This is a genomic window from Dickeya undicola (genome assembly GCF_000784735.1).
Taxonomy (GTDB): domain Bacteria; phylum Pseudomonadota; class Gammaproteobacteria; order Enterobacterales; family Enterobacteriaceae; genus Dickeya; species Dickeya undicola.
On the sequence record NZ_JSYG01000011.1, the window covers coordinates 1 to 57671 of the forward strand.

Below are 57671 nucleotides of genomic sequence, written 5' to 3' on the forward strand. Positions count from 1 at the left end.
CACCGCTTTCATCCCTGAACCTCTGCTGTATAGAAAACTCAATGCCATGAAAGCATTGAGAAAATATTGAAAAGATGTGGATTTATTAAATACGTTAAAACGACAAACCGACCCGGTAGCCCACCACCATCGTGTCGGGCTGCAACCATGCCGGGTAAGAAATCGGCCATCCTACCGTTACCTGCTGGCTCAGCCAGCGATTGGCGACGGTGACGCCAACGGCCCCGCCCCATAGCGACGCCGCTGTCGAGTCATCCTGTTTATGGTTGTAGAGATGACCGCCATCGACGGCCCCCATGAAGGTGACACTACCCAGCAGCGGCAGTTGCCATACCTGCCAGTTCAGTTCGTTACGCCAGTAAGCGCCCCGGTTGCCGGAAGTGTACTGCTCGCGGAACCCGCGCACGGAGGACTCCCCGCCCAGCGTCAGTTGCTCGCTACCATAAAGCGCACGCGCCGCGTACTGGCCGTACAGGCTGCCAAGGTAGGTGATGCTGTCGGTAAGCGGGTAGTAATAGCTGGCCGATAATGTCCATTTGTTGAACTCGGCTCGTGGTTCGTCGGCGCTTTTATCGGTGTCGGTTTCTGCACCAAGCCAGCGCACACCGCGGTTATACATCGGGTTGAAAGTTGCCAGCCCGCCCCACAGTTTCTGACTGTGATTGACGCCAAGCGATACACTACTCAGCTTACGGCTGCTGGACGATAACAGCGCACCATTAAGATAGTTATTACCGGTACGCTGGCTAAATGTGCTGACAATAGCGGTTTTCATGGTGCCGTTGCGGAACACGACGCGAGAGAGTGACAACCGATGGGTATCGCTGTCACCGGTGGAATGCCAGGGGAAATCACGGCTGATAAACGTATTGCGATAACGGCTTTGGGAATAACTGTAGCCCAGGTTCCAGTAGCCATAGGGCATAGAGAAACCGGCCTGTAGGCTTTCTGCATCATGGCTGGTGGCAAAGCGGCTACTGTGTCCTGCACTGATAAACCACTGGTCGGCCACGCCGAACAGATTATCCAGTGCCAGGCTGCCGTTGAGCTGCTGCTCACCGGTACTTTTTTGTCCACTGTTATCGAAGGTAAGGCCGCCGGTGAACGGCAGATGAGCCTCGCGGGTCAGATTCACCACCGAATACCCCGGCTGGCTGCCCGGCAGAATCTCGATAGTGACCTGCTGGGACGGCATACGGTTCATCTGTTCCATACCCTGTTCGATATCGCGCAGGTTTAGGATCTCCCCTTCCCGCGCTGGAAACGCCGTGCGGGTCATCCGTTCCGTCTGGTTGTTGATGGTGATCTTTTCCAGCCGTCCTTCCAGGATCTCCAGTTGCAGTACACCGCCCGACAGATCCTGCTCACTCAGAAACGCCCGGCTGGTGATGTAGCCGCGCTGGATATACCAGTTGCTGACGTCATGCACCAGTTGGTTGATCTGCTCAAGATTATTACAGCGATGAATATAGTCAGCCGTCAGCGCCATTTGGTCACGCTGGCTTAATAACGTGCTGTGATTAAAGCGAATTTCACGCAAGGTAAAACAGGGGCCTTGCGGCGCGCCGTCCGCTTTCAGCGGTGCCTGCACGATATTATTCAATTGCTGCAACGCTTCCCGCTGTTGGCGAGAGTGTTCAATCACTTCCGACTGACGTTGCTGGGTTTCGTTTCGCTCAGCCGGATCCAGCAAAGCGGAAAATACAGAAGCGGTGTAACCAATGAGGGAAAAACAGACGATCAGGCCAGTTTTCCTGCGACTGACAAACATCATGCACATCCATGTAATAGAAACAGAGGGTAAAAATTGGCGAAATAATAATGTGAATTCCTTTCGAAAACAATACAAATACTTACAAATGGCTTAGCCAAACACACAGCAAAATATACGTAATGTATTGATTTTAAATAAACAATAAAATTTCCACAAAAGAACAAAAAGGGTAACTAACTTCATGAAATGTAAACACGAGAAGGAAGCCGCTATCGCGTTTGTGCCGCACAAAGAAAAAGAGACAGGCTTCCCTGTCTCTGTTTTCTTTTCCGCTTTATCGGGCAACTATGCCTATCAGGCGTGGGCCAGCTTACCCAGCGCCATGTTGGCAATCTTGTCGCCGACGACTGCGGCATCGATACCCAGTGACGCACCACCCGCACCACGCAGGTTCAGGTTGGTATTGCCAGTATCACCCGCCACGGCGCTTTTGATCATGCCCAACGCCTGACGGAACTTGTCCATGCTGGCACCGGTCATACCGTCATCATCCGGTTTACTCAGCGCTTTAGCCCAGGATTTGTCGTCAGTTTTCGCTGAACTCCAGCCATCTTTCTGATACTGCGGCTTACCAAAAATTTCCGGATACTGATCCATAAACTGGCCGATTTCTTTAGCCAGACCACGGTCTTCTTTATCTACGAAATGACGGTTGTTGCCGTCAACATGGGTGCTGACATTGCTCAGTGCGTTCAGCGCCGCATTCTGACCCACGCCCATACCAATGGCGTTGCCCAGTTGATTAAATGATCCGGCACCGCTTAGGCCCTGCAAACCGCCAGCGCCCAGCGTCATCGGCGAAGAACCGCCCATGGCCTGACCCAGGCCGTTGCCCAGAATCGACGACAGCGCATTGCCGACACCTTTACCGAAAGCATCCATGTTGCCCGGCGTCATCTGGCTGGCATTCAGCATCGCGTTAGCCATCTGATTACCCTGATTGGTCAGGCGGTCAACCGTGTCTTTTCCCAGCAGATTATTCAGCGCATTTTCAAACATTTGGGACAGGGGGTCACTACCGGTTTTCGGCGGTGACAGCAGGTTGCCCGCACCCTGTGCGCCATTACCGAACGACTTACCCAGTTGGTTGCCCGCACCAAGACTCTGTTGCAGGCCGGAACCCAGCCCCTGCGCCATCGCACCGCCAAACATCATCGCAGTCAGCGCTGACGTCAGCTTATCAATGGTGCTGCTGAGTTTGTCTACGCTGGAACCCAGGGATGATGTCGCGGCGTTAAGCCCCTTCAGTCCCTGAGAGCCCAGACCCAGGCCGGAGACGCCCAAATCACCGCCGATGTGCGCTTTGATCGTAATTTGCATAATTTCGTTTCCTCATTCATGTCAGGTGTTCGCTAAAGTATCTGCAACGGATGCCCGCTCCGATCCCGATGCGGGCATCATGATGGATACTTGTTACTGAGTGACGCCCGCGGCGAAACGGTTCCCCGCGGATGCCGGTTTAGCGTAAAAAACCGCGCGTCATCTCAATGACCGGGCAATCCCCACGCCAGCTTGCGGACGTACCACGCGTGCCGCCGAGGCGGACGGCAGCGTTAGCCCTGCCAGTTCAAACAGGCGCTCAACAAATTGCGGATAGGTATCGGGTGCCGCAGGCAGCGGCCACCAGAGAATCAGCACATCGCTGCCATTCAGGCACAGATGGCAACCATCGCACGCTATGGCCTGTTGATGACGACGCCCGAGCAGGCTGCGCAACATGCCGGGATACTGCTGCCCAGGTTGAATCTGCAACATCAGCTCGCGGCCGGTATCGCCGAACTGAAACACCAGATCAACGCCGGATTGTGGCGACCAGCGCGCCGCTTCATGCCGGTTCATCGCCGCCATAAACGCCGTAAGATTGTCAAAAATCGCGATACCGTCGTTCATAGCACGCTCACACGGGTAAAATCGGCAGCACCGGGGCGCATGTCCGTCTGCCACCAGATCACCATCTGCCGGTTATCCGGTTCAGGACGACAACTGACTGAATCACAGGCACTCAGCGGCGCTCGGGCGGCACAGGCGCTGAGCAGCAGCGACCCGCACAGCACCAGCAAGAGTTGATAACGCATGGCTTTTCTCCCTAAAGGCTATGTGGTAAATCGTCAGGGTTTAATCAGTGAGGCGCGTGATGGCTGCGCATTTTTAGCTGGCAGCAATGCCAGATACACTTCGGTGGATTCGCCAGGGGCCAGCGTGGTTTTCGGCCAGGCTGCGACGGCCAGCGTGCGGCTACTGGCACAGTTGGCTTCATCAAAACGCTGGGGACGCGTGCCGGTGTTTTTCACCACCCCCACCGCCAAACTGAGCGTCAAGTTGCTGTACCATTGATGACGATTGCTCTGATAACTCAGCGACGGCGACGTGCGGCAGAACTCCGACAAACGCGCCCCGTTGCTGTCGATGGTGAACCCAGCGGGCGTCTGGCCACTGGCCAGATCACGCATGGCATTCTCCACCATGCCGAACAGATCGGTTTTGCTGTTGCGCTGTGCTACGCGCCCCATCGCATCATTGAGCTGGCGACGGTTATCCGCCGACACAAATCGGGTGGGATCGTTCTGATCACCAATCAGGTGTGGAGTAAGAATGAATAGCCGTTCGCGGCGGGATACTTCGTGCTGGCGAGAGGTGAACAGTTTGCCGATCCAGGGAATATCGCCCAGCAGCGGTACGCGCTTATCACGATCACCGCTCTCTTCCACGTGGAACCCGCCCAGCACCAGCGCCCGGTTCTCGCCAATCAGCGCTTGTGTGCTGACGGTGCCGCGCTTCACACCAGAGGCGGTGCCTTCGGTATTGGTTTCCACCTGGCCGTCTTCAATGTCGATCACCAGTTGAATGCTACTCAGGCTGCCACGACCGACGACGCGTGGCGTGACTTGCAAGCTGGTGCCTGCTGTTACTGGCTGTACGTTGGCTACCCGTTCACCGGTGGCGGTGATGAAAGCGGTGCGGCTAAAATCGATCACCGCCGGTTGATTTTCCAGCGTCAGCACCGACGGGTTGGCGACAATCGACGCGGTGCCTTCACCTTCCAGCGCCTGTATGTCGGCGAAGAAGCGCTTGAAATCACTGACAAACAGGGTGCTGGAGCCGGACATCATGCTGGCACCACCGGTAACCGCCCCCAGTTTGCCCTGCCAGTTGGCCTCTAACCGTGACAGCGCGGTGCGATCAACATCCAGGATGATCGCGTCAATATTGACCAGGTTTTGCGGCACATCGATCTTGTCGATCAGTTGCTGATATTCATCCCGACGCTTTTCGTCGTCGCGAATCAACAATGCGTTGTTACGCACATCGGCTGAGACTTTGCCGTTAAGCTGATCTTTTCGCCGTGCCGTCGCCCCCGCGACGCCGCTGCTGCTGCGGCTTGCCAACCGCGCCAACATAGCGCGCGCATTGACTTCAATCGCCTGGCTGGCATCCTGCCCGCCGCCGCTGGCGGCTGCCATCGCACCGTCGCTGCCCATGCCACTGGCGGCGGCTGATGCACCAGCAGGCGTGTTGCGGCTGCCATCCATCAGTTCATTGAGGATGGTCGCCACACCGGGGATCACCAGACGCTGATCGCGATACTGGATAGTGCGATCCGATACTGAGGCATAACGCAGCGGAAAAATCATCACCTTGCGGCGATCTTCCTTGGTTTCGCGCTGCTGGCTGAAGTTACGGATCAGGTTGACGTATTCCGCCGGGCCGGTGACCAGCACCACTCCCTCTTCCGGCAGTTCCCCCCAACCGAAACGCGCATCCAGCAAACCAATGCCAGTCAGCGCCTGCTTCATGTCCGGTGCGGCATCCTGCGATACCTCAATACGCACCGATGCCTGCTCATCCTGCGGGCTGACGTACAACACGTTGTTGTAGACGAACCACTGAAAACGGTGCTCCAGCGCCAACCGATCCAAAAACGCCACCGCATTGTCGGCCCGAATTTTGGCCTCTACGTTGACGTCTTCAATGTTACCCAGCACCAGGTCGACGCCGTGGCTGTTGGCGAAATCCTGCAACACCGCCGACAGCGGTGTCTGTTCGGCGGAATAGGCATATGCGCCTTTGCTCCAGTCCGGCGGCGTCGCCGCGTGGGCGATGGGCAACATCCCCATCAGCACCAGCGACCAGCAAAACAGGCGGTAAAGGTTGAACAATAATGCATACAGCGTGTTACGCATGCTGATCTCCTTGCAAAAAAGCCAGTGTTTTTAGATTCAGCGGCGGCGGCGATGCCGGTCTGGCAAGCGGAGCCAACAGGCTCTGCCAGACATCCCGCTGATTAACCAGCGCTTCCAGTGCGCGACACAGCCGAATCGGGTCATCCGGCTCGCGTCGCATCAGTAACCATAATTGCTCGTCGGTGGCGGACCAGCAGAGTGCGGCGGCTTCCATGCCCAGTCGCAACACAGCGGCTGACGAGTAGCGCAGCGCCTTGTGCAACAGCCGGTCATCCACCTTGACCGACAGCGTGACGACGGCGGAACAGCCCACCCCGTCGTGATAACGGGTCAACGCCACCGGGCTGCCGTCAATGTGCAGCGTCAACTGGCCCGCCGCACTGTTGAGCCAGCGCTCGATGACCCCAATCAACTCAGTTGAAGTCATTGATGATGGCCTTCGCCAGACCGTGCTTGACGCTCAGCATCTGCCCGGCAGCCCAGTTGGCGTTCGAATAGTCCATGCTGGCTTCATAAAAGGCATAGGTATCCGCCGCGCTGACATCCCCCTCCGAGACGGTCAACGCCATCTCATCGAGCCGGGACTGCGCATCGACAAACGCGCCGTCTAACCGGCGCTGAATAGGTGAAGATGAAGACATGGTTGCTACTCCCGTTGATTGAGCTGGTATGGTTGGCCTGCAGTTGTGTGGCCGGGGAGTCACGGCGGTTCCATCGGGTAAAAGAAAGATGAAAAGAGGATGGGAAAATCGGTTTGTGGGAGACGATTGCGGTTAGATCAAGGTAACGGGAGAGGGTGAAAAAGCCACACCTGCCCCCGTCAATTAACGCTTAATTCGGCAACACGGGCGATTGATCAAGATGGTTGCGTCTGAATATCTCAACTCCTTTCTCACGCAGAGTATTGATCCATAAATCAGCCATCCAGGTGCCAATGCCAAAAAACTGCACCGCAGTTTCCCGCATCAGGCGATGCTCGTTGGCAATGGTAGTCGGCATCAGCGCGCTATCATCGGTATTGATGCATACGGCCAGCGGACCGGAACGTAATCCATAGCGGTTAAACTTCTCTCCCGGCTTTAGCCAATCCGGTTGCGGCGGATTCCAGCGAAACAGAGGGTGTTCATGATAGTACTCAAAGCGCCCGATATAGATATTTGAGGTCGGGCAGGCTTCAATCACAAGGCCAAGCCGACTGTATTTCTCCATCAGAAAATCCTGTATCGCTTCATACAGTCGCAGTTCGCCCGCAGAAACCCAGTCTTCAGAGTGACTCAGGGTGATCGCAAAATGTTCGCTCTCTTGAGGTAAGCAGTTCACCGAGATAGTGTGGTTTATCCTGTCCGCCTCACGTTTGGGCAAACCGCTGTCCAGATAACGGCGCTGCCAGAGGTTAACCACTTTCTCGTTGTCTTCATCAACCGATTGGCGGCTCATCAATAATTGTGCATCCGGCACCCACTCGGCAAACCTACCGACTTCACTTTGCATGGCGTCAAAATCAGGCCAGTTACGGCGCAGTCGCCAGGCATCATACAGTTGATTCGGGGTATAAATGTCGCCCAATATCCATTGCGACCAGTGATGGATTTTGTCACGCAATTCATGCATCACCGGAATGTGCTCTACCGTATGCCGGGACAGTTGCACTGCCTGATGATAGGCCCACACCAGGTTATCCAGATGCTGACCAGCGGTGAGCCAGGCACGCCGTTGGCGCTGCGCCCAGTGCTGCACATCCACCCCCAACGCCAGCCCGTGACCGATACGATCGCCTTCCCGCAACTGGCAGAATTCCACCGCTTCATCCATCGCCCGTAATCCGCTGAGCAGGTGGCTGTAATCTTCACCGGCGTGTACGGTAATAAACGGGCGTTTCAGACGCTGAGAAAACGGCATACCGGCGGGTTGTCTGGCGGCGCGCAACACCCGCAACACTGGTGCAAACACCTCGATGGGGAGCTCATTTTCATTGCCCGCCACATCGTAGCCACGCACCAGTTTGCGCACGTCAATTTTTCCTAGCGATGTACGGGTATCGCTTTCCTGCAAGGTGACCGACGTAGAAAAGTCTTCAAGCGCCCGGACTTGTTGCAGCAACTTAGCGCGGAAAGTGGTCAACCGTTTGTCATAGCGGCTGACAGCGGTTTTTTTCGGAAATCCGCGAGTAAAATGCACCACCAGATGCGCTTGTTCCGGCACATGCCAGCGCGCATGCTGGTCAAAAAAGTCGGTCAAATTGTGGTGATAAATATTGGGTTTGCGTTTATAACCGATGACCTCCCCCGGAGACACACGGTATTCCCGCGATACTGACGGGCTTAAATCATAACGAGGGACTTGCTCCCTGGAAAAGCGTTTATCCGCCCGCCGCACATCGGTGCCAAAATACTCGACAAATTGTCCCAAGCCCATCGCCGACACCACCATGTAGTTACGCAATATCATGCTGGCCCGAATCAGGTTTGACAGCACACTGTCGTAATCCGGCTGGGATGTGCGCAGCAACAGCCCGCTACAAAACAGCAGCCAGCGCTGAGCACCGGCGTGCCCCTGTTGCATCGCGGCATAGAGTAGTTGCTGTTGCGCACTGTCAGGTGGGGTAATCAGCGTGCTATCCCGCAGTGACCAACGCTCGCTTTCCGTCAGCGGCAATGCCAGTGATCGTGTCAGTATACCGAGATCAACCGCGTTATCTGCTGCTGTGCCAGAGGGATAAATCGCCGCCAGTAAACAAGCCACATAAGCCGACAGCCAGCGTGGCAGTTGCTGTTTCGATAACTGCTCACTTTCCAAAAGAGGGTATTCCTCGCGCTGCGGCCACCTAATATCTGGCTTCAGACGCACATCCCCCTCGACAAAACTCAGCATCGACAGCGAAGCATAACCGTGTCCGTTAAAATGCACATGGTTGTCGGCATAGTGGGTGTCACGCGAGTCATCAGGGAAGGCAAACGGACTCTGCTGAATCAGCAGCCCCACCAGTTCCCCTTCGTCCAGCACCCGCTGGCGCACCAGTTGCACATAAGCCTGCGCGATAATCCAGGCCGGGTCCAGCACCGAGCATAGCATCAGCCAGGCTTCCAGCCGTTCACGCCGCACCTCGAAACCGTTGCCTTGCCAGAGCAAAAACGCCTCCGCCAGTTGCCCCAGCAAAGTCATATTATCGGTTATTGCCATATCATCTGTTGACGATGACCTAGCCCAGCTATGCAGATTGTGTTCAATATCCTCATTACGCAGCCGCCCACCAAAATAGAACTGGTAATCCTTTGCCGCGCGCGTCAATAAACGCTGCTCTTCCTGTTGTTCAACATCCGGTGTATTACGCTGCCCGGTATGCTGTTGCAGATGAAAATAAAATAACCTGTCGGAAGCCAGACAGGCACAGGGAATTAACCAGCGAGGATCCTGGGTGTACATGGGTTAATCCTCTATCTCTTCATTTAACATCCAGTTAATGCCGTTATAGAGTCTTCCTATATATCCTCTCCCTTCAATTTCAGCAGCCGAAGACCTATCATTACTCTTCAACCAATCCAATCTATTGTAAATAACCCTAGCTTTTTCTTTATTTAAACGAGCCCAATCATATACTTCATTGGTAATGATCTTCTCCATCCCCGAATCTGTTAAATAATAGCTCCTCAAATCATAAATGCTACCTGATACTGACAAATCATCTAGCGATAACTCACTCGCGTCAATATTACCTTTAATGGGGAAACACAATTCATCAGACAGACTGAATACTGGATGATCCCACATAGCAGAGATTAACTTAACAAAAGGCTCATCTTTAGCCTCCGATACCAGCGCCCTCCCTTCTTTTGATATATTAAATATTCCTGAAATATTTCGAGAAAGTGTCTTATCTTTCTGTATGAAGTCATAAAGGCTTCTTACAGAGGAAGAGCGAGCACTGATTGCCACATTAGTATTAACTACATTTTTCCTGTCACGTAGAAAAGACACCAGTGCATTGATAAAGATATATTCAAATCGTTTAGCAAGATCCGATAAATGTTCATTACTGAATGCATCACTCTTATTTTCAGAAAAATTTCTGACAAGGATATTAATCTGAGAGAACACCTTGTTGAATACAGAGCTTAACAAAGGGACTAAATTTTTATCTTTTAAGGATTCAAATTTATTTTTATTAACCCACTCCTGAACATCTTCGAGTAATTTTCTTGACTCAGAAGCATAATCAATGAACTGTGATTCCGCATCATCTGAGTCATTGTTATCATCCTCATCAATGGCTTTTGTCTCATTCATCGCAAAGATGGAATAAAATGGTGCCCGTTGAAATATTTCCTGATTAATCTCATTAAGCCTGGCCTCCTCGGACAAATTTCCTGTCACCGCTAACATTGACCACATCAGCAGCTCAAATGCCCGACTAAAGAAAATGTGATATCCTCGATTCAATTGTTGGCTGTAATAATCATGATGGGTATAAACCACAATCAACGTACGATTATTATCTTTGTTTTCTGCACTTTTTTTAGTTAACCGAAGTCCATGCTTGATATATTCCAACGCAGGCATACTGCGAAGTACCGGCATGTTATCAGAAAACACGGTGTCCAGAATTTTCTTGTTAAAATCATCACCACGGTCACTCGCTTTTTTTAGTTCATTTATCCGTTCAGCCTGCTGCGAGTAAAAATTCTTTTTCGCCCAATAATAGCGCTCTTTTTGTAGTAAAGGATTAAAGGCAATCAGTCTGGCTAACGAAAACTCCTCTGGCTGTTGTGCGATACGGATATACAGATAAGACTCAGCGTTAGTCAACGCCGCCCCATCCTGTTTGGCTTCCGCCCAGCCACTAAAAGTACGCCATAGCGTTTCTTGGTTATCCTTCGATGATTTGAGCTCATGCGGCGGCAATAAGCGCACCAGTTGCGTCACTTCTCGGGCGTTGGCGGGCCGCGGCCAGTCCGCACTGCGTTCCAGCCCGTTACACAACGGATAAAAAATATCTTTAATAGCAGCGTCGTACTTGCTATAGGCTATTGACTCAGCAGATTCTTTATCCTGAATGACCAACTGCGGCAATAACTGATCGATGGGTTGTAATGGCAAGCGGGCGTGATGAGGAAACACCTTGGTGAGATACGCATCCGATAATCGTCCCGCGTCTTGTCGCCCTTCGCCCGCATTGCTGGCTTCTTTATTTTTGACTAACTCACCTTCAAATTGCATGGTCACCAGATGGCGATAGAGTTTGTCATCACCGCTGACCAACGGCAGCACCAACGGGCAGGACAGCAGGCAACGGATATCATCCAGCACCTCAAAGGCGTTGCTGATCTTCATATCCACATCGTCAATCGGCAGCACCAACGCGTCGCAGCCCAGCAATCTGACGCTGGCGATCAGGAACTGATGAAAATACTGTTCCAGATGGATACCGGAACGGTACTTCTGAATGCGATCAATGCCACGTAACTCTGCCAGCTCCGAGGGCTTGACCAGCGCGCCGGACAGGTCTTTTAGACTCTGATAGAAGTCATCTTTCGGTGCTTGCGAAATAGCCTGATTGGTTAATTTATCTTCCACCGCCGCGTATACCGAGGCGATGATCACTTCAGAAAACCGCTCATTAATATTGAGTAATGTCGGATCAATCACCGGCATAAAATGCAAGTTAGGCTTCTTTTCCTGCTTGTCCTTCTTTTCCTGCTTGTCCTTCTTATCGGTTTCATGCTGCCAAATTGCTTTGGCATTATTCAGAAATACCGTTTTCCCGGCACCACGAGCCCCGCTGATAAAAACAGCGTGATGATAACTGCTCAGCTTCTGATGCGTTTCTTTGCTGTCGGGTTGACATTGTTCTTTATAGCGATGGGCATCATTCCCCATTTTTTGGAGAAGAGCGACCAGCTTTCTGTTCGCCTGCTGTTGCCAAAGCTGGTTGCTGTCTGTTGTTTCCGCAAGAAAGTCGTCCTGATATTCCGGTAAATCCAGATTAAGAATAATTTCGCCCACAGTTAGTCCCATTTAAAATAATTAGTCAAAAAAGTATGACGCTCTATTTGTCGCTGTTACAGGAAGGAGACAAATAGATAAGCAGGATTAATGAAAATATCAAGCAGGAAAGTAAAATAGGCCGCTATCCCCGATAGCAGCCTGTGGTTTGTAGATTAAACCGAAGGAAGATTAAAACGCGGTCTTACCATATTGGTAGCGGTAAAAACGGCGGTACTCCGGTTTCTGCGGGTTATCCGTCGACAGTGTTTTCTGCAACGATTTGCCGCCGATAAGACCGGTAATGCCGTAGGACAGCAGGCTGGTCTGTTTGTCCAGCAGGCTGATCAGGTCGGTTTTCGCGCCAGCAGCAAGCTGGTCGAGATAGCCGTTTTCAATCTGGCTCAGCAGGCGGGCCGATTGCTCCCAGTTGGGGTCAAACGACACCAGCTGTTGCAAAAATGCAATCGGTGCCACGCCTTTGCCCTGATACAACGCGGAGATTTCATCCTCTTTGCTGACCGGCGCAGAATGGCGGAAACCGGCCATCACCAGTTTGGCACGTTTGGCCGGACCGGCCTGTTTGCCCATCTGCTCGGTGATGAAGCGATACCAGCGCGAATCGAAGGCAAAGCTGGAACGGGCATCGTAACGCGCGCTGTACACCAGCGTGTCGAACACTTCCCGCCCACCAAACCATTTGGTTTCCAGTTCGGCCAGGATCTGCGCGAGGGTTTTATCTTTGAGAATCGCATTAAACGCGTTGGTGTCCTTGTCGGAGTCTTGCTGCCCTTGCACCGGGTCCACCACCACCAGCCGGATGGTTTTCGCGTTGGCCCACACACCCGCCGCCTGGTTCTGCACCGCCAGATGGTACAGCTCGGCCAAAAACTCGGTTAAACCGACCGCCGCGCCGCGGCTATGCCCACCGACCACCAGTTGGTACTCTTTCAGCGTTTTCAGGTAATCCACCAGCGGGAACAGGCTGTCCAGCGTCACCACACCGGCACGGTCGTCATAACCGTTGACCTGATCGTAGAGCACGCCCAGCGTTTCGCTCATATCCACAAAGCTGCCGCCCCAGCTGGCGCGCTTAGCCAGCGCCTGGGTTTTGGTGAGCATGGCAGCGGTGCCGATGCCGTCAATGGCGACCACGGCGCTGAAGCCGCTGATTTCGACGTTAGCGAGAAAATCCTGTTTGGTGGTGCCGGTGCCGCAAAACCAGATTAGTACTTTTTCCATGTGTAACCTCTTGGTTTTAAATCGATTAATAACAGTGATATATCCGTTATGAACTGTAACGAATGCGAAGGTCGATATGCTGTGTCAGAACAATGTGAATTCAGGTCATAACGACGGCGAACGAGGACAAACTACCGGATAACAGCCGCTAATTAACGCGATGGAGGTTGTGTGGTCGTCGAGTGAGAAAAGGGCACCGAAACGCGAGGAATCAGTAGCGCCAGAGATGAGTCATGCCAGAAAGGCGTCACACCAGAGAAAGCGGTGAGAAGCAAAACCGTATTGTTCCTGCGATAGAAAAGCCAGGTAGACCTGCGCCAGCGCAAGACAAGCGCTTATCCACGGTTTTACACTGCCGGGCGGCTACCAGGTAATCAGGAGAACCCTGTGAAGACTTACTCTGGCAATGATGAATTGAATGAAAAATACCCGGCACATCCATTTGCGTTGCGCACACTCGATGGAAACACCACCCTGACCGGTCAGATCAACTATCCAGAGACGCCGACGGGCGCGTATCCGTTGGTGGTATTGGCACCTGGCAGCGGTATGCACGACCGTCACTATCTGATTGGTGATAGCGGCACTCAGGCGGACTTTGTCTTTAGCTGTCTGGCGCAGGATTTGTTGTCTGCCGGGTTGGCAGTGCTGAGGTTTGACTGCCGCGGCGTCAAAAGCCACCTGCGCGACAAAACGCTGGATAACCCGGAGTACTTATTCAACCGCGAACTGGCTTACCGGCAGATGTTTATCGATGCCGCCGTCCGCCAGACGGTGACCCCGCAAAGCCAGTATGAAGACCTGTATACGTTGTACCAGTATGCGATTGAACTGCCGCATATTGACCGCCACAATCTGATTCTGCTCGGTCACTCCGAAGGGGCGATCAACATCGGCCGTCTGGTGGCGCATTATCCGGTCGTCGCCAAAGCGCTAATGCTGGTGTCGCCGGTTTTTTCGTCCATGAAACACGTGCTGGAATGGCAGCTCATCCACCGCACTATCACCTGGCTTAAGGCGATCCCACATACCGGCGACCGGCTCACGCTGGCGGATCTGAAAAACGGATTCGGCCACAGCCCGCTGGCTTTTTTACAGCCGATCAGCAGCCTGTTGCCCTACAAGGGATACTGGGATGAAGCAGACTTCGACAGCATGACCGCCAGGCTGCAAGCCAGTTTCGATACGCAGCGCGACATGGTTTTAAGCCACGACGATCAGGAGTCCTGGCCTGCTGAGGCACCGTTCACCCAGTCATCCTACGCCTGGTGGAAACAGTGGTATCAGAATGTTCAACCGGAAATTGAACATCTGGCACAGTGTCAAAGCCGGGTAGTCTGCTATTTCGGCATGATGGATACCCAAGTCAACGCCGCCGCCGAAGCGGCGTGGTTTGAGGGTGTAAAACACCGCTTTGCGCATATCGATGTTACCCTGCTGCCGGATGTCGGGCATACCCTCGGCCTGCATGGCCTACTGGGGCCGATGACGGAATCATGCGCCGACCTGCTGGTACGGACGGCGAACGATATCGTGACGGGGCGTTCAGTTTAGCGACAGCACTTCCGCCTTCGGCAACAACTGCTCGACAGCCTGTTGCCAGCTCAAGGTCATGACACCCTGCGCGGTGATCAGTTTTAACTTATCCTGTGCCAATGCATCGTCATGACACAGTTTCCAGCCCAGATGGCTGTGTTGGTTCAGCCAGTCGGCAACATCGTCCCGACAGTCGGGATGGCAATACAAGGTGCCGCGCCCTTCTCCGCCCTGTGTACGTAACAATTGACGCAACAGTGCCGGGTAACGGTCGGCGTCGGGTACAGCTTTGAGAATGTGGGTCATCGCATCACTCAGCAACTGGCCGCATCGCGACACCAGCCAGTTTTCCATCTGTTCGCGCTCCTGCTGCCAGCCGCGCAGTATCTCATCCGCCTGCTGCCAAAATTGCTGTTCCGCCCGACCGGTAGCAATAGCGATTTCCTCGTGCGCCTGCTGGCGTGCCTCATCCAGCAGTGCATCCGCTTGTTGCCGGGCTTCTGCCATCACGGCCAACCCGCGCTGATGCTGCTGCAATTGTTCAACACGAATGAGTTCCGCTTCCTGCACATCCGTGCCCGCCACCAGTTTTAAACACCGTCTGGTCAACATATTCTCCCTCCCTGATACCGATGATACCAACAAGTAATAATCTACTTTAAATATAGTTTACAGAGTAAATCATTTTACAATAAGACAACTTCCTGCGCCGCCGAGCGGGTATCCGCCGCTTTCCAGATAATGGCGTCACACAGACTGGCGATACGGCTGGCGGGTAGCGCTTCACTCAGCGGCTGACCGGCACTATCACGCCAGTCGCGTGGGTACAGTAATTGCAAGCGTGACCAACAGGCAGGTGGGAAACGACAACGCAGCACAACCAGTGCATCACGCTCCCGCTGCCGGTCAAACGCCAGCGAGGGCGGCAGCCACAAGCCAGGGCGCAGCGCTTTTGCCAGTCGCCGACACCAGACGGCGAGCGCTTCCGGCTGCTCGCCCGCGGTTTCACGGCATACCGCCGCCATCAGCAGCAGCACCTGACGCCGTTGCGCCACATCCAGTTGCCCGAGTTGCAGCAATGTCACCTCGGGCGCGGGGGGGAATGCCTCGCCCACCCCGAGATAACGTCGCATCGCGGTATGGTGTACCGGTGCCAGCGCCATTTGCTCTTCGCTGAAAACCGACTCGTCCCACCAACTGGGGTCCGCCTGCCGCAGGCAGTCATAGCACCACCATCGGCTCCAGCGCAGGGCGTCGTTGTCATCGGCCACGCTTATCATGCTCAAGCCCCTGCGCCCGGTTGCGTCTGTTTCCGGCGCGCCTGCTGTTGATCCCACCAGGGCTTACCAAAACGCCACCCCAGCACACCAGCCAGCGCCAACGCCAGCAACCCGGCCAACCACTGCAACTGTGTCATGGCTTGCGGTGTCAACTGGAACGGCCCCAGCGATACGGTTGGAATATGATCTTTGTACGGTTCTGCCGGTACAAACACGATAGCCAGATCTTTCTCGCTCTTGCCAGCCAGCCCCGGAATGCTGCTGGCGACCATACGACGGATACGTGGCTCGATGCTGTCCGGCTCCAGCTCCGGCCGGTATTTGATGAATACCGCAGCAGACGCTGGCTGAATGGGTTCCCCCGGTGCAATACGCTCAGGCAACACAACATGAACCCGTGCCACCAGCACACCATCAATTTGTGTGAGTGTGGATTCCACTTCCTGAGACAAGGCATAAATATAACGAGCGCGCTCTTCCAACGGCGTTGAGATCACACCGGTTTTCTGAAACACCTGACCCAGATTGGTACGGGCCTGACGGGGCAATCCCGCGGCGTTGAGAATATTGACCGCTCGTTCCATATCTTTGACATCAATCAGAATACTGACGCCGGCTTTCTCCGTGCGCTTTTCCGCCCCGATGTGATATCCCCCCAGTGCGGCGATCACTTCGTTGGCATCGTTTTCGGAAAGACCGCGATGGAGTTCCACGCGATCACCACAGCCAGCGATCAGCAACACCAGCAGCAGGGTCAGGAATCGGTGCAGGACGGATTTACTCATCATGGTGCCATTATTGTGAGTTGTTCATGATTTAACCGGTCATGATGTGAGCCATCACGATGGCGTTAACTCATCACGATCGTGTTGATGACAGGTTTGATCCTGACTATTGCAGGTTGGTCAGTTTCTCCAGGCTCTGGACACTCTTCGCCACCACTTTGGCATTGAGCAAACTTTCCAGATAAAACGAGGACAACGTTCGGGTGGCATCCATCACATCCTTCGGGTTATTGCTGTTGATGCTTTTGCCTACCTGACGTTCTGCCTTCTGCAACAGGTTTTCCAGGTTATCGGATTTCTCCGCCAGTGCGCCCAACCAGGCTTTGTTGTCGGCGGTCGGCGTTGCCGGTGCAACAGGCTCCATAGCCGCACTAAACCAGGCCACATCCGATTGCGCAGGGATATCAACACTACGCGGTTCACCGTCGCTGATCAGTCCCTGAAGCTCATTGACGCGGGTGACTTTCATCATGAATCCGTTCCTCTTTGATGGATGTTAATGTGACAAAAAACCGGGGGAACTTCCCCCCGGTAGTCGACTACCTACACAACATCAGAACTGGATGGCTTTTGCCGCTTTCTGCCCGGAGTTCATGGCTTTGGTGGCGGAGTCCATCTGCATGTCAGTGATGGATGACATGGCGTTGGTTTTCATGGTCTGCGCCTGAGCAGCAGAGGTCATGGCAGTGGTTTCAGCAGCTGTTTTGTCCAGCATTTGCATACTACTTAAAGCGGCAGCGTTAGACAGTCCCATCATGATAGATATCTCCAGTTAACAGTTGATTGATAAAGTGATTTCGCTAATGAACTTTGCGACTTACACAGTCATCGTGTTCATGAATTAAGTAGGAGATAGCAAGAGGTGGTTCCGAGAGATATTCACTTTTTTTCCCCTGGTGGTGATAACAGGATACAACTCAATAAATTACAGTCCGCGCGCCGCCACATTCAGCAGCTTGATGCGGTGATAAAGCGTGCGTTTGGGAATGCCTAATTCATTCACCACCGTATCGATACAGTGGTCGTTGCGCTGCAACGCCTCCTGAATCAGGAACCGTTCAATACGGCGCAGGCGCACTTTTAGCGACGTCAACGGCGCGGCATCATCAGCAGGGTCATCTGCGCTGGCCATCGGCACAGGCGACAGCCCCAAAACCCAGCGCTCGGCGGCCGCCTTTAACTCACGAATATTTCCGGGCCAGCCATGCATCAGCAATTGTTCCTGCATGACTGCCGATACCCCAGGCACGGGCAGTTTCAGGCGAACAGACGCTTCGTGTAAAAAACGCTGAAACAACGGCAGGATAATTTCCGTGCGCGACCGCAGCGTCGGCAGCTGAATTTTTACCGTATCCAACCGGAAGTAGAGGTCGCGCCGAAAACGCCCTTCGTCCACCAGCTTCTGTAACGGCGTCTGTGTGGCGACAATCACCCGCATATCCACCGGCTTGAACTGCGTACTCCCCAACCGTTCGATGCCGCGACTTTCCAGCACCCGTAACATTTTGGCCTGCAACGTCAGCGGCATACTGTCGATTTCATCCAGAAACAGAATGCCTTTGTCCGCGGTTTCAAGGTATCCAGCGCGGGACCGGCTGGCCCCGGTGTACGCCCCGGATACCACGCCAAACAACTCGCTTTCCGCCAGCGTTTCCGGTACGGCGGCGCAATTCACCGCCACCAGTGGACCGGCACAACCAGAAAGCTGATGAATACGGCGCGCCAGCGTGTCTTTACCCGTGCCGGTTTCCCCCTCCAGTACGATATCAACGTTAAGGGGGGCTATCGTGTGGATGAGAGAAGACAGCGTTCCATGTATATCTTCCGACGAATGCGTTAACGAGGACTCATGAGAGACACAATGAAGTGACTGCACGGATTCATTGCTATTCCTTATCGTCATGACAACTCCTGTACCTTTTTCTGTATTCCATTATCAAACTGCTAAATCTATCCCGTCCCAGACTGTTTCCCGCAGCGACTGTAGTGATCAACTCATACTGATCATCACGGGCTGTCGTTGCATCATGACGAGATACAACCTAATCCTGAATGACACGCTAATCCTGAACGGCAACCTACTCCTGAACGCTGGCACGGCGTGAAATGCCAATAACCATCCTCGCCTTCCTGACAAATTCTTAACACTTAACCGTCGATAACCTGCAAGTATTTACGAATTATTCATAGTGTGTGTAAGCATTACCGCCAATGACAAAACAAACCATCAGCCAACCGCTGAAGTTAGGGTAGGAATTACAGAGCGAAAAGTAGGAATAATCTTACCCCGATAGCCGTCGTGTGGGTGGCGTATCGGGCAACGAATGTCAGATAACGATGACAACGAAGAGGCCCCTTCGTCATGGCCTGGCAGCACAACCATGAGCGAAGGGAGTCAAACAAACTAGCATCAGGCGATTAAACGCTGACTCAATGCATATTTCACAATGTCTGCATTGGTGGTGAACTGCATTTTTTCCATTAACCGCGATTTATGGGTACTCACGGTTTTGTTGCTGATAGCCAGCGTTTCGGCAATAGCGTTAACCCCCAGTCCCTGAGCCAGCATCACCATGATTTGATGCTCCCGCGAGGTCAGCAGTTCATGGCGACCGTCGCCGTGAATCTGACAATCTGCAAATACAATCTGCTCGGCAATACTGTGATCGATGTAACGCGCGCCCTGTGCCACCCGGCGAATCGCCGATAGCAGCGCCTCCGGGTCTTTGTCTTTGGTGATATAGCCAAGTGCCCCGCTTTTCAGCACTCGCCGGGCTATCTGCGGTTCGCTGTACATGCTTAACACCAGAATCGGCAAACGCGGATATTGCGCCACAATTCGGATGATCAGCTCTTCGCCGCAAATGCCCGGCATACTCATGTCCAGCAGCAGTAAGTCTATCTGGCGTTCCCGCAGCTGGGCCAGCACCTGCGACCCGGTTCCCGCTTCCGCCACCACTTCCAGATTCTCGTCTAATGCAAAGATCTGCTTTAGTCCTTCACGCATGATGACGTGATCGTCCGCGATCATCAGCTTTATGAGTCTATCCATTCGCGTTTTGTCCTCTCCAGAGAAAATCTATTTTACGCGGTATCCTGTGGAAACGTCAGCCGAACCAGCGTACCGGTGCCAGGCTGACTTTCTATCACCACTTCGCCCCCCAACATTCGGCCACGCTCTTTCATACTCATCAGGCCAAAGGCATGGGGTTTACGGGTCTGGGCGTCAAACCCTTTACCGTTATCGCGCACACTCAGCACAATCAGCCCTTCGCGATTTTCCAGCGAAATCACCACCTGCGTCGCCTCGGCGTAACGGGCGATGTTGGTCAGCGACTCTTGCACCACCCGGAACGCCGCGGTGGCGCATTCGTCATTGAGCACCACTTCCGGCTCCGGTGCCCGCAACAGACAAGGGCAGCGATACTGGCGGATAAAATCGTCACGCAGCCACTCCAGCGCAGGGGTCAGCCCCATATCCAGCACGTTGGGGCGCAGACGGGTCGCAACATGTCGCACCACCTGAATGGTTTTATCGGACAGCGCCATCAAATTCTGTAGCTGCGTCAGCATATGTGGGTTATCGCGGGCGAACTGCATACGCATCAGTGACAGGCTCATACGCATTGATGTCAGGTGCTGACCCAGCTCGTCGTGGATCTCCCTGGCGATGTGCTTGCGTTCTTCTTCGCGGGAGATTTCCCGCTGGCGCGCCAGCAGCCGCAGCTGCATGTGGGAGTCTTCCAGCTTTTTTTCCGCGTAGCGGATAGCCGTGATATCACGCCCCACGGTCAGGATCGACGTTAACTTGCCGCTTTGATCGAACTCCGGCACACAGCGAATGTGGTGAATCACCCGGTGGCGCGTTTCCGTCGCACCGATATCCTCCTCCAGCTCACCTTCCACACTGCTTTCCGTCTCTACCACCATCTGTACCAGTTGCAGAATACGCTGGGCGCAGCGCGCGTTCGGCAACAGATCGGTCAGCCGCCGCCCGCGCAGCTGTTCAGCGGTAAAACGCAGGTGGGCCAGCGTGGCAGGGTTGGCGTACTGGCAGTTGAGCTGTGGATCAAAGCGCGTGATCAAGTCCGGTGTATTTTCCACCAGCGCCCGGAACTCCTGCTCGCGGGCGTAGGCCAGTTGTTCGATATGTTTGCGTTCACGAATATCCCTTACTACGCACATACTGTACTTTCGTCCTTTGTGTAGAAAATGATTCACGCTGACTTCGACCGGCATCACCATGCCAAAGCGGGTTTTATGCCGGGTTTCAAACGTCAGCCCGCGCTTCCAACAGCGAGGATCGTTCCAGTGGAGGTTTGTCTCTTCTTTCGCCCAGCCGAGGTCGATGTCCTGTATCCGCATACGACGAAACTCACGGCGACTGTAGCCCAGCATTCGATAGGCTTCATCATTGGCGTAACAAAATTGCTCCATATCGTTGACAATATAAATAGCATCTTTGATACGACTAAAGGCGAAGTCCACCAGTTCAAGCGGTGGGACATCATCTGGATGGTGGGGCTGTGGGGAAGTCGGGGTATATAACATTGCCATCTCCTTGCTATCACTACGCCTGTCGGCCCCCACAAAGCGGGCACCGACAGCAGAAAGGAAAGCCGCAGAAATCGCCTCCGGGAAAGGTGGCCTGCGACCCTGTTAGGCTGCTCACCGCTCGACGTGCGGGTACACAGCCTGATATTGACAGGTTCCTTCACCTCCCCTGATTCAGGGAAGATGCCCTCCCGGGGCATGGCAATATAAGCGAGCCCCCGTGTCAGACGGCCACACGGGGGATTCAACTTATGCATCAACGGCCTGGCGGAGATATCCCCTGGCGCGGGAAAGACGCGAACGTACAGTGCCAATAGGAATGTTGAGCTGTTCGGCGATATCCTGATAACTGACATCAGCATCCAGCAGCATCATCAACATCTTACGCGTTTCCTCCGGCAGGTGCGCACTGGCCGTCAGCGCACGGTTCAGCGAGTGATCGCACTCCGTAATACGGCTGGGGTCGATATCCGTCGACAGAATTTCCACCACTTCCAGCGCATCGTCGCTAATCTCGACGGTACGATAACGCGCCTGTTTGAAGTGGTTTCGTACCAGATTCAGGGCAATGCCGAATACCCAGGTTTCCGGGCGCGAGGCACCGGCAAACTTTTCGCGGTTTTTCAGCACTTCCAGATAGGTCATCTGCTGTAAATCTTCCACATCCTCACGGTTCGAGACACGCTTGCGAATAAAGTTTTGCAGTCGCTTGCCATGCAGGCGAAAAACCTGCTCCCAGTCCACGGTATTGACAGGGGTATGAATCTGACACGCATCCATTTGTTTCAGTGTAATCGTTTCCATTTCATTAACTCTCCATCGTTATGCCCCAATTGGCGCATCGAAGAGAGCAAGGCGCGTGCCAGCCAATAAAAACGATTTAATTCATTGTTATTTAATGTTTTATCTTTTACACCCTCGGCTTTTTATGCCATTTTTTGCCAGTAAAATCCGGCCTGAATTGCAAGCTTTTGCAGAACAAACCAAGCAAATAGTAATCAAGATTATAATAACATATAGTTACTTATTTTCGTTGACTTATATCATCCAATGGGAACCCACCACCCGGTCCGGCCACATAACAGCACACCGTTAAAGCAGAGGCTGCTTCAGGCAGGACAGGGCCATGATTTCACTCAACAACGTTTCTCCCGTGCTCAATACCAGCAGCACAGCTATCACCAATGATATTGACGACCAGGAGCCGGTCAGCACCCCGGCCAAAACCAGCGAGGCCCGGCCGTCGCATGACAAATCGCTTCATGATGCGATGGAGGAAATCGCAGCCAGCTTCGGTGAACAAGTCGAGCGCAAAAGCAAGGCGCTGAACCGGCGGCAAATCAGCCAGCCGCAAAGCCGCATGTTGGCCAATATCGAGCGCATCGAAAAACTGACCGAGCTGTTCCATCTGCTGGAAAACCCGAAACACCCGACGCTGGACCAGCAAATCCGGCAGATGCAGGCGTTGCTGCGCCAGTCATCACCGCCGTCGGTCGAGGCCATCATGCAGACGGCCGGTGGCGATGCCGCACGCAGCGACATCGTACTGCGCCATGTGTTGAGCCAGGCGCAGCAACAGCAGGACGCCACACTCACACAGTCAACCAGTCAGAGCCTGGCCTTACTGCATCAGGAAAAAGGGCCGGAAGTTCGGGCTGGGTTGAACACCGCTGCCGATATTTCCCTGTTCAGTACCGATCCAAACCAGAAACAGGCGCTGCGCGACCTCTACTACCAGCGCATCGTCCATCAACAGTCACCCAGTGCCCTGCTCGACGCACTGCTGGAGCGTTTTGACCCCCAGTACTTCGCGGCCGGGTTGCGGACGCTGCAACGGGCACTGGCGGCGGATATCGCCTCGCTGTCACCGTCCATCTCGAAGGGTGCGCTCAGCAAAATGCTCAGCAGCCTGAATGACTCGACGCAGCTGAGTCATACGCTGTCGGCCAGCCAGTCGTTGCTCGCCCGACTGGCGTCGCGGATGCCGGAATGCACACTGGGTGCGGTGGAATTGACCCGACGATTGATAGGCCTGAGCGCCAACGGTGCTTACGCCCGCGACCTGCACAATCTGGGTCGTGAGGTCGCCGGGCAGGACACCCAACGCCAACTGCTGTTTTTCAACGGCCTGCTGCCGCTGGTTAACGACCTGCCGCATCCGCTGTGGCGTGACGCCAAAAACCGGCTCACCGCCCTGCAACTGATTCGTAGCCTGATCGGCGATTTCGCCCAGTACGAAAAGCAGCAGCAGGATGACACCAAACCGATGAACGACCGATCTCGGAACAAGGGGTAACCGATGGCTGTGCTGATCGCCTGGCTTAACCGTTTTGCCATGAGCGCCATGCAGCGCTCCGAAGTGGTGGGTGCCGTCATCGTCATGGCGATTGTGTTCATGATGATCATCCCGCTGCCAACCGGCCTGATCGACGTGCTGATTGCGCTCAACATTTGTATTTCATCACTGCTGATTGTGTTGGCGATGTACCTGCCCAAACCGCTGGCGTTCTCTACCTTCCCGGCGGTACTGCTGTTGACCACCATGTTCCGGCTGGCGCTGTCTATCTCCACCACCCGACAGATTCTGCTGCAACAGGATGCGGGTCACGTGGTGGAGGCGTTCGGTAACTTCGTGGTAGGCGGTAATCTGGCGGTTGGCCTGGTGATCTTCATGATTCTGACGGTGGTGAACTTTCTGGTGATCACCAAAGGGTCGGAGCGTGTGGCGGAAGTGGCGGCGCGTTTCACCCTCGACGCCATGCCCGGCAAACAGATGTCCATCGACAGCGACCTGCGCGCCGGGTTGATTGATTCCCAGCAGGCTCGCCAGCGACGGGAAAACCTGGCCAAAGAGAGTCAGTTGTTCGGTGCCATGGACGGGGCGATGAAGTTTGTCAAAGGGGACGCCATCGCCAGCCTGGTGATCGTGTTCATCAACATGATTGGCGGTTTCGCCATCGGTGTGCTGCAAAACGGCATGGCTGCGGGTGACGCCATGCACATTTACTCGGTGTTGACCATCGGCGACGGCTTGATCGCCCAGATTCCGGCGCTGCTGATTTCGTTGACCGCCGGGATGATCATCACCCGCGTCTCCGCCGACGGCCAGAAAATGGACAACAACATTGGCCGCGAAATCGCCGAACAGCTGACCAGCCAGCCCAAGGCGTGGATCATCTCGTCAGTGGGTATGCTGGGGTTTGCCCTGCTGCCCGGTATGCCGACGCTGGTGTTTCTGATCATCAGTCTGGTGTCGCTCGGCAGCGGGTTATTTCAACTGTGGCGCGTCAAGCAAAACGGCTTGCAGGAATCGTTGCTGGCGGACGACGGGATGCCCGCCGAGCAAAATGGCTACCAGGATCTGCGGCGTTTCAACCCCACCCGCGCCTACCTGTTGCAGTTCCATACCGTGTGGCAAGGTGCCGCCGCCGCTGCGGTGCTGGTACAGGATATCCGCCGCCTGCGTAACCGGCTGGTGTACCACTTCGGGTTTACGCTGCCGTCGTTTGATATCGAGTTTAACCCCAACGTACCGGAAGATGAGTTCCGCTTCTGTGTGTATGAAATCCCGCAGTTGCGGGCCAGCTTCGGCATACCGTTACTGGCGGTGCCGCGAGGGCAACTGCCGGAGGACGCGCTGGACGACGGCGTGATGCTCGGCCTGTCCGCCCGCGACGAGCACCACCTGCTGTGGCTGACGCCGGAACATCCGTTATTACAGCAGCCGGAACTGAGCCCCTGGAGCCCGGACGCGCTGATCCTCAGCCGCATGGAAAATGCGATTCACCGCAGCGGTGCGCAGTTTATCGGCCTGCAGGAAACCAAATCGATCCTCGCCTGGCTGGAAGCCGAACAGCCGGAGCTGGCGCAGGAACTGCAACGCATCATGCCGTTATCCCGCTTCGCCAGCGTGCTGCAACGACTGGCGTCGGAACGGGTGCCGCTGCGCTCGGTACGGCCGATTGCCGAAGCGCTGATCGAAATCGGTCAGCACGAGCGTGACATCAACGCCCTCACCGACTATGTGCGGCTGGAGCTGAAAGCCCAGATTTGTCACCAGTACAGTCAGGACGACAGCCTCACCGTCTGGCTGCTGACGCCGGAAACTGAAGAGCTGCTGCGCGACGCCTTGCGCCAGACACAAAACGAAACCTTCTTCGCACTGACCCAGGAATACGCCGCCACCCTGCTCGGTCAGTTGCGGCAGGCGTTCCCGCCGATGACACCGCCGTCGGCGCTGATTCTGGTGGCGCAAGACCTGCGCAGTCCACTGCGCATTTTGTTGCAGGATGAATTCCATCACATCCCGGTGCTGTCGTTCACCGAGCTGGAATCCCACCTGTCGATCAACGTGGCGGGCCGTATCGACCTGCAGGACAGGGTTGACCCCTTTAACGCATAGGATAACGCAAAATGTTTGAACTCCGTGTTCTGACCGGATTGCACCGTGGGGCCGCGCTGCCGCTGAGCGGAACCTCATGGCGTATCGGTTCCGCCGATGAGGCGGATATGGTGCTCTACGATCCCGGCATCCGCGAGCAGCACTGCCTGCTGGAAAAGCAACCCGACGGCTGGCTGGTATCCGTACTGGATGGCCCAGTCAGCGACAGCGAAGGCCACGCGACGGCGCAATCGCTCTGGCTCCCCCCCGGTACGCCGTTTGCCGCTGGCGGGATCTGGCTGTGTGTGGTCAGTGCTGACACCCCCTGGCAGGACGAGGCACAAGACACACCACCCGACGACGACCAGGCCAGCGATGACGCCGTGACTGACGTGCAAGACGCCCCGCCGGACGTCACCGCCTCGGACATACCTCCGGCACCGATACCCGAACCGATGGTGATACGCCGGGAAAAACCGCGCCTGCCGCTGTGGGCCAAATTCAGCTACCTGCTGCTGGCGGTGTTGCTGTTCATGATTGTCGGTAGTTGGATGTTGCAGGAAACGGCGGCGATGCCCTCCGCGCCACCACCGCAGGATAACCGGTTACCGATCGGCACCTTGCCGCAATTGAGCAGCACCTTGCAAACCATGCTGACCGACCGCGAACTGGAGCGGCTGGTGTCGACCAGTCAGGATAACAACCGCATCGTGCTGAGCGGTGCGTTGCCCCCCGCGCAGCACACTCGGTTGGCGCGCATGTTGGCACAGTTCCACCAGCGTTACGTCACCGCATTGCAGATTGAAAACCACACCACCGTGAAGAACGACCAGTTGCCGTTCCAGATCGTGCAGGTCACCAGCGGCCCGAAAGCCAACGTGGTGACCTCAGACGGGCGACGCATCTTCGTCGGTGACGAGGTGGACAACCTGCGGCTGGTCAGCATCAACGACAGCCAGATTGAATTTCGCGGCAAGCAACAGATCAAGGTGAACTGGTAATGAGCGCGCAGGACGTAATCGACAGCCGCTATCCGCAACTGAGCCGGTGGTTGCAACAGCAACACCGTCAGTTGGCGGCGTATTCGCCGGTGACCCGGCAGGGGCAGATCATCGGTATCAGCGGCATTCTGCTGGAGTCCAGCCTGCCGAACGCCCGCATCGGCGATCTGTGTCTGGTGGCCCGTGACGACAACTCGCAGGTGCTGGCGGAAATTGTCGGCTTCAGCCCGGAAAACACCTTTTTGTCGGCGCTGGGCGCGCTGGACGGCATCGCGCAGGGCGCGGTGGTCACGCCGTTGTACCAGCCGCATTGCGTGCAGGTGTCCGACGCGTTGTTTGGCAGTGTGCTGGATGGCTTCGGCCGCCCGCTGGAAGACGGCGGCCACAGCGCGTTTGTCGAACCGGGTTCACTCAACGCCAACCCCATCCCGGTGATTGGCGACGCGCCGCCCCCCACCGAGCGCCCCCGTATTGCCGACCCGCTGCCCACCGGGATGCGTGCCATCGACGGCCTGCTGACTATCGGCTGTGGTCAGCGTGTCGGGGTCTTCGCCGGTGCCGGGTGCGGCAAAACCACCCTGCTGGCGGAGCTGGCGCGTAATACGCCGTGCGACGCCATCGTGTTTGGGTTAATTGGCGAGCGTGGCCGCGAACTGCGCGAATTTCTTGATCACGAGCTGGACGAACAATTGCGCAGCCGCACGGTGCTGGTCTGCTCGACCTCTGATCGCAGCAGTATGGAACGAGCCCGCGCCGCGTTCACCGCCACCGCCATCGCCGAAGCCTTTCGCGCAGAGGGCAAACAAGTGCTGTTAATTATCGACTCGCTGACCCGCTTTGCCCGCGCCCAGCGTGAAATCGGCCTGGCGCTGGGCGAGCCGCAAGGGCGCGGCGGGTTGCCGCCGTCGGTCTATACCCTGTTGCCCCGGCTGGTAGAGCGCGCCGGACAAACCCGTCAGGGGGCCATTACCGCGCTCTATTCGGTGCTGATCGAGCAGGACTCGATGAACGACCCGGTGGCCGATGAAGTCCGGTCGCTGATCGACGGCCACATTGTGCTGTCGCGTCGGCTCGCCGAACGCAACCACTACCCGGCGATCGACATATTGATGAGCTTGAGCCGCACCATGAGCAACGTGGTGGAACGGGAACACACCCGCCACGCCAACGCCGTGCGGCGGTTGATGGCCGCCTACAAGCAAGTGGAAATGCTGATCCGTCTTGGTGAATACCAACCGGGACACGACGCCTTTACCGATGCTGCCGTCAGCGCCAACGACGACATCAACCGTTTTCTGCAACAGGCGATGCGCGAGCCGCAAGGCTTCGAGCACATTCAGTCGCAACTCGAAGAGGTGAGCCAGTATGCCAATCTCTAACGCCATGAAATCCGTTAGTGCGATGGAAGAAGAGCAGCCAGACAGCAGCGCACAGGAGCTGGGTGCCGTACTTAATCAGCTGCTGCCGATCCATCGGCAGCGCCTCAGCCGCGCCGAGCGCCAGTTACGCCAAACCGAACAGGTGCTCAGGCAAACCGAAGCGGCGCTACGCACGCAACAGGCACAACTGGAACAGCTACAGGCCGACTGGCAACAACAGCGCGATAGTTTCCTGCGTGAGGCGCTGGGTAAAACCCAGACACTGGAGTCGCTGAAAAACCAACTGGAGCAGGAACAAAAGCATATTCGTCAGATTCAGGCGCAGGTGCTGCTGTGTACCGACTGGCAGCAACAGTATCTGAACCGGCAGCAGCAGGTCAGCCAGGCGCGGGAAGCCGCCCGGCTCTGCCAGAAAGCCGTTGAAAAACTGGAGTTTCTGTTAACCACCTATCAGGAGGCGATATGACCCCTCATCTGCCCACAACACCAGATGTTTCTCTGCCTGCCCGGCACGCGTTGCCGCACGGCCAGGAACAGGATTTCCCCAGCTACGGTTATGACGACGACGGCCTATGGGAACCGTTCGGCGATTTGTCCGAGCCGGAAATGCGTTTTCCCGACGCCAGTTGGCTCACGTTTGGCCCGCCACTGGCGCTAAATCTGTCGTTGGGTCTGGATGGCTTCACCGAAGCATCCTCGCAAGCGGAACCGGTCACACCGGCCTATTGGCCCACGCTGGAGTCATCGCTGACCGACATGCCGCTATTGCGCCGGGGAGAACCGCTGTCGTTCAGCCTGCAACTGCCGCAGTTAGGCAGTGTCGATGTGCGAATGGTGACGCTGCCCGCCAGCGGCTGGGACGTTTCACTGCGCTTCGGCAAATCCGCCTACGAGCAGTTGAAAGGCCAGCGCGACGCCTGCCGTCGTTCGCTGTCGGACACGCTACGCGCACCGGTGCGGCTGCAATTTGAAAGCCGGGAGGACGAGGAATGACCCCGTTTGCCAGAACGCTGCGCCCGGTCAGCCGGGCGCGAGCCGCGCTCTCTCGCCAGTTGGCGTCGGCGCACCGTTTTGCCTTCATGCTGGACGGGCAGCCCGGTGAATTGCGCCTGCAACTGGCGGACGACGCGCCACCCGGTGAGCAGGAAAGCCGCTGGCGCTGCCATGCCGGTACGCTGTGGCTGGATGGTAACGCCGCCCCCTTGCTGTCGTTGCTTTCCACCTGCCCGGCGCTTACCCCCGGCCCTGACGACACCGCAGATACCGCCGACTGGTACTGGACGCAGTATAACCATCACCTCAGCCCGGCATTGCGTGAGCTATTCGGTGAGATTCAGCCGGTGTTATCCGCACAGCCAGAGCACGCTGCGCAGAATAACCTGACACTGTGGCTGGAGGTGATCCGTGGGGATTTCCGGGTTCGCAGCCGGTTGCGCACATCACTCCAAACCTTGCAGCAGTGGCAAAGCCAGCCGGGATGGTACGCGCCCCGCTACCCGCTGCCCGGTCATCTGGCGATGCGCGTGCCGCTGACGCTGGCAGAAGTGACGTTGTCACACGAACAACTGGCGACGCTGGAACCAGGCGACCTGATCTGTCCACTCAAACAGTACTTTTCACCGCAGGGTAACGGCTGCATCACGCTGGCCAACCGGCGGCTGACCGGGCAGCTCAGGATGGATGCGCTCGCCCCTTACTGGTTTACCGTGACAGAACAGGAGGAATGTCCCGTGACAACACCCTTTGACGACACCATGCCTTTTGAAACCTACGCCGCCCCCGAGACGTCACCGCACACAGAGCACGACAGTCACGCCGAGGTGCCGCCGGGCTATATGCTGCCGCCGCTGACGCTGGCGCTGACCGTGCGTTGTGGCTACCTGACGCTGACGTTGCAGGATTTGCAGCAGCTCGCACCCGGCACGGTGTTGACCTTACAACAGGCGACACCCGGTGAAGCAACCTTGTACCACGGCGAGCAACCGCTGGCATTGGGTGAACTGGTAGACGTAGAAGGCCGACTGGGGCTACAAATCACCCGCCGCCTTGGCACAGAGGGAGAGATCGCCCCGGAGCCATCGTTATGACCTCGGGCAGCTTTGACCCGGTAATGTTTGCCCTGTTTCTGGGCACATTGTCGCTGATTCCACTGATGATGATCGTCTGCACCTGCTTTCTGAAAATTTCCATGGTGCTGGTGATTACCCGCAACGCCATCGGGGTACAGCAGGTGCCGCCCAACATGGCGTTGTACGGCATCGCGCTGGCCGCCACGCTGTTCGTGATGGCCCCCGTATTCAGCGATATCAAGCAACGATTTCAGGACACACCGGTAGATTTCAGCAGCCTTGATGCGCTGGAAAGCAGTGTGACCCGTGGTATCGAACCGTTGCAAAAATTCATGTCGCGCAACACCGACCCGGATATTCTGACCCATCTGCATGAAAACAGCCTGCGCATGTGGCCAGCCGCGATGTCCGAAAAAATCACCACCCAAAGCATTCTGCTGGTGCTGCCAGCCTACGTGCTGTCGGAGCTACAGGCCGGGTTCAAGATAGGCTTCCTGATTTATATCCCGTTTATCGTCATCGACCTGATTGTCTCCAACGTGTTGCTGGCGCTGGGGATGCAAATGGTGGCACCCACCACCCTTTCGCTGCCGCTCAAGCTGCTGTTGTTCGTGCTGGTCAACGGCTGGACGCGCCTGCTCGATGGCCTGTTCTACAGTTACATGTGAGGCGACCATGGAAACGCTCAATCTGTTTAGACAGGCAATGGTGCTGGTGGTGATGCTATCAGCGCCGCCACTGCTGGTCGCGGTGGTGGTCGGTGTGCTGATTTCGCTATTGCAGGCGGTGATGCAGTTGCAGGATCAAACCCTACCCTTTGCCGTCAAGCTGGTGGCGGTAGGGTTGGTGCTGGCGATGACCGGCCGTTGGATCGGCGTAGAACTGATCCAGCTGGCGATGATGGCGTTCAACATGATCGAACAAACCAGGGCGTGAGGCAGCCATGTTTTCCATCGCCACCATCCAGAATATCTACGATTTTATTTACGCGCTAACGCTCGGCGTGGCCCGGCTGTACCCCTGCTTGTTCCTGGTGCCACTGTTCTCGTTCACCATTATCAAAGGCATGTTGCGCAATGCGGTGGTGATCGCACTGGCGCTGGTGCCAGCCGGTGCCATCCAGCAACAGATGCTGACCACCACACTCACCTGGCCGATGTTACCCGGCCTGCTGCTCAAAGAGCTGATGATCGGGCTGCTGTTGGGCGTGGTACTGGCGATGCCGTTCTGGCTGTTTGAGTCGGTTGGGGCGTTATTTGACAACCAACGCGGTGCACTCACCGGTGGCCAGCTCAACCCGGCACTGGGCAGCGATGCCACCCCGCTCGGCCACATGATGAAAGAGCTGTTCATCATGTTATTGGTCATCACCATCGGTTTTTCCGGCTTTACCCAATTACTGTGGGACAGCTACCAACTGTGGCCAGCGCTAGACTTCCTGCCGCCGTTATCAGAACAGGGCTTCCATACCTATCTCGACCTGCTCAAAGACACCTTTCAGCACATGGTGGTCTACGCCGGACCACTGGTAGCGCTGTTGCTATTGCTGGAATTCAGCATCGCTATTCTCAGCCTTTACAGCCCACAGTTGCAGGTTTACGTCTTGTCCACACCCGCTAAATGTCTGGCCGGTATGGCATTTTTCGTGCTTTACATGCCGGTACTACAGTTTCTCGGTGAAGGTCGGCTCAAGGCACTGACTGACCTGAAACATCTGTTCCCACTGTTTTTTCAGGCGTCGTCCTGACAGGCAACACGCAAGATACAGCGAGGTAGCGCAATGAGTGAAAAAACAGAAAAGCCCACCCCCAAAAAATTGCAGGATGCCCGTAAAAAAGGGGAAGTGGGACAGAGCCAGGACGTACCTAAACTGTTGATCAGTTTTGCGTTGCTGGAAATGATTCTGGCGATGAGTGACAGCGGCATGAGCAAGTTGCAGGCGCTGATGCAGTTGCCGGTGAGCCGCATCACCGACCCGTTCGGCCATGCGGCGGATGAAATTTTCAGCGAAGCGCTGTCGCTGCTGGCGACCTTCTGCCTGCTGACCATCAGCGTCGCGCTGCTGATGCGCCTCGTGGGCGGCTGGATCCAGTACGGCCCGCTGTTTGCCGTTGAAGCGCTGAAAATTGACTTCAACCGCCTCAATCCGATCAATCAAATCAAACAAATGTTCACCATGCGCAAGCTCACCGACATGCTGACCAACATCCTGAAAGCGGTCACCATCGGGCTGGTATTCTGGCTGGTGGTGATACCGCAGTTGGAATGGCTGGTGGAGCTGGCTTACGGCGACCTGACCGCATTCTGGAAAGGGGTGGAGAGCGTGCTGAAAAGCGTGGCGCGCACCACCCTTTCCGCACTGCTGGCGCTGGGGGTGCTCGACTTCGGCCTGCAAAAGTATTACTTCCTCAAGCAGCAGCGCATGAGCCATGAAGATATCCGTAACGAGTTCAAAAACTCGGAAGGCGACCCGCACATGAAAGGCCATCGTAAATCGGTGGCGCAGGAAATCCTCAACGAGCCAGCCAGCCCGCGCACCAAACCTAAAGTGGAAGACGCCGACCTGCTATTGGTCAACCCCACCCACTACGCCGTGGCGCTGTTCTACCGCCCCGGCAAAACACCGCTACCACGTATTCTGCTCAAAGGAGAAGACGATCAGGCCAAGGCGCTGATCGCCCGCGCCCATCAGGTCGGCGTGCCGGTGATCCGTTTTATCTGGCTGGCCCGCACCCTGTACCGAATACCAGAAGGTCACTACATTCCGCGTGATACCCTGCAACCGGTGGCGCAGGTCTACCGGGTGTTACGACAGTTGGAGAAAGACCTTCCGCCCCAGGATGTGATCGAGATGGGCTAAAGGGCGCGACGCGGTGTCGTCATGGCATCGACGCCATTGCCTGTTAAACTACAGCCGGATATTTTTTTAATCGGAACACGAGGGCAGCATGGCAGACAAAATTCATCGCTATCAGGTTCAGGTTAGCTGGACCGGCAACCAGGGCACCGGCACCAAGCATTATCGCGGCTACAGCCGCGACCATGATATCTGCGCGCCGGGCAAACCGACGCTGCCCGGCTCATCCGACCCGAGTTTCCGTGGCGACCCGGCGCGCTGGAATCCGGAAGAGCTGCTGGTCGCGTCGCTGTCCGCCTGCCACAAGCTGTGGTATCTCGGGTTGTGCGCGGGAGCCGGCGTCACGGTGCTGGCCTACGACGATCGGGCGGAGGGGGAAATGGTGGAAGAGGCTGGCGGTGCCGGGCAGTTTCTGTCGGTCACGCTGCGTCCACGCGTGGTGATCAGCGCCGACAGCAACGCACAGACCGCTCTCGCGTTACATCATCAGGCTCACGAGATGTGCTTTATCGCCCGCTCGGTCAATTTTACCGTCACCCACCAGCCGGACATCGTGGTCGACGCGCCCTCGCTTTGACAGTAACACCACGGCGGCGATATCTGTACCTGTCGCCGCCGCGCCATCTCCTGCTCATTGCTGCGTCGCCTGGCTGATTGCTGCGTAAAGAAAACCGTTCCCCAGTCAAAAATCGTTTCAATATAATCCTGCACTTACGTTAAATATTTGCTATTACAGCAATTATTTTCCTGTTACGGATAAAAGTGCGCTTATGTTCAAGTCGTTTTTTCCCAATCCTAAACTGTTTTTCTCTTCCGCACTGATCTGGTCGCTGATAGCGGTCATCATCTGGTATAGCTGGGGACGTCCGTTGGGCGATAGTCTGCTGCACATCACCCAACCGCTACCACAAGGTGCGATGCGGTTCCTTTCGCCCACCTTTCTGTGGTTCTACGGCTACTATCTGTTGTGCGTCGGTCTATTCGCGGGTGCCTGGGCGCTGTTAAACCCGCATCCCTGGCAACGCTGGTCGATTCTCGGCTCCTCGCTGATCATTTTTGTGACCTACTTTTCCGTCGAAATCGGCGTGGCGATCAACGACTGGTACGGCCCGTTTTACGATCTGATCCAGAAAGCGCTGAGCGCGCCGAACTCGGTGACCATTCAGGCGTTTTACCAGCAATTACTGATTTTCCTCGGTATCGCCCTGACCGCGGTGACCGTTGGCGTGCTGAATCTGTTTTTTGTCAGTCATTACGTCTTCCGCTGGCGTACCGCTATGAACGACTACTACACCTCGCACTGGCAGGCATTGCGCCACATCGAAGGGGCGGCACAGCGTATTCAGGAAGACACCATGCGTTTCGCGTCCACGGTGGAAAGCCTGGGGGTGGACCTGGTGAAATCGCTGATGACGTTGATCGCGTTCTTGCCGGTGCTGGTCAGCCTCTCGTCTCACGTCAAATCGCTGCCGTTGATTGGCGAAGTTCCCTACGGCCTGGTAATCGTCGCCATCATCTGGTCACTGGCGGGCACCAGCGTGCTGGCATTCATCGGTATCAAACTACCGGGGCTGGAGTTCAATAATCAGCGGGTGGAAGCCGCCTACCGTAAAGAGCTGGTGTATGGTGAAGATGACCCCAGTCGCGCTACGCCACCCACGGTAAAACAGCTATTTAGCAACGTGCGAAAAAACTATTTCCGTCTCTACTTCCATTACACCTATTTCAATATCGCGCGGGTGCTTTACCTGCAAAGCGACAACGTATTCGGCATTATCATGCTGTTGCCGTCGATCGTGGCGGGCACGGTAACACTGGGCCTGATGAACCAGATAACCAACGTGTTCGATCAGGTACGTGGTTCATTTCAGTACCTGATCAATTCCTGGACCACCATCGTAGAGCTGATGTCGATTTATAAACGTCTGCGCAGTTTTGAGTCCGTCATTAAGGACGTGCCGCTCACCCACAACGTGGCGGATATGACGTCCGACGCCTGATTGATGGCCTCCTCCCTTGCCGTGCTACCGTTCCGGTGGCACGGATCCCTGCCCAACACCCTCATAGACAAGCATCGCCCTCTCCAGCATCAAAGGCGGGTCAGGATGACCGATAAAAAGCGAAGACCTGAACACCGTTGCAGCAAAAAATGCGGTTTTTTCGTGCGGCTATTTCGTGCAGGCGATTAAACACAGGAAAATACGTTTTATCGCCCGCAGCGAATAACATTAAAAAATAGCATTTCATGCTTTATTCCCGGCTGAATTTTGGAATAGACAGCAAAATAGATAATGCTAAGCACACCTTCAAACTAGTACGTGAAATCACTTAACAAATAAAAAACAAAAAAAGAATAGAACATATAGCCCAACCTGTAACAAAAACAGATAAATAGCGAATGACTTACGTCGTAAGCAGACTATTTCTATCTCTGAAAAATGTGATACTATTCACAGGTTTTTTCTCACCTCTGGAAAACAGCAATTTTTTATTCTGAAAAAACAAGGACGTAAACAGATATTACTTCTGTTGAACTTGCATTATCAAAGCGTTAGCCCCAATAGGAATCCCTCGATGAGCACAATTCTACATACCTATAACAATCTAAAGGTTGGTATTAAGCTGGCGATTGGGTTTGGCCTGATTTTGATCATGTCTGCCTTCATCATGCTGTCAGGCATAAATGGCTTTCGTCACATTGACGGCTATGTCAATAAATCCATTATCAGTAACAACATTAATAACTACTTGAATGATGCCAGACGCGCCCGACTCACTTTTCAGTATACCCATGATTACACCGCCATTAATAAAGTCGGCGACCTGATGGTGAAAGTGGGCCAGTCACTCAATCAGGCCAACCAGTTAACCTGGTTGCCTGCGTCTCAGCAATGGCTGGAGCAGCTAAACGGTGCCTACAAAAAATACCTGCCAGCTCGTGAAGCGCTAGTCAGTGCCAGCCAGCAGCGTGATGCCATCGCGCAGAAACTGAATCAGGACAGCAGTATCAAAACGCTTGATACCCTGCGCGCCCAGTTCGACGGCAGCACCCTGACACCGGAATTACGACTGGAATTCATCACGTTGTACGAACAACTGATGGACATTCGCGACCAGGCCCACGAGCTGTTGCTGCAACCCACCCCGCAGTCTGAATCCAATCTGCGCAAGGCGCTTACTGCTACCGCAACCGCCATTGAGCAGGCGTTACCTCACTTTACCGCCGAACAACAGGGTTGGCTGAAGCAATCATGGGGGTTGTTCGCCGCCTACAGCGGTCACATCACCGATTACATGCGCGCATTTCAGGACGAAAATGCCGCGACCAAAATCATGCTGGATGCCGCAGTCGTTCTGGATAACGCGTCCAGCTCATTGTATGAGAGTCAACTGTCGCTGGTTAGCACCACCACCACCAGTTCGCAATGGCAGTTATTGTTTACCGGTTTGGTGATTATCGCCATCGGGCTGCTGATGGCCTGGCGCATCACCCTGCAAATTACCCGCCCATTGCATCAGAGCCTGTCGCTGGCTGAACGGATCGCCCAGGGCGACCTGACCGCAACCATCAATGTCGATCGTCGTGATGAACTGGGGATGCTGATGTCCGCCATGGCAGCCATGAACCACAAACTGCGCGAGATGATCGGCGAAATTCGTGAAGGGGTGAGCAATGTGGCGTCGGCGGCATCAGAAATCGCCGCTGGCAATACCGATCTCTCCTCCCGTACCGAGCAACAATCGGCCGCCGTCGTGGAAACCGCCGCCAGCATGGAGCAGTTGACCTCAACGGTGAAACAGAACGCCGATAACGCGCACCACGCCTCGCAGCTGGCGGCCGATGCATCAGGCAACGCCACCAAAGGGGGTGAGATCGTCAACAATGTGGTGAGCACCATGAACGAGATCGCCGTTAGCTCCCGGCGTATTTCCGAAATCACCTCGGTCATCAACGGTATCGCCTTCCAGACCAACATTCTGGCGCTCAACGCTGCGGTGGAAGCCGCGCGCGCTGGCGAACAGGGCCGCGGTTTCGCGGTGGTAGCAGGAGAGGTGCGCAATCTGGCCCAGCGCAGCGCTCAGGCCGCCAAAGAGATTGAAACCTTGATCGGCGAATCGGTCAACCGGGTGAATACCGGCTCCTCACTGGTGGAAAGCGCCGGGAAAACCATGGACGAGATTATTCGCTCTATCTCCCATGTGCATGACATCATGGATGAAATCGCCTCAGCCTCTGACGAGCAGAGCCGCGGTATCAACCAGATCTCCACTGCGGTAGCCGAAATGGACGCCACCACCCAGCAGAACGCCGCGCTGGTGGAAGAGTCTTCCGCTGCGGCTAATTCGCTGGAAGAGCAAGCACAAACACTGGAGCACGCGGTATCGGTGTTCCGCCTCGGCAACGACAACACAGCGTCACGACCAGTGCAGCGTGCCAGCCTCAGCGCCAGCAAGCCACTGAAACTGACGGCATCCACTGCTAAAACGGCTACCGCTGCCAAACCCGCCGTCACCAACCGCGTTTCAGCCAACGCGAAAGATGACTGGGAATCGTTCTAACCGGTTTTAATCTGCACAGCATGGCGATCATGCCATGCTGTGCTTATCGATGACACCGCAGTACAGCCTCTGTTTGCTCCCTTCCCGCAATAATATTACCTACTCTGTCAAACAACAGCGTGGTCATCGACTATCCTGTAAACGATACCTATAAAACACAGCATCAGCACTCATGCCCTGACGTATTCAGGCATGGATATACCCGTCTACTTCAAGTTGCAGGGGCATTGGCTGCCCTCTTCCTGCAACTCGCATTATTTTGGGTATACATACATTGATATCGTCAATTCGGTTTTATTTTTCTCGTCACTACTCTGGTAAATCAGCAAAAAGGAAGGCCCCATGAATACTGTTTTTGGTGCTTATAACAATTTCAAAGTCGGTGTGAAGCTGGCGATGGGATTCGGACTGATATTATTAATGGCGGCGATAATCATGCTGTCGGGGGTCAATGGCTTTCGTAATATTGATGCCTACTCCCAGAAATCTATCATCAGCAATAATATTAACAGTTATCTGGAAGAAGCCCGGCGGGAACGGCTGCGTTTCCAATATACCCATGATTATGCGGCGATGAATAAAAACGGTGAATTGCTAAATAAAATGACGCAATCATTGAATATCGCCCAAACCCTGAAATGGGATGCGGACACCCGTATTGTGCTGGACCGGATTATCCAGTCCAGCAAGGAATATAATGTCGCGCGGGAAAACCTGATTAGCGCCAGCCAGAAGCGGGATGCTATCGGTCAAAAGCTGTCTCAGGAAACCATCGGTAAAGTCATTGATAGACTGCACGGGCAATTCGATGCGGCCACACTTCCGACGGAATTACGGCTGGAATTTATGTACATCAACGAAGGGATGGCTGATATCAAGGACACCGCCCACGAACTGACGTTGATACCGTCTGCTGAAACCGAAGCCGCGCTTCGTAAGGCACTGAATAGTGCACAACACGTCATCACGCAGGCGCTACCGAAATTCAGCACGGAACAGCAGGCCTGGCTGAATCAAGCCTGGCGGCCTTTCACGACTTACGGTGGAGATATCACCCTTTACATGGCGGCCTTTCAGCAAGAGGATGCAGCTTCTCAACGCATGGCGGATATTGCGCTGGTCCTTAACCAATCGGCTACCCAGCTCTACCAAACCCAGTTGGACAAAGTGAATAACATTACCCACCAGTCGCAATACCAGCAATGGCTCATCGGGCTGGCGATTATCGCCATCGGCGTGCTGATGGCCTGGCGCATCACCCTGCAACTGACCCGACCGCTGCGCCAAAGCCTGTCGCTGGCTGAGCGGATCGCCCACGGCGACCTGACTGTCGACATCACGGTCGACCGGAAGGATGAATTAGGTCAGTTAATGACGGCAATGAATGAGATGAATCACAAGCTGCGTGAGATGATCGGCACCATTCGCGAGGGCGTGAGTAACGTGGCGTCGGCGGCATCGGAAATCGCGGCCGGTAATACCGATCTCTCCTCCCGTACCGAGCAGCAATCGGCCGCCGTCGTGGAAACCGCCGCCAGCATGGAGCAGTTAACCTCAACGGTGAAACAGAACGCCGAAAACGCGCATCATGCTTCGCAGTTGGCGGCCGATGCGTCAGGCAACGCCACCAAAGGGGGTGAGATCGTCAACAATGTGGTGAGCACCATGAACGAGATCGCCGTCAGTTCCCGGCGTATTTCCGAAATTACCTCGGTCATCAACGGTATCGCCTTCCAGACCAACATTCTGGCGCTCAACGCCGCGGTAGAAGCCGCACGTGCCGGTGAGCAGGGCCGCGGCTTCGCGGTGGTGGCGGGTGAAGTGCGCAGTCTGGCTCAGCGTAGTGCCCAGGCCGCCAAAGAGATTGAAACCTTGATCGGCGAGTCCGTCACCCGTGTCAATACCGGCTCTGCACTGGTGGAAAGCGCCGGTAAAACCATGGATGACATTATCCGCTCTATCGCTCATGTACATGACATTATGGGGGAAATTGCCTCAGCGTCCGACGAGCAGAGCCGCGGCATCAACCAGATCTCCACTGCGGTAGCCGAAATGGACTCCACCACCCAGCAGAACGCGGCGCTGGTAGAGGAGTCTTCCGCGGCCGCCAATTCACTGGAAGAGCAGGCTCAAGCGTTGGAGCAGGCCGTTTCGATATTCCGCCTCGGCAATGACGACAGCCTTCGTCCTGCCCGCGCTGTGCACAAGCCCGATGCGGTCATTACACGAAAACCACTGATGCTGGCCAGTGCTGGAGCTCATTCCAGCAAGGACGAGTGGGAGTCGTTCTAAACCGTTAATCCAGCCTTATCATGGCGGGCGAGGCCCGCCATCTTTTGCTGTTGGGATTTATACCCGTCATACTTCAAGTTGCAGGTGTGTTGGCTGCGTTCGTTCACCCGAATCACTTACCTGAGTAAGCTCATCGGGATTCACTCACTTGCCGCCTTCCTGCAACTCGAATTATTTTGGTTATATGCCCTGTCCGGCTGCAAGTTCAGCAGCCGGATAATGGTGTGCATCACCGCGTCTTCGTCGTTGGAACCGGTAATGAAGCGGGCTGCCGCCTTGGTTTCCTCAAACGCATTGCGCATGGCAAAGCTGTAGTCGCCACAACACATCAGTTCAATGTCGTTTAACCCATCGCCAAAGACCGCGGTTTCTTCCGGTGTTACCTGCAACATATTCTGTAATCGGCCCACGGTGCTGCCTTTGTGTACCCCGACATCGGCGATATCAATCCAGGCTGCTTCAGACACCACGATATAAGCCCGTTCATCGAAAGGTGTCAGATGAGTACGTGTCTGATGGCAACGCCCTTTTTCATCGAACAACGTGATTTTGACAAAATCATCCCGTACTGCATTGAAATCCGGCACCAGGCGGACGGTCGCGTAAGACTTCTTCACTTTCTCGATCATCGCCGGTGCCAGAGAATCTTTTAATACTGCCCCATCGGGGGTACAGGCGATGATCACATGTTCCTGATTTACCGCGTCCAGCGTGGCGATCATTTCCCGGCCGAGCGCATTGTCGATCAGCGACTGGTAGACGTACTCGCCCCGGTGCCGGATGCGGGTGGCGCTGTCGCCCAGAATCCAGAAATCTGCCGCCTGCTCGCCGAACAGTTCTTCCACCCGGTCGCACTGCTTGCCGGTACAGGGTGCAAACTGTACCTGCTTGCGTTGCATCAGCGCACTGACCTCAGTAAACAATTCACGGTTGAACTCACCGTGACTGTTGAGAAACGTACCATCCAGGTCGGTAATAATCAGCTTAATCATCACTCTTCTCCGTCATGTGTCCGAACAATTAGACCTTCACTCGCTTAGACCTTCACAGCTTTGGCGCTCACCCCAACCAGCACCAGCAACGCAGCCACCACCAAAAACGCCGCCGACAGGCTGCTGTGATGGGCGATAAACCCGATGCTTGCCGGTCCGGCCAATACCCCGAAATAGCCCAATGTTGTCACCGCTGGCACCGCAGCGGCCTGCGGCATACTGGTCTGGCGGCCAATCGCGGAGAACATGATCGGCACGATATTGGAGCACCCCAGCCCGATCAGCGCATACCCCAGCAATGCCACCGGCCAGAGCGGCACCCACACCGCCAGCATCAGACCAGCGACCGCCATCGACGCCCCCAACATCACCACCGGTTGTGACCCCAATGCCGTCACCACCCGGTCACCGGTCAGGCGACCGAGCGTCATGGCAGCGGCAAAACACGCAAAACCGAGCGCCCCTTGCGTATCCGGCATCCCGCGATGCTCAGTCAGGAAGACCGCGCTCCAGTCCAGTACCGTGCCTTCGGCCAGGAACACGGCAAAACAGATGAGGCCCAGCACTAGCACCGCACCGCGAGGAATGGCGAACGCCGGGCCTTCCGGCGGATTGGCGTATGTCAGCAGGCCAGACAGATGCGTCAGCAATAACAAAACCACCATCAGTACGCTAAGCAGGCTGGCGGCCAGCGGCGACAGCCCCAGTGACATCATGCCGCTCATTGCCCCCGCGCCAACGATGCCACCAATGCTGTAAAACCCATGAAACCCCGACATCATGGCTTTGCCCGACGCCTTTTCTACCAGAATCGCCTGCACGTTCATGGCACAGTCGGTGGTGCCGACTCCAATACCAAACATCAGCAGCGCGATCGCCAGCAGCAAGGTATCCGGAATCACCGCCAGCCACGGCAGTATCAGGCTGAACAGCAACACCGCCAGTGCGATAACCTTACGGCAGCCAAACCGGGTGGTCAGTACCCCCGTCACCGGCATCGCCACCAGTGCACCGCCACCCAGACACAGCAACAACAGACCGAGCGTCCCCTCATCAACAGCGGTATTCAGCTTGGCGAAAGGCACCAGCGCGGCCCAAACGGCGGTGGCAAAACCGGCCAAAAAAAACATGACCCGCGTCGCCCGCTGTTCGCGCTGCCCCGGTTCGTCGGTTAACCCGCGCGATAAAGGAGAGTTTTTTAGTGCATCCGTTAACTGTGGCATAAACGATATTGTCTCAAGTGAAAGGGAATGATGGATAACCGCAGCGCCGCGCGCCGCCTATCAACGTTCAAGCTATCCATTAAGAATTTGCAGCACGGCTTCATGCAAACGCGGGCACCCCGTCGCCAGAATGTGCCCGCCCGCTTCCGGCCGTTCACCCTGTAGCGTCGTCACCACCCCGCCCGCCTGCTCCACAATCGGGATAAACGCAGCAATGTCATAAGGTTGCAGAGAATATTCCAGGCAAATATCAATGTGCCCGGCGGCCAGCATTGCCATCGCGTAGCATTCGCCGCCATAACGGGTCATCAGCGTGCGCTCCGTCAATTCAGCAAAGCGAATCTGTGGATGACGTTTAATCGGCTCCGGCGATGTGGTATGCAGAATGGCCTGATCCAGCGGTACATTTTTGCGGCTTTCTATCTTGTAGCTCTCGGCTCGACCTTCCCTTTGCGGGCCACGATACCAGGCATGTTGCCCATCGGCCCAGAACGCCTCGCCGGTGAATGGCTGGCTCATCATGCCCATCACCGCACGGCCCTGATACAGCAGCCCGATCAGCGTGCCCCACACCGGCAACCCGCACAAAAATGGCCGGGTGCCGTCAACCGGGTCCAGAATCCATTGGACGTCACCGCTGCCGGTCGCACCGAACTCTTCACCCAAAATCGCGTGTTCTTGGTAGTGTTCGCTAATCAACGCCCGAATCACCCGTTCCGCTTCCCGGTCAGCATCCGTCACGGGGTCAAAGCGAAATCCCGCTTTGGGTTTGCTGCCGACATGCAGATTCTGGTGAGAGCGAAAACGTGGCAGGGTTTGCTGGCTGGCCGCGTCGGCCAACATATGAAAAAACGCCATATCCGGCAGTGACTGACTCATGGTATTCACCTCTTGCGATAGAATGCACATCAACAGTATTCGATTGACAAACCGCAGCGCGATGCTTGATTCTGCTCGATACGCTCGATTTAATTAAATATAAGGATTGATTATGCTCGATTATGCATCTTTTCCTGAGCAGCGACAATCTCTGATCCGGGACAGACTGCACAAAGAAGGCCGGGTGGTATGTACATTGCTGTCGCAGGAGTTGCAGGTATCGGAGCACACCATACGGCGCGATTTGCAGGAGCTGGCGCGCGAAGGCGTGTGTAAGCGGGTATATGGTGGTGCCGTTAGCCTGGCTCCGGCTGACGGTCACTTCATCACCCGCGCCGCAGCCGACAGCGAGGCGAAAGAGCGGCTGGGTCAGTCCTGCGCGGCGCTGGTTCAGGCGGGTCAATGCGTGTTTATCGACTCCGGCTCCACCAATCTGGCTATTGCCAGAGCGATTCCTCACTCGCTGTCATTTACTGCCATTACCAATTCACCCGCCATCGCGCTGGCACTCCTGTCATCGCCGAATGCTGAAGTCATCATCCTCGGCGGGCGTGTACAACCGCGCACCGGCGGCGCGCTTGGCATCACACCGCAAAAGCAGTTAGAGAATATCTATTTCGATCTCTGTTTTCTGGGCGGCTGTGCGCTGGATGCCACCGAAGGGCTGACGGTGTTTGACTACGAAGATGCGGAATTCAAGCAGGCGGCGGCGCGCAAAAGCAACGAAATCGTGGTGGCGATGACATCGGACAAGCTCCCGGCCATCGCCCGCTACCATGTCATTCCTTGCGAAGACATCACCACGTTAGTGGTGGAACCGGCGATCCCGGCGGATAAACTCGCGCCGTTTATCGACAAACAGCTGCCTATCCGCTTTGCCGATGCGCAATAAAACAGCCCTTATGCCGCACGTCTCACCCGCCGCGACATTCAGGCAGGTGAGACGGAGTTAGCCATCTCATCGTCTCGGTCGGTGACACCATCGGTATCACTCAAGCCTCACAGTTTTACCTTATCCATACATTCATACACATCAAGTTACGAATTCTCTTACTGATAATATTACGCTACAATTAGTTATTGATTATGATAATCATTGTTATTCTCTTTTGCTTTTTATTAATTTTCAGGGAAATCGTAATGGCAACAACACCGTGTACTGGCTTCGGTCAGTTCTCCCCTTCTCATGCCCATAAACGCGCGCTGGCTCTGCTTATTTCCGCTGCACTGACCGGTACAACATCGGTAACGGCCTATGCGGACGACACCATCAACGTTGATGCCTCAACGGCGGCCGCGCCGGAAAATGCGTGGGGCGCAGCACCGACGATTGCCGCCAAACGCAGCGCCACCGGCACCAAAACCGATACCGCGATTGAAAAAAACCCTCAGTCGGTATCCGTTGTGACCAATGAAGAGATGCAAACGCGTCAGGTGGTTAGCGTTAAAGACGCGCTGAGCTATACGCCGGGGGTTTTTATCGGCAACCGTGGCAGCTCAAACACCTATGACGTGGTTAACCTGCGTGGTTTCACTGCGGTCAACACCAACCAGTACCTCGACGGACTCAAATTACAAGGCGACAACTATTCAGAAATGTCGCTGGACCCTTATATGCTGGAGCGGGTCGAAGTCCTGCGTGGACCGGTGTCGGTCTTGTACGGTAAAAGCAGCCCTGGCGGCCTGGTAGCGCTGGTCAGCAAACGGCCGACAGCGGAAACCATCCGCGAAGTCCAGTTCAAGATGGGAAACGATAACCTGTTCCAAACCGGTTTCGACTTCGGCGGCGCTGTCGATGATCAAGGCGTGTATACCTATCGCCTGACCGGCGTGGCGAAAAGCAGCGATACGCAGCAGGATCTCGCTAAAGAGAAACGTTATGCCATCGCCCCATCATTCAGTTGGCAGCCGGATGAAAATACCCGCTTTACGCTGCTAACCAACTTCCAGAACGACCCGTATGCCGGTTTCTACGGCTGGCTGCCGCGTCAAGGCACGGTTAACCCGTTCCTCGACAGCAACGGCAATTCGCATAAGCTGTCCACGTCGTTTAACGATGGCGAAGCCAGCAACAAGATGGCGCGTAACCAGAAGATGGTGGGTTACAGCGCCGAACATGCGTTTAACGGCACCTGGACCGTGCGGCAGAATCTGCGTTACACGCAGTTGGAAACGCAGTACCGCGGTATCTACGGCACGGGTATTTCCACCTCTCTACCGTATGTGATGGATCGCGCATCCGTTATTTCTCATGAACGCCTGAACAGCTTTACCGTGGACAATCAGGCGCAGGCGACGTTTTCCACCGCCGATGTCAGTCACACGATGCTGTTCGGCGTGGATTACATGCGGATGCGCAACGATATCGACGAGTACTTTGGCTCGGCATCATCGCTGAACCTGCTGAACCCGGCTTACGGCGACGACAACATTCCAGCGGATTCCCTTTCGCCCTGGAACTTCCTGAATCGTCAGGAACAAACCGGGATGTATGTGCAGGATCAAGCGCAGTGGAATCAGTGGCTGGTGACGCTGGGCGGGCGTTACGACCGGGCGAAAACCTCGGCGCAGAATCGCACCAGCGGAGCCATCGACTCAAACAATCAGGGGCAATTTACCTGGCGAGGCGGGGTGAACTACCTGTTTGACAACGGCATTACGCCGTATTTCAGTTACAGCGAATCCTTTGAACCGACATCCGGCACGAGTGCCAGCGGCCAGACCTTCAAACCGTCGCTCGGCAAGCAGTATGAAGCCGGGGTGAAATACGTACCGAAGGATCGCCCACTGGTGCTGACAGCGGCGGTGTATTCACTGACCAAGAGCAACAACCTGACCACCGACCCCAACAACACCAACTTCAGCGTCCAGAGCGGTGAAATCACGGTGCGCGGGCTGGAGCTGGAAGCCAAAAGCGCGCTGACGCAGAACATCAACGTGACGGCGGCGTATTCGCATGTTAATGCCAGGTATACCCAGGATACCAATCTGCAAGACAAACGCCCGTATCAGATTCCTAACAATCAGGCTTCTCTGTGGGCGGATTACACCTTTAACCACGCCGCACTCAGCGGGCTGACCATCGGTTCCGGTGTGCGCTACGTGGGTAGCTCCTACGGCGATGCGAACAATACCTTCAAAGTAGCACCTTACGGTTTGCTGGATGCGATGGTGAAATACGATCTGGCGGCATTCGGTATGCCTGGCTCCAGCCTGGCCGTCAATGTCGATAACCTGTTGAATCGCCAGTACGTCGCCAGTTGCTATACCGATTACGCCTGCTACTGGGGCAGTGAACGTCGCGTTACCGCCACCGCCACGTTCCGCTTCTGATTCGTTCCGACACGGATAAGCCAGACAACAACGCCCTTACCGATTCCGGCAAGGGCGTTTTGCTTATCTATGACTGACGTTGCTTCACTGTTGGAATCAATGTCCGCCGCGCAGTTTCTCCGAACGACGACGCAGGATTTCCATCACCACCAGCAACACCAGCGCGGCAGCCACCATCATGGTCGCAGCGGCGGCGATGGTCGGATCGAGGTTTTCACGGATCCCGGCGAACATCTGCAGCGGCAGCGTGCGCTGGCGCGGGCTGGCGAGAAACAGTGTGACGATCACTTCATCAAACGAAGTAGCAAACGCGAACAACGCGCCGGAGAATACGCCGGGGGCGATCAACGGCAGCGTCACCCGACGAAACGCCAGTAACGGTGGCGCGCCCAGACTGGCGGCGGCACGGGTCAGGTTTTGATCGTAATTTTTTAGTACTGCGGTCACGGTGATCACCACAAACGGCACACCCAGCACCGCATGGGCCAGCACCAGACCAATGTAACTGTTCAGCAATGACAGCTTGGCGAAAAAGAAGAACATCCCTACCGCCACGATCACCACTGGCGCGATCATCGGCGAAATCAATACCGCCATCACCAGCGACTTGCCACGAAACTCGCCACGCACCAGCCCCACCGATGCCAGCACACCCAGTACCGTTGCCAGCACCGTTGCCAGCGGCGCAATTAACAGGCTGTTGCCGAGCGCGCTGAGCCATTCGCTGGAGTGGAAGAATTCCCGATACCAGCGCAGGGAAAAGCCCGCCAGCGGGTAGCTGAGGAACGATCCGGCGTTGAACGACAGCGGTACAATCACCAACACCGGCACAATCAGAAACAGCAGCATTGCCGCACCGTAAAAATTGAAGAAGCCATTCCACACCCGCAGCAGCTGCGAACCCTGTTGTCTCATTTCCTTCATCGGTTTCATCGCTTGCTCCTTCGGTTAACGCGCCGCTGCTTCAGCGTCGGTGCGGGTGACACGGATATACACCACATACAGCAGCACCACGATCACCAGCAGTTGTGTCCCCAGCGCCGCCGCCATCCCCCAGTTCATGGTGGTGTTGGTGAAAAACGCGACAAAATAGCTGAGCATCTGGTCGCCCGGCCCACCCAACAGCGCCGGTGTGATGTAGTAGCCAATCGCCATCATGAACACCAGCAACGCACCGGCGGTCACCCCGGCGTAGGTCTGCGGTACATACACCCGCCAGAACGCCAGAAACGGATGCGCGCCGAGCGAAATCGCCGCCCGCACATAGTTAGGCGAAATGCCTTTCATCACCGCATACAGCGGCAGCACAAAGAACGGCAACAGAATGTGGGTCATGGAGATGTAAACACCGATCCGGTTAAACACCAGCACTAGCGGCTCATCAATGATGCCTAGCCCCATCAACGAGCGGTTGATCAACCCACCGGATTGCAGCAACACGATCCAACTGGCGGTGCGTACAATCAGTGAGGTCCAGAATGGCAGTAACACCAAAATCATCAGCAGGTTGGCGCGATTATCCGGTTGTTTTGCCAGCCAGTAAGCCAGCGGATAACCCAGCGCCACACACAACAACGTGACCACACCCGCCATCAACAGCGTGCGCAGCAGTACATCGACATACAGCGCCTGCTCCGCCGGTTGCGCCACCACCTTGTCGGTCTGCGGGTCCACCTTGTGGTCGAAGACCGCCAGCAGGTAGTAGCTGGTGAAAGGCCGTGAGGCGCGGTCGATGGTTTTCCAGGTGGTCAGTTCGCCCCACATGGGTTGGTCGGCAATTAACTGCTCGCGCAACCCTTGCTGTTCATCTGACGGCAGTTTGCGCAATGTGCGGTTGATAAGCTGGCGGTACTGACTGTCTTCATACCCCAGCCGTTTGGTGATGGTGGCGACCTGCCCGGTGCTGCGCGCATTGCGCAGATCACTCACCAGCGCACGAAACACCGCTTCATCCGGTACAGCCTTACCGGACCATTGCCGCATTGCCTCGATAGTGGTCGGCATACTGACGCGCAGGTCCGGGTTGGACACGCTTTTACCCAGAATCGACAGTATCGGGAACAGAAAACTGACCAGAATGAACAGGAACAACGGGGCTATCAGCAACAGCGATCGTTTCTGATAACGGGCCTGCGCCTGATTCAATTGCTGTTTCAGACTGGTGTGGTTTCCCTCGCCGTCGCCAGGCGGCTCTGCCTTTAACATCTCGTTCTGGGACATAAACGCGCTCTCCTTGTGATCAATACCGATTCGGAATTACTTCTGGGCGGCCCAGGCGTTGAAACGTTGTTCCAGCTCTTCGCCGTGATCGATCCAGAACTCGGTATCCACCTGCACCGACTGAGCCAGGTTATCCGGCGCGGTTGGCAGGTTTTTACTCACAGCAGGCTCCAGCAAAGCGGTAGTTTTCGCGTTAGTCGGGCCGTAGGCGATGTTTTCTGCGAACACTTTCTGGTTTTCTGGCTGGTTGGCGAACGCAATAAACTGCTCAGCCAGCGCTTTGTGTTTGGAGCCTTTCACAATGGCCCAGCTATCCAGGTCGTACAGGCCGTCTTTCCAGACGATATTGATGCCCGGTTTCTCTTTCTGCGCCACCGCCACGCGGCCGTTGTAGGCAGACGTCATGACCACGTCACCTGCCACCAGCCATTGCAGCGGCTGCGCGCCGGACTCCCACCACTGGATGTTGGATTTGATCTGATCAAGTTTTTTGAATGCACGATCAACCCCAGCCGGGGTCGCCAGCACCTTGTAGACGTCTTCACGTTTCACACCGTCCGCCAGCAACGCGATTTCCAGCGTGAATTTGGCGCTTTTACGCAGTGCGCGTTTGCCGGGGAAATTCTTCACATCCCAGAAGTCAGCCCAGCTTTTTGGTGCCTGTTGCAGTTTGTTGGCGTTATAGGTCAGCACGGTAGACCAGACAAAGATCCCGGCACCGCACTCGGAAACCGCGCCTTTGACGAAATCAGCCTGATCACCCAATTTTTTCCAGTCTAAGGTTTCAAACAGCCCTTCGTTGCAACCACGCAGCAGTTCCGGACCTTCCACTTCGACCACGTCCCAGCCGACCTGACCGGTCTGCACCATGGCGCGGATACGAGCCATTTCACCGTTGTATTCGCCAGCTTCGATCGCGCCCTTGCCTGCGGCCTGGAACGGTTTGTAAAACGCCTTATCCTGTGCGTCCTTGTTGGTGCCGCCAAAGGAGATCACCGTCAGGCTTTCGGCCCAGCTCTGGGAAGCCATAGCAACGAGCAGAGCGGATAGTGCAAATTTTTTCAACATGGTCTGGCTCCTGAAGAGAGTAGTCAACGTATGCCCATGAGGGCGAAACCCTTAAATTTTTTTGATGCATATGCACCATTTTATAAAGCAGTTTTCGTGCCAGTTTCTGTCGACTGTGTTGAAAAACCGCTGAACGCTGCCGTGGGGAAATCGCACTGTGCAATGTGCACAGTGCCTATACTGTTTTCGCGTAAAAACGTGCTGTTTTACCTGATGACTTACTGATTGCCTGATGAGCGGCGTCTGGCGTAATAAACCCAGCCAACCCGCATTCGCCTTATTGCAGTGCAATCACCTTGCCGGGTTGCACCACGCTGGCTCACCCGTATGCGGGATGAACGTCCCTGTTCATCCGCCTCAGGCTGAAGGGGTAAGGTCAACGCAGAGATATTTCATCTCCAGGTATTCCTCGATGCCAAAGCGTGAACCTTCGCGCCCCAGTCCGGATTGTTTCACCCCGCCAAAGGGGGCCACTTCGTTGGAAATGAGGCCGGTGTTGATCCCCACCATGCCGTATTCGAGGGCTTCCGGCACCCGCCACTGGCGAACCGCGTCGCGGGTGTAGACGTAAGCGGCCAGACCGAACTCGGTATCGTTAGCCATCGCCACCGCCTGCGCCTCGTCGTCAAACGGAAACAGCGGCGCTACCGGGCCGAACGTCTCTTCGCGGGCAAAACGCATGTCACGTGTCACGCCACCAATCACCGTCGGGGTGAAGAACGTGCCGCCGAGCGCGTGGCGTGAGCCGCCGGTCAGCAGTTCCGCCCCTTTTGACAGTGCATCGTCAATATGTTGCTCGACTTTGCTGACCGCGTCCTGGTCGATCAGCGGGCCTTGCATCACGCCGGGTTGGGTGCCGTCGCCGACTTTCAGCTTTTCCACCTCTTCCACCAGCCGAGTCGCCAGTGCCGGATAAATACCCCGCTGGACATAAATCCGGTTGGCGCAAACGCAGGTCTGGCCGCTGTTGCGGAACTTGGACGCCAGAATGCCCTTTATCGCTTGCTCCAGATCAGCATCGTCAAACACGATAAACGGCGCATTGCCGCCCAGCTCCAGCGACAGTTTTTTCACCGTCGGCGCACATTGCGCCATCAAAATACGCCCCACTTCGGTGGAGCCGGTAAAACTCAACTTGCGTACCACCGGGCTGTCACACAGGATTTTACCCACCGACGGCGCTTCGCCGGTCACCACCTGCAATACCCCGGCAGGAATACCGGCCTGTTGTGCCAGCTCCGCCAGCGCCAGCGCGGTAAACGGCGTCTGCTCCGCCGGTTTGACGATCATGGTGCAACCCGCCGCCAGTGCCGGTGCGGCTTTACGGGTGATCATCGCTGCCGGGAAGTTCCACGGCGTGATCGCAGCGCACACGCCGATACCCTGCTTAATCACCAGCAACCGTTGGTTGGCCTGCGGCGACTGCAACACGCTGCCTTCCACCCGTTTAGCCTCTTCGGCAAACCAGTCGATAAACGAGGTGGCGTAGGCAATTTCACCGCTGGCTTCCGCCAGCGATTTGCCCTGCTCGGCGGTCAGAATAGCCGCCAGGTCATCCTGATTGGCACGAATCAACTGCGCCCATACCTGCATCAGCGCCGCACGCTCTTTGCCGGTACGCTGGCGCCACGCGCTCAGCGCCTGTTCAGCCGCGCTAATCGCCTGCTGGGTCTGTTCCGCCGTCACCAGCGGGATGCTTCCCAACTCGGCACCGGTGGCAGGATTGGTCACGCTCAGACGCGCCCCGTTGCTGCTATCCTGCCATTCGCCACCGATCAGAGATTGTTGACGGAATAACGTTTTATTTTTCAGTTGCATAACTACCCTTTCACTCACTGCTTATTTCGCCAGAACGCCGCTTAGAATCGACAGCGCCTTGCTAAACTGGGTATCCGGAATGGTCAGTGGATACAGGAAACGGATCACGTTGCCGTGCGTGCCGCAGGTCAACAACAGCAGTCCCTGTTCCAGCGCCGCCTGCTGGTATTTTTTGGTGATTTCCGCGCTCGGTTTACCCGTCTGCGGATCATTAAATTCCACCGCCACCATTGAACCACGAGCGCGAATATCGACGATGGCCGTATTGCTGGCTTTCGCCCGCTCCAGCGCCTCTACCAGTGTAGCGCCCAACCGCTGAGCGCGTTGGCATAACTGTTCTTCTTCAATCACATCCAGCACCGCCAGCGCTGACGCCACCGCCAGCGGGTTACCGGCATAAGTGCCACCCAGCCCGCCAGGACCCGGCGCGTCCATCACCTCGGCACGACCCACCACGCCGGAAATCGGGAAACCACCGCCCAGACTTTTCGCCATGGTGATCAGATCCGCTTTATCTTCGTAGTATTCCATGGCGAATACCTTGCCGGTACGGGCAAAACCGGTCTGCACTTCATCAGCGATCAGCAACATGCCGTACTTGTCGCACAGCTGGCGCACACCACTGATGAACTCCGGCGGCGCAACGTTGAAGCCACCTTCACCCTGCACCGGCTCCAGCAGAATGGCCGCGACCTGATCGGCGGCGATATCGGTGTGCAGCAAACGGTCAATGCTCTCCAGCGCCTGTTCCACGGTGATGCCATGCCGGGCGTTCGGATACAGCGCGTGGAAAATGGATCCAGGGAATGGGCCGAATCCGGTGGAATACGGTGCCACTTTACCGGTCAGCGTCAGGGTCAACAGTGTACGGCCGTGGAACGCGGCACCAAACGCGATCACGCCCGGACGTTTGGTGTAAGCACGGGCGATTTTTACCGCATTTTCAACCGCTTCTGCACCGGTGGTAAAGAAAGCCGTCTTGGCCGGACCGGCGATAGGGGCCAGCGCGTTCAGGCGCTCCGCCAGCGTCACATAGCTGCCGTAGGGGACGATTTGATACGCGGTATGGGTGAATTTCTCCAGTTGCTCGCGCACCGCCGCCACCAGTTTCGGGTGACGGTGACCGGTGTTCAGTACCGCAATCCCGGCAGCAAAATCAATAAACTCGCGCCCTTCAACATCCCACAGGGTGGCGTTTTCGGCCTTGTCGGCAAAGAAATCACACATGACGCCTACGCCACGCGGCGTGGCGGCCAAACGACGTTGATTCAATTCGCTGTTACTCATTATTCTGCTCCGATTCGATGAACACACCACCCGACAGGGGTTGACGATTAACGTTCTGATGTTGCTATTTATCCCCTGCATGGCCCTATAATCCAGAGCCAGTTTTTAATATTTAAAGGATCCACTTTGCGCTCACTACTGACGGATTTACTGTTGCAGGGGCTGGAACAACAGCAGGATGGGACGCTCAACAAGCGGCTGTACGACACTATCCGGCTGGCCATTCTGACCGGCGACATCGCACCGGGGCGGCGGCTGCCCTCGTCCCGCGACCTGGCGCAGCAACTGTCGCTGTCACGTAATACGGTGATCGCGGCCTTCGAACAACTGCTGGCGGAAGGCTATATCGAAACCCGTACCGGTAGCGGCAGTTACGTCACCGAGCAATTGCCAGACACTCGCCCACCGGATGTGCGTGACGATACCCAGTCGCCATTGCGCCCGGCAGTGCAGGAGATTTCCCGGCGCGGTATGCATCTGCTGGGCTATGCCGGTGCATCGGCGCGCCAGTGGGGCGCGTTTATGCCGGGCATCCCGGATATCGCCAGTTTTCCGCATGACCTGTGGCGGCGGCTGCAAACCCGGCTGTCTCGCCGCCTGAAACCGGAACAACTCTCCTACTCGCCGATTGGTGGTTGCCCGGAACTGCAACAGGCGCTGGTGGACTACCTGCGGGTGGCGCGCTCGGTCACCTGTACCCCAGAGCAAATCCTGATTACCGAAGGCACCCATCAGGCGATGGACCTGCTGGCTAAAATGCTGTGTAACCCCGGCGACCTGGCGTGGATCGAAGACCCCTGCTACTGGGGTATGCGCAATGTGTTGACCATCAACGGGCTGCGTGTCGCCCCCATCGAGGTGGATGAACAAGGGATGGTGCCACCGGACGACGTTTCGCCCCAGTCAGTGCCGCGGTTGATTTGCGTCACCCCATCGCACCAGTATCCGCTGGGTGCGGTAATGAGTCTGGCGCGCCGCCAGCGCTTGCTGGCGCTGGCGCAGGAACACAGCAGTTGGGTCATCGAAGACGACTACGACAGCGAGTTCCGTTTCTCCGGCAGCCCCATCCCGGCGTTGCAGGGGCTGCAAACCCAGCCGCCGGTGATTTACATCGGCACCTGTAGCAAGACCCTCTATCCAGGCTTGCGGGTCAGCTACATGGTGCTACCGCCACATCTGGCGCGTGAGCTGAAAACAGCGCACGCCGAGCTATACCGGGGCGGCCATCTGCTGACGCAACTGACGCTGAGTCAGTTCATCAGTGAAGGGCATTACGCCGCCCACATCCGCCGTATGCGCCTGTTGTATGCGCGACGTCGCGCCCTGTTGAGCGAGTTGATCGTGCAGCATCTGGGCGAGGAGTACCTTGGTTACAACAGTAACGCCGGTTTACACCTGATTTTGCGGTTACCCGACCGTATCGACGACGTGGTACTGAGCGCCCGCATCCTGCAACAAGGGGTGATGGTCAAACCGCTGTCCAGTTACTACCTGCGACCGACGCTCCAGCGTGGGCTGCTGCTCGGTTACGCCAGCGTGGACGACGCCGAGATGGTGCGCGCGTTTGAGGTTATTCTTTCCTGTTTACGCACGTTGGAAAAGACGCGCGCCTGACTCTCCCACATGTGGTTTGAGCGCCCCGCTCACCGCAGAAAACCGGCCAGACAGGCACCCTGTCTGCCTCGGTTTTTCGCCTCGCCATTACGCACAATATCGGTGCCTTTATTTAACAGGCACTCACCATTTTGAGGCAAAGGCGAATTACCACGCACTTTCATTGTTCACTGCTGTTGCTCACTTTGACAACCTCACCATTGTGCAACATGCACAATATTTTGATCTTAACGGCCAAGCCTTAGCCTGATTTTTCGCTGTGATTCTCCCCTAATCAAACACCTGAACCGGTCTTTTTTTACGCCAGAATTTATAAGAATAATTTCTCAATTAACTATCGGGCATGACTTATGCATACATGAGTCATCAGCATCGCGCTACGACACGTGAGAGAAGGGAAGAATGAAAACCTACGTTAGCTTCAAAAATATTCAAAAAACCTACGATGGCGATCGTCTGGTGGTCAAAAATCTGAATCTGGATATTCAGGAAGGCGAGTTTCTGACCATGCTGGGCCCGTCTGGCTCCGGCAAAACCACCAGCCTGATGATGCTGGCCGGGTTTGAAACGCCGACGCAGGGCGAAATTCTGCTGCGTGATACGCCGCTGCACAACCTGCCGCCCCACCAGCGCGGCATCGGTATGGTGTTTCAGAACTATGCGCTGTTCCCACACATGACAGTGGCGGAAAATCTGGCGTTTCCGCTCTCTATTCGTCGTATGAACCGCAGCGATATCAAGGAGAAAGTCGATCGGGTATTGGACCGCGTTAAACTGACCAATCTGGCCGACCGTTACCCGGCGCAGATGTCCGGCGGCCAGCAACAACGTGTAGCGCTGGCGCGAGCGCTGGTGTTCGAGCCGCGTCTGGTGCTGATGGATGAACCGCTGGGCGCGCTGGACAAACAGCTGCGCGAGCACATGCAACTGGAAATTAAGGAGCTACACCGGGCGTTGGAACTCACCGTGGTGTACGTCACCCATGATCAGAGCGAAGCCATGACCATGTCGGATCGAGTTGCGGTCTTCAACGACGGGATTATTCAGCAGATGGACAGCCCCAGCGACATCTATGAACGTCCGCAAAATGCCTTTGTGGCACAGTTTATCGGTGAAAACAACACGCTGATTGGCACGCAATCTGGCGGCGACGGCGACTACTATCAGGCTCAGTTGGATGACGGCACGGTATTACGCGCGCTGAAAGTCCGCCCCAGTTCACCGGGCAGAAAAATCCATTTGTGTATTCGCCCGGAACGGGTGCGAGTCAATGCCAGCGTACTGCCGGACGGCGCACAACAGGTCAACGCCCGCATCCAGCAATTTATCTATCTCGGCGATCACGTGCGCATGATGACCGAGGTTGCCGGTCAGCCGCAGTTTATGGTGAAACTGCCCGCCAGCGACGTGAACCCGGACTGGAAAATCGGCAGCGAAATCCATTTGTCCTGGCAGCCGGAACACCTGCGCGCACTGGATGCGGTGGTAACGCATTAATACACCGCGGCTCCTGCGGGTTTCTTGTCATTAATCAGAGCAGCCCTGTCAACCTGGGCTGCTCCGTTAATCCGGGTAGAACCGTTGAATCCGGGTAGCTCCGTTAATCCGGGTAGATAGTGATCTGCCCGAAACCATGCCAATATGGTCACGCCACTGGCGGTTAGCGTTGTAGCCCTAACCACCCTCGCCTCATCCGACTTTCACACACGGAGTGTCTTAGCCATGCCACATGTTGCCATCAAGTATTTCCCGCGCAATCTGCCTGAAAACGTCAAACAGGATTTAGCAAACGATATCAGCGAGTTACTCAAGAAATATCTAAACGCGGAAGACAAATCGATCTCGGTTGCCTTAACCGAAGTTGTGCCGGAACGCTGGAAAGACGCGGTTTACGATATCGAAATCGGGCCGGAACTGGAGAATCTCACCAAAAAACCGGGATATACCATGTAACGTCAACGCACGGGTCACGTTATTGGCGAGCAAAGCCCGGACGTTACGGTCACCCTTCGCTGTGCTCTGGTTCATCTGCGTTGCCCGTCAAAACCAAGGCTCATAACGAGCCTTGTAGCACAATCGACCCGCCCGTCATTCACATCAGGTTTTGCTCGATAATCGTAACGAACCCAATTAGCAGGCTTTTGTGGCTAAATAGATACCTGATTGTATAAAAAATAGTAATTAAACACCGTCTGATGCGTGAAAGCCGAGATAAATGATGAATTAACATATGTCTAATGTTATATGTAACGAGATATTGTGATTTTTTATGAGGATAGGGATGTGACTGGGACCATTATTGTCAACAAAAACGAAATTGATAATAGGTATGCATGGCTATTAGCATTGGTAAATTCAGCGGGGTATTTATTAAGCACAGGATCCATTAATGTTTATGTTTCTGGCATTATTATCCTCGTTATTAACTTATTTTTAATGCTGACTGATTCAGCAAAACTGGAAGCAAGTGGATATAAAAGCCCGCTGGTTATATTGGGCGTACTATTCGGGCCTATCTATATAATCCACAGAGCGATCATTCTAAGAAAAACAGAAGTACCCTATTACGCGATAGTTTGGTTCCTGTCTCTCGTTACGTTAATGTATATAACATCTGTCGATGAATACAACCAAGAGCTGGAAGGCGCAGCCTGTGTAATTGTGACTGAAATACTACAAGAAAACAATGACCAGCGTGAACTGGAGTGCAAGGCTGTAAAAATAGATGAAAAAGTCAATGATACTTTTTATAAAGCTCACGCCATTATTAGCAATGGAGAGTCCGTTAAGATAGGAATAGAAGACAAAAGTGATGACGAAATATTTGTGACAATGTCCTCTACTCCACATTAACCCAGCCTTGAACAGGCTATACCCGTCATACTTCAAGTTGCAGGTGTGTTGGCTACGTTACTCGGCCCATTTCATGGGCCTCACCTCTTCGGGGCCGCTGCAAGCAGCGTTCAAATCGGCTTACGCCAATTAACGCGGCGACGCAGCAAATCCCCAGGAGCTGACATCAGTAGGTGACTGGGGTGAGCGGCGTCTGCTAACCTGACCCCTCCCTGGCCTGACCGCACATCCGACATGAATATAGCTCATGTTGTAATGAAATTAAGTCGCTTTCCCTCGCCCATCAACTCTGGCATAAAATATGCTAAATTAACTCGCCAGCAACATGAAGACCACCAATTGATAAATTAAAGTCATTTAATATCAACATGTTAACCGGGTTTTCATATCAAGCATCAGGAAAAAAGAACGCGATGACTAAAAATTTTACATTTACGATTAAAAGCAGTTGCTTCGATGAGAACTATAACCCCTCCGAAAATACGCGTATCACGACCAACTTTGCGAATCTGGC

At 55.4% G+C, this 57671-nt stretch carries 50 protein-coding genes (1 of these 50 running past the window's edge); 23 read left to right on the forward strand and 27 right to left on the reverse strand.

Annotated elements, in window-relative coordinates; genetic code table 11:
- Nucleotides 1-94: 94 nt before the first annotated feature.
- From OB87_RS06205 to OB87_RS06250, 10 genes are all read right to left on the reverse strand, one after another.
- Nucleotides 95-1771: a ShlB/FhaC/HecB family hemolysin secretion/activation protein gene (locus OB87_RS06205; protein WP_033568575.1), complete on the reverse strand. Its 1677-nt coding sequence runs from the start codon at nucleotides 1769-1771 to the stop codon at nucleotides 95-97.
- Between the two features lie 297 nt (nucleotides 1772-2068).
- Nucleotides 2069-3094, reverse strand: a complete 1026-nt coding sequence (gene hrpN / locus OB87_RS06210; protein WP_033568576.1) for a harpin HrpN — start codon at nucleotides 3092-3094, stop codon at nucleotides 2069-2071.
- A gap of 159 nt (nucleotides 3095-3253) precedes the next feature.
- Nucleotides 3254-3664, reverse strand: a complete 411-nt coding sequence (hrpV, locus tag OB87_RS06215; RefSeq protein ID WP_033568577.1) for an HrpV family type III secretion system protein — start codon at nucleotides 3662-3664, stop codon at nucleotides 3254-3256.
- Complete coding sequence (gene hrpT / locus OB87_RS06220) at nucleotides 3661-3849, reverse strand: HrpT family type III secretion system protein (protein ID WP_033568578.1); 189 nt, start codon at nucleotides 3847-3849, stop codon at nucleotides 3661-3663. The genes hrpV and hrpT overlap by 4 nt, the downstream gene beginning before the upstream one ends.
- Nucleotides 3850-3882: 33 nt before the next feature.
- Nucleotides 3883-5955: a type III secretion system outer membrane ring subunit SctC gene (sctC, locus tag OB87_RS06225; protein WP_033568579.1), complete on the reverse strand. Its 2073-nt coding sequence runs from the start codon at nucleotides 5953-5955 to the stop codon at nucleotides 3883-3885.
- Nucleotides 5948-6382 carry a type III secretion system chaperone gene (locus OB87_RS06230; RefSeq protein ID WP_033568580.1) on the reverse strand — a complete coding sequence of 145 codons (435 nt, stop codon included), beginning with the start codon at nucleotides 6380-6382 and terminating at the stop codon, nucleotides 5948-5950. The genes sctC and OB87_RS06230 overlap by 8 nt, the downstream gene beginning before the upstream one ends.
- Nucleotides 6369-6596, reverse strand: a complete 228-nt coding sequence (locus tag OB87_RS06235; RefSeq protein ID WP_033568581.1) for a type III secretion protein HrpF — start codon at nucleotides 6594-6596, stop codon at nucleotides 6369-6371. Before OB87_RS06235 ends, OB87_RS06230 begins: the two co-directional genes overlap by 14 nt.
- A gap of 190 nt (nucleotides 6597-6786) precedes the next feature.
- Complete coding sequence (rdrB, locus tag OB87_RS06240; RefSeq protein WP_033568582.1) at nucleotides 6787-9378, reverse strand: antiviral RADAR system adenosine deaminase RdrB; 2592 nt, start codon at nucleotides 9376-9378, stop codon at nucleotides 6787-6789.
- A 3-nt stretch (nucleotides 9379-9381) separates the two neighbouring features.
- A complete protein-coding gene (gene rdrA, locus OB87_RS06245; protein ID WP_235425246.1) occupies nucleotides 9382-11955 on the reverse strand; it encodes an antiviral RADAR system adenosine triphosphatase RdrA in 2574 nt (857 codons plus the stop codon).
- A 171-nt stretch (nucleotides 11956-12126) separates the two neighbouring features.
- The gene (locus OB87_RS06250; RefSeq protein ID WP_033568584.1) at nucleotides 12127-13176 is read right to left on the reverse strand and encodes a hypothetical protein; all 1050 of its coding nucleotides are present in this window, start codon (nucleotides 13174-13176) and stop codon (nucleotides 12127-12129) included.
- 387 nt (nucleotides 13177-13563) lie between these two features.
- On the opposite strand from OB87_RS06250, the gene OB87_RS06255 reads away from it, so the two are divergent.
- Complete coding sequence (locus tag OB87_RS06255) at nucleotides 13564-14730, forward strand: alpha/beta hydrolase family protein (protein WP_033568585.1); 1167 nt, start codon at nucleotides 13564-13566, stop codon at nucleotides 14728-14730.
- Here the strand turns inward: OB87_RS06255 and sctL are convergent.
- From sctL to OB87_RS06300, 9 genes are all read right to left on the reverse strand, one after another.
- Nucleotides 14722-15324: a type III secretion system stator protein SctL gene (sctL, locus tag OB87_RS06260; RefSeq protein ID WP_033568586.1), complete on the reverse strand. Its 603-nt coding sequence runs from the start codon at nucleotides 15322-15324 to the stop codon at nucleotides 14722-14724. The two genes, OB87_RS06255 and sctL, sit on opposite strands and share 9 nt — an antisense overlap.
- A gap of 74 nt (nucleotides 15325-15398) precedes the next feature.
- Nucleotides 15399-15992 (reverse strand): hypothetical protein, encoded by a 594-nt coding sequence (locus OB87_RS06265; RefSeq protein ID WP_033568587.1) that lies wholly within the window; start codon nucleotides 15990-15992, stop codon nucleotides 15399-15401.
- Nucleotides 15993-15994: 2 nt separating this feature from the next.
- A complete protein-coding gene (gene sctJ / locus OB87_RS06270) occupies nucleotides 15995-16780 on the reverse strand; it encodes a type III secretion system inner membrane ring lipoprotein SctJ (protein WP_395856550.1) in 786 nt (261 codons plus the stop codon).
- A gap of 103 nt (nucleotides 16781-16883) precedes the next feature.
- Entirely contained in the window at nucleotides 16884-17249 is a 366-nt protein-coding gene (locus tag OB87_RS06275; RefSeq protein ID WP_050515649.1) for an EscI/YscI/HrpB family type III secretion system inner rod protein, read from the reverse strand.
- Between the two features lie 81 nt (nucleotides 17250-17330).
- A complete protein-coding gene (locus OB87_RS06280) occupies nucleotides 17331-17537 on the reverse strand; it encodes a hypothetical protein (RefSeq protein WP_033568589.1) in 207 nt (68 codons plus the stop codon).
- 165 nt (nucleotides 17538-17702) lie between these two features.
- On the reverse strand, nucleotides 17703-18680 hold the full coding sequence (locus OB87_RS06285; protein WP_033568590.1) for a sigma 54-interacting transcriptional regulator: 978 nt from the start codon (nucleotides 18678-18680) through the stop codon (nucleotides 17703-17705).
- 507 nt (nucleotides 18681-19187) lie between these two features.
- Complete coding sequence (locus OB87_RS06290) at nucleotides 19188-19829, reverse strand: response regulator transcription factor (RefSeq protein WP_033568591.1); 642 nt, start codon at nucleotides 19827-19829, stop codon at nucleotides 19188-19190.
- A 32-nt stretch (nucleotides 19830-19861) separates the two neighbouring features.
- Complete coding sequence (locus tag OB87_RS06295; RefSeq protein WP_033568592.1) at nucleotides 19862-21328, reverse strand: PAS domain-containing sensor histidine kinase; 1467 nt, start codon at nucleotides 21326-21328, stop codon at nucleotides 19862-19864.
- Between the two features lie 252 nt (nucleotides 21329-21580).
- Nucleotides 21581-22135 (reverse strand): RNA polymerase sigma factor, encoded by a 555-nt coding sequence (locus OB87_RS06300; protein ID WP_033568593.1) that lies wholly within the window; start codon nucleotides 22133-22135, stop codon nucleotides 21581-21583.
- 322 nt (nucleotides 22136-22457) lie between these two features.
- On the opposite strand from OB87_RS06300, the gene sctW reads away from it, so the two are divergent.
- The 15 genes from sctW (at nucleotide 22458) to OB87_RS06375 (ending at nucleotide 39870) form a co-directional block, all read left to right on the forward strand.
- Entirely contained in the window at nucleotides 22458-23627 is a 1170-nt protein-coding gene (gene sctW / locus OB87_RS06305) for a type III secretion system gatekeeper subunit SctW (RefSeq protein WP_033568594.1), read from the forward strand.
- A 3-nt stretch (nucleotides 23628-23630) separates the two neighbouring features.
- Nucleotides 23631-25733 carry a type III secretion system export apparatus subunit SctV gene (gene sctV, locus OB87_RS06310; protein ID WP_033568595.1) on the forward strand — a complete coding sequence of 701 codons (2103 nt, stop codon included), beginning with the start codon at nucleotides 23631-23633 and terminating at the stop codon, nucleotides 25731-25733.
- Nucleotides 25734-25744: 11 nt separating this feature from the next.
- Nucleotides 25745-26713 carry a type III secretion system inner membrane ring subunit SctD gene (gene sctD / locus OB87_RS06315; RefSeq protein WP_033568596.1) on the forward strand — a complete coding sequence of 323 codons (969 nt, stop codon included), beginning with the start codon at nucleotides 25745-25747 and terminating at the stop codon, nucleotides 26711-26713.
- Nucleotides 26713-28092 carry a type III secretion system ATPase SctN gene (gene sctN / locus OB87_RS06320; RefSeq protein ID WP_033568597.1) on the forward strand — a complete coding sequence of 460 codons (1380 nt, stop codon included), beginning with the start codon at nucleotides 26713-26715 and terminating at the stop codon, nucleotides 28090-28092. Before sctD ends, sctN begins: the two co-directional genes overlap by 1 nt.
- Nucleotides 28079-28558 (forward strand): hypothetical protein, encoded by a 480-nt coding sequence (locus tag OB87_RS06325; RefSeq protein ID WP_050515651.1) that lies wholly within the window; start codon nucleotides 28079-28081, stop codon nucleotides 28556-28558. The genes sctN and OB87_RS06325 overlap by 14 nt, the downstream gene beginning before the upstream one ends.
- On the forward strand, nucleotides 28555-29085 hold the full coding sequence (locus tag OB87_RS06330) for a type III secretion system HrpP C-terminal domain-containing protein (RefSeq protein WP_033568598.1): 531 nt from the start codon (nucleotides 28555-28557) through the stop codon (nucleotides 29083-29085). The genes OB87_RS06325 and OB87_RS06330 overlap by 4 nt, the downstream gene beginning before the upstream one ends.
- Nucleotides 29082-30179 carry a FliM/FliN family flagellar motor switch protein gene (locus OB87_RS06335; protein ID WP_033568599.1) on the forward strand — a complete coding sequence of 366 codons (1098 nt, stop codon included), beginning with the start codon at nucleotides 29082-29084 and terminating at the stop codon, nucleotides 30177-30179. The genes OB87_RS06330 and OB87_RS06335 overlap by 4 nt, the downstream gene beginning before the upstream one ends.
- Entirely contained in the window at nucleotides 30176-30829 is a 654-nt protein-coding gene (gene sctR / locus OB87_RS06340; RefSeq protein WP_033568600.1) for a type III secretion system export apparatus subunit SctR, read from the forward strand. The genes OB87_RS06335 and sctR overlap by 4 nt, the downstream gene beginning before the upstream one ends.
- A gap of 7 nt (nucleotides 30830-30836) precedes the next feature.
- The gene (gene sctS, locus OB87_RS06345; protein ID WP_033568601.1) at nucleotides 30837-31097 is read left to right on the forward strand and encodes a type III secretion system export apparatus subunit SctS; all 261 of its coding nucleotides are present in this window, start codon (nucleotides 30837-30839) and stop codon (nucleotides 31095-31097) included.
- A 7-nt stretch (nucleotides 31098-31104) separates the two neighbouring features.
- Entirely contained in the window at nucleotides 31105-31908 is an 804-nt protein-coding gene (gene sctT / locus OB87_RS06350; protein WP_033568602.1) for a type III secretion system export apparatus subunit SctT, read from the forward strand.
- A 33-nt stretch (nucleotides 31909-31941) separates the two neighbouring features.
- A complete protein-coding gene (sctU, locus tag OB87_RS06355; protein WP_033568603.1) occupies nucleotides 31942-33021 on the forward strand; it encodes a type III secretion system export apparatus subunit SctU in 1080 nt (359 codons plus the stop codon).
- An 88-nt stretch (nucleotides 33022-33109) separates the two neighbouring features.
- Complete coding sequence (locus OB87_RS06360; protein WP_033568604.1) at nucleotides 33110-33595, forward strand: OsmC family protein; 486 nt, start codon at nucleotides 33110-33112, stop codon at nucleotides 33593-33595.
- Nucleotides 33596-33788: 193 nt separating this feature from the next.
- A complete protein-coding gene (gene sbmA / locus OB87_RS06365; RefSeq protein WP_033568605.1) occupies nucleotides 33789-35018 on the forward strand; it encodes a peptide antibiotic transporter SbmA in 1230 nt (409 codons plus the stop codon).
- Nucleotides 35019-35592: 574 nt separating this feature from the next.
- Nucleotides 35593-37578 (forward strand): methyl-accepting chemotaxis protein, encoded by a 1986-nt coding sequence (locus OB87_RS06370; RefSeq protein ID WP_033568606.1) that lies wholly within the window; start codon nucleotides 35593-35595, stop codon nucleotides 37576-37578.
- Nucleotides 37579-37920: 342 nt separating this feature from the next.
- Nucleotides 37921-39870 carry a methyl-accepting chemotaxis protein gene (locus tag OB87_RS06375; protein WP_033568607.1) on the forward strand — a complete coding sequence of 650 codons (1950 nt, stop codon included), beginning with the start codon at nucleotides 37921-37923 and terminating at the stop codon, nucleotides 39868-39870.
- A gap of 140 nt (nucleotides 39871-40010) precedes the next feature.
- On the opposite strand, the gene OB87_RS06380 is transcribed toward OB87_RS06375, so the two are convergent.
- The 3 genes from OB87_RS06380 to OB87_RS06390 all read right to left on the reverse strand — a co-directional run bounded on the left by OB87_RS06380 (nucleotide 40011) and on the right by OB87_RS06390 (nucleotide 42964).
- The gene (locus OB87_RS06380; RefSeq protein WP_050515652.1) at nucleotides 40011-40862 is read right to left on the reverse strand and encodes an HAD-IIB family hydrolase; all 852 of its coding nucleotides are present in this window, start codon (nucleotides 40860-40862) and stop codon (nucleotides 40011-40013) included.
- A gap of 44 nt (nucleotides 40863-40906) precedes the next feature.
- Entirely contained in the window at nucleotides 40907-42085 is a 1179-nt protein-coding gene (locus OB87_RS06385) for an MFS transporter (protein ID WP_033568608.1), read from the reverse strand.
- A gap of 72 nt (nucleotides 42086-42157) precedes the next feature.
- A complete protein-coding gene (locus tag OB87_RS06390) occupies nucleotides 42158-42964 on the reverse strand; it encodes an inositol monophosphatase family protein (RefSeq protein WP_033568609.1) in 807 nt (268 codons plus the stop codon).
- A 112-nt stretch (nucleotides 42965-43076) separates the two neighbouring features.
- Here OB87_RS06390 and OB87_RS06395 point away from each other — a divergent pair, with 112 nt between their 5' ends.
- Together OB87_RS06395 and fhuA are read left to right on the forward strand one after the other, a co-directional pair.
- The gene (locus tag OB87_RS06395; protein WP_033568610.1) at nucleotides 43077-43856 is read left to right on the forward strand and encodes a DeoR/GlpR family DNA-binding transcription regulator; all 780 of its coding nucleotides are present in this window, start codon (nucleotides 43077-43079) and stop codon (nucleotides 43854-43856) included.
- Nucleotides 43857-44104: 248 nt separating this feature from the next.
- On the forward strand, nucleotides 44105-46297 hold the full coding sequence (fhuA, locus tag OB87_RS06400) for a ferrichrome porin FhuA (RefSeq protein ID WP_033568611.1): 2193 nt from the start codon (nucleotides 44105-44107) through the stop codon (nucleotides 46295-46297).
- A 96-nt stretch (nucleotides 46298-46393) separates the two neighbouring features.
- On the opposite strand, the gene OB87_RS06405 is transcribed toward fhuA, so the two are convergent.
- The 5 genes from OB87_RS06405 to OB87_RS06425 form a co-directional block, all read right to left on the reverse strand.
- Nucleotides 46394-47212: an ABC transporter permease gene (locus OB87_RS06405; RefSeq protein WP_033568663.1), complete on the reverse strand. Its 819-nt coding sequence runs from the start codon at nucleotides 47210-47212 to the stop codon at nucleotides 46394-46396.
- Nucleotides 47213-47245: 33 nt separating this feature from the next.
- On the reverse strand, nucleotides 47246-48517 hold the full coding sequence (locus tag OB87_RS06410) for an ABC transporter permease (protein WP_033568612.1): 1272 nt from the start codon (nucleotides 48515-48517) through the stop codon (nucleotides 47246-47248).
- Between the two features lie 36 nt (nucleotides 48518-48553).
- Entirely contained in the window at nucleotides 48554-49585 is a 1032-nt protein-coding gene (locus OB87_RS06415) for an ABC transporter substrate-binding protein (RefSeq protein ID WP_050515653.1), read from the reverse strand.
- A 357-nt stretch (nucleotides 49586-49942) separates the two neighbouring features.
- Nucleotides 49943-51403 carry an NAD-dependent succinate-semialdehyde dehydrogenase gene (locus OB87_RS06420; protein WP_033568614.1) on the reverse strand — a complete coding sequence of 487 codons (1461 nt, stop codon included), beginning with the start codon at nucleotides 51401-51403 and terminating at the stop codon, nucleotides 49943-49945.
- Nucleotides 51404-51424: 21 nt separating this feature from the next.
- A complete protein-coding gene (locus tag OB87_RS06425; RefSeq protein ID WP_033568615.1) occupies nucleotides 51425-52690 on the reverse strand; it encodes a 4-aminobutyrate--2-oxoglutarate transaminase in 1266 nt (421 codons plus the stop codon).
- A gap of 126 nt (nucleotides 52691-52816) precedes the next feature.
- Between OB87_RS06425 and pdxR the strand changes: the two genes are divergently transcribed.
- The 5 genes from pdxR to OB87_RS06450 form a co-directional block, all read left to right on the forward strand.
- On the forward strand, nucleotides 52817-54304 hold the full coding sequence (gene pdxR, locus OB87_RS06430; RefSeq protein ID WP_033568616.1) for a MocR-like pyridoxine biosynthesis transcription factor PdxR: 1488 nt from the start codon (nucleotides 52817-52819) through the stop codon (nucleotides 54302-54304).
- A gap of 402 nt (nucleotides 54305-54706) precedes the next feature.
- Nucleotides 54707-55801 (forward strand): ABC transporter ATP-binding protein, encoded by a 1095-nt coding sequence (locus OB87_RS06435; protein WP_033568617.1) that lies wholly within the window; start codon nucleotides 54707-54709, stop codon nucleotides 55799-55801.
- Nucleotides 55802-56026: 225 nt separating this feature from the next.
- A complete protein-coding gene (pptA, locus tag OB87_RS06440) occupies nucleotides 56027-56257 on the forward strand; it encodes a tautomerase PptA (RefSeq protein ID WP_033568618.1) in 231 nt (76 codons plus the stop codon).
- 330 nt (nucleotides 56258-56587) lie between these two features.
- Nucleotides 56588-57157 (forward strand): hypothetical protein, encoded by a 570-nt coding sequence (locus tag OB87_RS06445; RefSeq protein ID WP_033568619.1) that lies wholly within the window; start codon nucleotides 56588-56590, stop codon nucleotides 57155-57157.
- A 413-nt stretch (nucleotides 57158-57570) separates the two neighbouring features.
- Nucleotides 57571-57671, forward strand: the beginning of a protein-coding gene (locus OB87_RS06450; protein WP_033568620.1) for a DUF1852 domain-containing protein. The gene runs 877 nt beyond the window's last position; the window shows 101 of its 978 coding nt (coding positions 1-101); the start codon lies at nucleotides 57571-57573; the stop codon falls past the right edge of the window.

Excerpts from the sequence above, each read along its gene's own strand:
- OB87_RS06205 (WP_033568575.1), bottom strand. The coding sequence starts at position 1,771 with ATGTTTGTCAGTCGCAGGAAAACTGGCCTGATCGTCTGTTTTTCCCTC.
- hrpN (WP_033568576.1), bottom strand. The coding sequence starts at position 3,094 with ATGCAAATTACGATCAAAGCGCACATCGGCGGTGATTTGGGCGTCTCC.
- hrpV (WP_033568577.1), bottom strand. The coding sequence starts at position 3,664 with ATGAACGACGGTATCGCGATTTTTGACAATCTTACGGCGTTTATGGCG.
- hrpT (WP_033568578.1), bottom strand. The coding sequence starts at position 3,849 with ATGCGTTATCAACTCTTGCTGGTGCTGTGCGGGTCGCTGCTGCTCAGC.
- sctC (WP_033568579.1), bottom strand. The coding sequence starts at position 5,955 with ATGCGTAACACGCTGTATGCATTATTGTTCAACCTTTACCGCCTGTTT.
- OB87_RS06230 (WP_033568580.1), bottom strand. The coding sequence starts at position 6,382 with ATGACTTCAACTGAGTTGATTGGGGTCATCGAGCGCTGGCTCAACAGT.
- OB87_RS06235 (WP_033568581.1), bottom strand. The coding sequence starts at position 6,596 with ATGTCTTCATCTTCACCTATTCAGCGCCGGTTAGACGGCGCGTTTGTC.
- rdrB (WP_033568582.1), bottom strand. The coding sequence starts at position 9,378 with ATGTACACCCAGGATCCTCGCTGGTTAATTCCCTGTGCCTGTCTGGCT.
- OB87_RS06250 (WP_033568584.1), bottom strand. The coding sequence starts at position 13,176 with ATGGAAAAAGTACTAATCTGGTTTTGCGGCACCGGCACCACCAAACAG.
- sctL (WP_033568586.1), bottom strand. The coding sequence starts at position 15,324 with ATGTTGACCAGACGGTGTTTAAAACTGGTGGCGGGCACGGATGTGCAG.
- OB87_RS06265 (WP_033568587.1), bottom strand. The coding sequence starts at position 15,992 with ATGATAAGCGTGGCCGATGACAACGACGCCCTGCGCTGGAGCCGATGG.
- sctJ (WP_395856550.1), bottom strand. The coding sequence starts at position 16,780 with ATGATGAGTAAATCCGTCCTGCACCGATTCCTGACCCTGCTGCTGGTG.
- OB87_RS06275 (WP_050515649.1), bottom strand. The coding sequence starts at position 17,249 with ATGATGAAAGTCACCCGCGTCAATGAGCTTCAGGGACTGATCAGCGAC.
- OB87_RS06285 (WP_033568590.1), bottom strand. The coding sequence starts at position 18,680 with ATGACGATAAGGAATAGCAATGAATCCGTGCAGTCACTTCATTGTGTC.
- OB87_RS06290 (WP_033568591.1), bottom strand. The coding sequence starts at position 19,829 with ATGGATAGACTCATAAAGCTGATGATCGCGGACGATCACGTCATCATG.
- OB87_RS06295 (WP_033568592.1), bottom strand. The coding sequence starts at position 21,328 with ATGTTATATACCCCGACTTCCCCACAGCCCCACCATCCAGATGATGTC.
- OB87_RS06300 (WP_033568593.1), bottom strand. The coding sequence starts at position 22,135 with ATGGAAACGATTACACTGAAACAAATGGATGCGTGTCAGATTCATACC.
- sctW (WP_033568594.1), top strand. The coding sequence starts at position 22,458 with ATGATTTCACTCAACAACGTTTCTCCCGTGCTCAATACCAGCAGCACA.
- sctV (WP_033568595.1), top strand. The coding sequence starts at position 23,631 with ATGGCTGTGCTGATCGCCTGGCTTAACCGTTTTGCCATGAGCGCCATG.
- sctD (WP_033568596.1), top strand. The coding sequence starts at position 25,745 with ATGTTTGAACTCCGTGTTCTGACCGGATTGCACCGTGGGGCCGCGCTG.
- sctN (WP_033568597.1), top strand. The coding sequence starts at position 26,713 with ATGAGCGCGCAGGACGTAATCGACAGCCGCTATCCGCAACTGAGCCGG.
- OB87_RS06325 (WP_050515651.1), top strand. The coding sequence starts at position 28,079 with ATGCCAATCTCTAACGCCATGAAATCCGTTAGTGCGATGGAAGAAGAG.
- OB87_RS06330 (WP_033568598.1), top strand. The coding sequence starts at position 28,555 with ATGACCCCTCATCTGCCCACAACACCAGATGTTTCTCTGCCTGCCCGG.
- OB87_RS06335 (WP_033568599.1), top strand. The coding sequence starts at position 29,082 with ATGACCCCGTTTGCCAGAACGCTGCGCCCGGTCAGCCGGGCGCGAGCC.
- sctR (WP_033568600.1), top strand. The coding sequence starts at position 30,176 with ATGACCTCGGGCAGCTTTGACCCGGTAATGTTTGCCCTGTTTCTGGGC.
- sctS (WP_033568601.1), top strand. The coding sequence starts at position 30,837 with ATGGAAACGCTCAATCTGTTTAGACAGGCAATGGTGCTGGTGGTGATG.
- sctT (WP_033568602.1), top strand. The coding sequence starts at position 31,105 with ATGTTTTCCATCGCCACCATCCAGAATATCTACGATTTTATTTACGCG.
- sctU (WP_033568603.1), top strand. The coding sequence starts at position 31,942 with ATGAGTGAAAAAACAGAAAAGCCCACCCCCAAAAAATTGCAGGATGCC.
- OB87_RS06360 (WP_033568604.1), top strand. The coding sequence starts at position 33,110 with ATGGCAGACAAAATTCATCGCTATCAGGTTCAGGTTAGCTGGACCGGC.
- sbmA (WP_033568605.1), top strand. The coding sequence starts at position 33,789 with ATGTTCAAGTCGTTTTTTCCCAATCCTAAACTGTTTTTCTCTTCCGCA.
- OB87_RS06370 (WP_033568606.1), top strand. The coding sequence starts at position 35,593 with ATGAGCACAATTCTACATACCTATAACAATCTAAAGGTTGGTATTAAG.
- OB87_RS06375 (WP_033568607.1), top strand. The coding sequence starts at position 37,921 with ATGAATACTGTTTTTGGTGCTTATAACAATTTCAAAGTCGGTGTGAAG.
- OB87_RS06380 (WP_050515652.1), bottom strand. The coding sequence starts at position 40,862 with ATGATTAAGCTGATTATTACCGACCTGGATGGTACGTTTCTCAACAGT.
- OB87_RS06385 (WP_033568608.1), bottom strand. The coding sequence starts at position 42,085 with ATGCCACAGTTAACGGATGCACTAAAAAACTCTCCTTTATCGCGCGGG.
- OB87_RS06390 (WP_033568609.1), bottom strand. The coding sequence starts at position 42,964 with ATGAGTCAGTCACTGCCGGATATGGCGTTTTTTCATATGTTGGCCGAC.
- OB87_RS06395 (WP_033568610.1), top strand. The coding sequence starts at position 43,077 with ATGCTCGATTATGCATCTTTTCCTGAGCAGCGACAATCTCTGATCCGG.
- fhuA (WP_033568611.1), top strand. The coding sequence starts at position 44,105 with ATGGCAACAACACCGTGTACTGGCTTCGGTCAGTTCTCCCCTTCTCAT.
- OB87_RS06405 (WP_033568663.1), bottom strand. The coding sequence starts at position 47,212 with ATGAGACAACAGGGTTCGCAGCTGCTGCGGGTGTGGAATGGCTTCTTC.
- OB87_RS06410 (WP_033568612.1), bottom strand. The coding sequence starts at position 48,517 with ATGTCCCAGAACGAGATGTTAAAGGCAGAGCCGCCTGGCGACGGCGAG.
- OB87_RS06415 (WP_050515653.1), bottom strand. The coding sequence starts at position 49,585 with ATGTTGAAAAAATTTGCACTATCCGCTCTGCTCGTTGCTATGGCTTCC.
- OB87_RS06420 (WP_033568614.1), bottom strand. The coding sequence starts at position 51,403 with ATGCAACTGAAAAATAAAACGTTATTCCGTCAACAATCTCTGATCGGT.
- OB87_RS06425 (WP_033568615.1), bottom strand. The coding sequence starts at position 52,690 with ATGAGTAACAGCGAATTGAATCAACGTCGTTTGGCCGCCACGCCGCGT.
- OB87_RS06435 (WP_033568617.1), top strand. The coding sequence starts at position 54,707 with ATGAAAACCTACGTTAGCTTCAAAAATATTCAAAAAACCTACGATGGC.
- pptA (WP_033568618.1), top strand. The coding sequence starts at position 56,027 with ATGCCACATGTTGCCATCAAGTATTTCCCGCGCAATCTGCCTGAAAAC.